Source organism: Aurantiacibacter sp. MUD61 (assembly GCF_027912455.1).
In the GTDB taxonomy this organism is placed as follows: Bacteria; Pseudomonadota; Alphaproteobacteria; order Sphingomonadales; family Sphingomonadaceae; genus Alteraurantiacibacter.
Genome location: NZ_CP115446.1, coordinates 1,359,301 through 1,415,020 on the forward strand (window position 1 = coordinate 1,359,301; position 55,720 = coordinate 1,415,020).

The following is a 55,720-nucleotide window of genomic DNA, read 5'->3' on the forward strand; positions in this document are numbered from 1 at the left end:
ATCCGAAATCACGCGGCGCGCGAAAGGAAACAGGATGCGCGGAGCCTCTGCATAGAGGAAAGCGTGCTGCTGCTCTTCGGGCAGATTGCGCATACCGACGAGGCCGCAATAGGACAGGTCGACGATATAGGCGGTGCCTTCCGACGTCTTGCTGGTGGCGGTGACCTTCAGCTCGACTTCGTTCAGCTCGTCCGAAATCTTGCGCGAAGCAATGTTGAACTGCACGTCCATTTCGGGCTGCTGGCGCCATTTGAAGCTGTCCGGCGCCTTCGGGTTTTCAACCGAGAGGTCTTTCACATATTGCGAGATGATACCCGCCACCGGCTGGTTGTCTGCGCCATTGCCGGCATTTGCGGCATTGCCATCATCGAGGTTCTTCAGGACGTCGCCTTCATCGGCCATGATCTGTGTTCTTTCGCTGTCTGTAATTGCGCTGCGGATGCGGGACCCGGCGCTATGGAAATTCCGGCTGCGCGCCTATCACCCTTGGCCATGCGTTTCAACGCAATGTATTGCTCTCGGACCCGTGATTACCGCTCTGTTTACGACGAGACGGTATGGAGGCGCTTCAGCAAGGCTTAAGTCGGCCTTGCCCATTTGCTATTGGCACTTATCTGGTTCACATATGTTGTAATCCTGCGGGCAGCGTTTCGGCGCTCGTAAAGTGCAGGGAAGAAGTGGGAAATTTATCGCGTGATTTGGGAAATCGTCATCCTCGCCATGATTGCAGCCTTTCTGGGCATGCGTCTGTATTCCGTGCTGGGCCGCAAGGCCGAGCATGAGGAGGAGCTGATTGCCAACCGGCTTGAACGTGCGCAGCAGGAAGCCGACGCGGAAGCAGATGCGCAGCAGAAAGCTGCCGCCCCGGCTGGTGAACCTGCGCGCACCGAACGTGCGCTAGCCGGTTTCTCGCCCGCTATCGAATCTGGCCTGCGCGATATCCAGGCCGCTGATCGTAGCTTTGAATTGCTGCCTTTCCTTGAAGGTGCGAAGGGCGCTTACGAAGTCGTGCTCGATGCTTTCTGGCGCGGCGACAAGGAAGAGCTGCGCGATCTATGCGATGACGATGTGTACGAGAGCTTCGTTGCCGCGATCGATGATCGCGAAGCCAATGGCCTGAAGCTCGACAATCGCCTGATCCGCATCGAAGACGAAACGGTGCATTCCGCCGTGCTCGACGGCAAGATCGCCCGCATCGCCGTGCGCTTCGTGGCCGATATCGCCAGCGTGACGCGCGACAAGGATGGAAATGTGGTGGCCGGTTCGCTCGATGATGCGATCGAAAGCCGCGATATCTGGACCTTCAGCCGCGATACGCGCTCCAGCGATCCGAACTGGCTGCTCGACGAGACCGACGCTGGTTGATAGCAGTGGCGGCGTGACAACGATGCGCCACCTCCTCCCATTATGTGCCCTAGGCCTGCTCGCTGCCTGCGCGCGGGTTATTCCTGCAACTGACGGACCTGGCCCTGTTCCGCCTGTAGGCGCGACGGCTGCGGCGATGGGCGCGGTGCAGGTACCCGCGCTCTCCTTCGCCAGTATCCCGGCAAGCGAGCTTCGTACTGATTTCGACGCGTTTCGCCTGTCCTGCCGCGTCGCGACGAGCCGCGAAGACCAGTCCGGTCTCACGCGCCCCGAAGACTGGCAGATCCCATGCAATGCCGCAGCAGAATGGCCGCGCGAGCGCGCAGCGGAATTTTTCGCGACGCAGTTCGTGCCCGTTCGCGTGGGCGATGGCAGCGCTTTTGCGACCGGCTATTTCGAGCCCGAAATTCTCGGCAGCCGCACTCGCCGTTCGGCCAGCGATGTGCCGGTCTATGCCCCGCCGCGCGATCTGGAGCGCTGCTGGCGCGACGATATTCCCGAGAGCGAACGCACGGGCCGCGCGCCCTTGAGCCGACGCACGGCGGACGGACGCTGCGTGCCGCATTATACGCGGGCGCAGATTGAAGATGGCGCGCTCGATGGCAGCGCTGAAGTGCTCGCCTATGCCAGCGATCCGGTCGAATTCTTCTTCCTCCAAATCCAGGGCTCCGGCCGCTTGCGCGATCCGCAGACAGGCGAGATCATCCGCATCGGCTATGCCAACCAGAATGGTCATGCCTACACCGGCATTGGCGGCGTGATGCGAGAGCGCGGCCTGCTGGGAGACGGGCCGGGCCAATATGCCGGATCGATGCAGGGCATCATGCAATATATTCGCGAGAATCCCGAAGAGGGCGCGGATCTGATGCGTCTCAATGAAAGCTGGGTGTTCTTCCGCGAGCTCGAAGGCGAGGGCCCCATCGGCTCGATCGGCGTGGCTGTTCGCGCGCGCAACGCCGTCGCGGTCGATCCTAAGTATGTGCCCTATGGCGCGCCGGTGCTGCTCGATCTCGATCGTGACATCGCAGACGGCATCTGGATCGCGCAGGACACGGGCGGAGCCATTCGCGGGTCCAATCGCTTCGACACCTTCTGGGGCGGTGGACCGGAAGCACGCGAGATTGCCGGTGGAATGAGCGGGCGCGGCCAGGCTGTGATCCTGCTGCCGCACGCCTCCGCTGCACGTCTTCGCCGATGAGCGCCCCGCGCGGCCTTTCGCCCGAAGAGGCTGCGCTATGGAACAAGGTCGCAAGCACGGTGAAGCCGATGCATCCCGACCAGCACACTGCCAAACTCGCGTCGCCACCTCCGGCCAAACCGAAGAAGCCTGTGCAGTCCGCTGCACCGCGCCCCGTTCCCGGCAGCGTGCGAGAGAGGCCGCCAACCGTAGTCTCGCCCCAACCGCTTGCAACGCAAGCACCGCACGGCCTCGATTCGCATTGGGAGCGCCGGCTCTCGCGCACTGCTACCGAGCCGGACTTCTCGCTCGACCTGCACGGCCACACGCTCGATCAGGCCTATGTCCGCCTGAATGACGGACTCATGCAGGCCAAGGCCATGGGCGCGCGGCTGGTACTGGTGGTGACCGGCAGGCCGCGCCCGGTCGATGCGGCGGACCGCTCAAGCAAGCGCGGCGCGATAAGGGCGAAAATCCTCGACTGGCTGGCAGCGGGTCAGCATGCCTCCGATATCGCCGCCATACGAAAGGCGCACCGCCGCCACGGAGGCGAGGGTGCGCTTTATATCGTATTGAAGCGGCGGCGCTGAGGCTCAGCCCCAGCCGAAGAGCATGGCGTTCATCAGGCGGCCTTCAATCGCGAAGGCCCAGATGCCCGGGATCATCAACGCGCCAAGGTAGAGGCTGACAATCTCGTTGCGGTGACCCTTGATATCGCCGCGGCGAGCCTTGGAAATCGTCAGCCAGGCGGCGCGCAGCGTCAACGGCACAAAGATGTGAATCCACGAAAGGCGCATGCCGTCATGGATGAACAGCGTGCTGAGTGCAGTGACGACCATCAGCGTGATCCACAGCATGCCCAGCTGCTTGTGCATCGGTGTGCCCTTGGGGGCGAGCAGAAGGTAAAGGCCTAGCGGCACGCAGGGCAGCACCGTGCTGACATGGAACATAATGACGAAGTGCTTGAGATGCGGCAGGTCGCCCGACAGGCCGAGCGAGGCCTTGCCGATCGCCAGCACGCAAATCGCCGTCATGAAAGTACCTGACAGGATGACCAGCCCCTTGATCCAGGGGCCGAGGTCCAGCGCACCTGCTGGACGGTGAAACGGGTTGAGAAACTGAAGCGGATTGGCAGTGGCAGTGGTCATGTGAGGTCTCCCCTTGGATGTGTTGAGACCCTGTCTGCCCGATGCCCGTTCGCGGGCAATGCGGTTTGCGGGAGCGGCGCGATGCATACGTGAAAAGCGCGGATTTACGCCAATCTGCCACTTTACGAAGCGCGAATGGGCGCTACTCTGCATTCAAATGAACAGCTCCTCACCACGCGAAGAGAAGCCTTTCGTCAGCCGCCTGCTGGTGGATCTGGCAACCATGGTAGCGATCGGTGTGGTGCTCGCGCTGATCGGCCCATTCGGCAGTTTCAACGATCCGCTGCACTTGAGGCTGGTTGTATGGATTGGCTTCGCGGTGCTGGGTTACATTTTGTATGCCCCTATCGACACGCTGGCCCAACGCCTCGCGCCAAAGCTCCAGCTGCCCGCGTGGGCGCTGCGCATTGCCGGTGTGCTGATTGCATCCTTGCCGATGGCGATAGTGGTCTGGATGATCCAGCGTGGACCGGACCGCTGGGGCTGGCCGGGTCTCGAAACTGCGATGACGCATTATATCTATGTGGCGATGATCGGCGCGCTTATCACGATAGTGAACACGCTGATCCAGAGACAGGCGCAGGCCTCTGCTGATCCAGCTTCGGTGCCCCCCGTCACTCCGTCGGAAACGGAAACGCCCGCGCCAGCACGCTTTCTCGATCGCCTGCCGCCAGAGCTCGGCACGCAGCTGATCGCGCTGGAGATGGAGGACCATTACGTCCGCGCCCACACTGCGCTGGGGAGCGAACTGGTGTTGCTGCGGATGCGCGATGCGGTGGCAGAGCTGGACGGAATCGAGGGCGAACAGGTCCATCGAAGCTGGTGGGTCGCGCGCGGTGCGGTGGCCAATGTAAAGCGCGATGGGCGCAATGTGCGGCTGGTGCTCGATACCGGCATCGAAGCCCCGGTCAGCCGCGCCAATGTCACGCCGCTGAAGGATGCAGGCTGGTTCTAGCCCCGCGCGGGCCGAAGTTTGACGAGCCACACGCTTGCTGCACCGAGCAGGGCGAAAAATACCGTCAGCCCAGCAATGTTCAGCGTCATCTCGGCCACGCTCAGCGTGTTCGCATCGATGAAGAAATAGACATAGTCGTCCGTCAGGCTTCCGCGTGCCAGCGCATAGAAGCAGTAGAGCATCGGCCAGATCACCACGAAGGGTACATCGCGCCAACGTGCGGCATTTTTCGGCATCAGCGCGGCGAACCACATCACCGTCAGGATCGGTGCGGCGGTATGCACGCCCTGGTCGGCGACGATTTCCCACCCTTCATGCGTGAGATATCGCGCGAGAGCCGCGTGATAGACGATGCCGACACCGGCGATGGCGGCGGTCATGCAAAGCAGCCAGCGCGGCGAAATGGCCCTACCTGCTGCGATCAGCGCAAAAGTGCCTGCCACCAGCACATTGGTCAGGATGGTGAAGAACCGGCTCATCGCGGCCAGCACGTCGGCAAGGCTCGACCCGTCGCGGATGTTGAGCCCGACCTGCATGGTCACGCTACCCAGCGCTACAATGAAGATGAGAGCCGCTAGTGCGCGAGCCGCAGTAGATTGGGCGTGGGTCGAAGCCATGCGAACCCCTTAGTACCCCTGCCGGAAAGGAAAAGGCCCCTGACAGCGAGCTGCCAGGGGCCTTCCAGCGACCCGAAAAGACTTGGGGGGCAAGCTCTCCGGGCTTTAGCCGTTTAACCGGCGTGTCACCCACTAAACTTTGCGTAGCGGATGTCAAACCGATCTGCGTCCATCACCTTAATCCATGCACGGATGAACGTATCTACGAAACGTTTTTCCCCACCATTCTCGGCAAATACTTCCGAAATAGCGCGCAGCTGGGAGTTCGATCCGAAGACCAGATCGGTGCGGGTGGCGCGGTATTTCTCCTCGCCCGACTCGCGATCACGACCGACGAATTCCTCGTCACCGCTTTCATCGACGACGGTCCACTTGGTGTCCATGCTCAGCAGATTGGTGAAGAAGTCGTTGGACAAAACACCCGGGCGATCGGTCAACACGCCGATCCGGTCGCCATGTTCGGCATGATGGCTGACAGCGCCAAGAGCGCGCATCCCGCCGACCAGTGCGGTCATTTCCGGAATCGAGAGGCCAAGCAGGTGAGCTTTGTCCACCAGCATGTCCTCGGTCTTCACGCTCGCCTTGGTCTTCAGATAGTTGCGGAAACCATCGGCGAATGGCTCGAGCGGCTCGAAGCTTTCAGCATCGGTATGCTCTTCACCCGCATCGCCGCGGCCCGTGGTGACCTCGACGCTCACTTCGAAGCCGCCATCCTTGGCTGCCTTTTCGATCGCTGCGGCACCCGCCAGCACGATGGCATCGGCCATCGAAAGCGAGCCGCGCAGCTCGTCGAGCTTGCTGAGGACCTTGGACAGCTCCTCCGGATCGTTCGCCGCCCAGTCCTTTTGCGGGGCGAGGCGGACGCGGGCACCATTGGCACCGCCGCGCCGATCCGAATTGCGGAAGGTGGAGGCCGAAGCCCAAGCCGCCTTCACCAGTTCGGAAACGGTCAGTCCGCTATCGAGCACTGCCGATTTGAAGTTCGACACATCGCTGTCGGACGGTGTCGAGCCAGCGGGGGTCGGATCCTGCCAGATCAGGTCTTCTTCCGGAACTTCCGGGCCGAGATAGCAGGACTTGGGTCCCAGATCGCGGTGGCACAGCTTGAACCATGCGCGGGCGAAGGCATCGTCCAGTGCGGCCTGGTTATTCAGGAAGCGCTCCGAAATCTTGCGATATTCGGGGTCGCGCTTCAGCGCCATGTCGGCCGTGGTCATGATGGTCGGGACCTTCTTGTTCGGGTCACGCGCATCAGGCGCCATATCGGCTTCTTCGGGATCGATCGGCGTCCACTGGTATGCACCGGCAGGCGATTTCACGAGCTCATATTCGTATTTGAACAGTAGGCGGAAGTAATCGCCACCCCACTGCGTCGGGTTGGGCGTCCACGGGCCTTCAATACCGGAGGTGGTGATATTGCCCTTGGCAATTTCTTCCTCGTCATGCAGCCAGCCAAAGCCCTGCAGCGCGAGCACTTCGCTTTCCGGAGCGCCGCCGAACGTATCGGCAGGCTTTGCGCCGTGGCACTTGCCGAAAGCGTGGCCGCCAGCGGTCAGGGCAACGGTTTCCTCGTCATTCATGGCCATGCGGGCGAAGGTTTCGCGCATGTCGCGGGCCATGCCGTCAGGGTCGTGCGGATCGCCGCCTGGGCCTTCCGGGTTCACATAGATGAGGCCCATCTGGATCGCAGCGAGCGGGTTGTCGAGCGCCTTGCCTTCATCGGGATTGATGCGCGTCGGCACGCCTTCGTCGACCCACTGGTCTTCGGTGCCCCAATATACGGTTTCGGGTTCGTAGACGTCTGCGCGTCCACCGCCGAATCCGAAGACCGGTCCGCCCATGCTTTCGATGGCGACGTTACCGGTCAGGATGAAGAGGTCGGCCCAGCTGATATTCTTGCCGTACTTCTGCTTGATCGGCCAAAGCAGGCGGCGCGCCTTGTCCAGGTTGCCGTTATCGGGCCAGCTGTTGAGCGGAGCAAAACGCTGCTGGCCGGAGGACGAGCCACCGCGACCATCGCCGGTGCGATAGGTGCCGGCTGCGTGCCACGCCATGCGGATGAAGAAGGGGCCGTAATGGCCATAGTCGGCAGGCCACCAATCCTTGCTGTCCGTCATCAACGCGGTGATGTCTGCTTTCAGCGCGTTGTAATCGACGGTGTTGAACGCCTCGGCATAATCGAAATCTTCGCCCATCGGATCGGCGCTGCGGCCTTCCTGCGTCAGGATGTCGAGTTGCAGTGAGTCGGGCCACCAGTCACGATTGGTACGGCCGAGCAAATCGCGCGTGCCGCCATCGCCGTGGAAGGGGCATCCGCCTGAAATTGAACCGGTCTTAGCGTCCATTATAATTTTCCTCTCTGCAATTAGGGGGACTCGCGAGTCCCTTGATGAATGCAGGAATGGACCCATAGGGTTCATTAGTCCAATCGATTAGTTGCCACTCATTGATCGGATTTGACGTTCTCTCGACGAGGCGGTGCTGCGCCGCGCCCAGATGCACAAAAGCCCGCCGCGGCAGAACCGAGCGGGCCTTTGTCAACGTCATGGTTGTTCGTTCGGCCTATGCAGGCTCGAGAACTCGCTCTTCCTGCGGTGTCGCTTCGTTGCGGATCAGGAAATCGAAGGCGGAAAGTGCCGCCTTGGAACCAGCGCCCATCGCCACCACGATTTGCTTGTAAGGCACGGTGGTACAGTCACCGGCGGCAAAGATGCCCGCCAGATTTGTCGCACCGTGGCTGTCGATCACCACTTCGCCATACTGGCTGAGTTCAAGGTCGCTATCCTTCAGCCATTCGGTGTTGGGGACGAGGCCGATCTGCACGAACACGCCTTCGAGTTCGAGGCTGTGGCTGTCCGTAGTAGTGCGGTCGGTATAGCTCAGGCCCGACACGCGACTGCCATCGCCGGTGATCTCGGTCGTCTGCGCATTGGTAATAATGTCGACATTGGAAAGGCTTTCCAGCTTCGTCACCAGCACCTTGTCCGCGCGCAGTTCCTCGGCGACTTCGATCACGGTGACGTGGCCGACGATGCCTGCGAGGTCGATCGCGGCTTCCACGCCCGAATTGCCGCCTCCGATCACGGCGACGCGCTTGCCCTTAAACAGCGGGCCATCGCAGTGCGGGCAATAGGCAACGCCCTTGTTGCGATATTCCTCTTCACCCGGCACGCCGAGCTGCTTCCACCGCGCACCGGTCGAAAGGATCAACGAGCGCGCCTTCAGCGTGCCGCCATTCGCTAGTTCAATCGAGTGCAGGCCGCCCTTGGTTTCCGCAGGGATCAGCTTGCTGGCTGTGGCGAGGTTCATCAGGTCGATGTCGCCCTGTGCGGCCACCTGCCGCTCTAGGTCCGCCGTCAGCTTGGGGCCTTCGGTATATTCGGTGCCGGGCAGATTCTCGATGCCGAGCGTGTCGTTCAACTGGCCGCCGAAGCGTTCGGCAGCGATACCGGTGCGAATGCCCTTGCGCGCAGTGTAGATGGCCGAGGACACGCCGCCGGGGCCGCCGCCCACTACGAGCACTTCGAACGGCTCCTTGGCGGAAAGCTTTTCTGCCGCTTTCGCATCGGCGCCATCGTCCAGCTTGGCGAGGATTTCCTCAAGACTCATCTTGCCGTTGTAGAACAGCTCGCCGTTCAGATAGGTCGAGGGGACCGCCATCACATCGCGTTCGTCGACTTCGGACTGGAATGTTCCACCTTCGATAAGTGTCGCGGAAATGCGCGGGTTTTCGAGCGCCATCAGCGTCAGCGCCTGCACCACGTCGGGGCAATTGTGGCAGCTCAGCGAGAAATACATCTCGAAATCAAAATCGCCATCGAGTGCGCGGATCGTGTCGAGCACGTCCTGCTCAACTTTCGGCGGATGACCGCCTGCCCATAGCAGCGCGAGCACCAGCGAGGTGAACTCGTGGCCCATAGGCAGGCCTGCAAAGCGGACCGAACGCGTTTCATCCGAGGCACGGGTCACCGCAAAGCTTGGTATACGCGCATCATCGCCATCGAAGCGAGCGGTCACCTTGTCGGACAGCGCCGCAATCTCTTCGAGCAGAGCGCGCGTGTCCGCAGACTTCTTCCCATCGTCCAGCGATGCGACGAGCGTGATCGGCTCGCGCAGATTGCCGAGATAGGTCTTGAGCTGGGTCGTCATGTTCGCATCGAGCATGGGCGCGGTGCCTTTCGAAAAATCGGGATGTCAGAAAATAGGAAGGCCCGGAGCGGGAGGGGGGAGAGATGCTCCGGGCCTTCGGTATTCCGGGCGTCACGGCCCGGGGGGTCTGCAGGGCAAAAGGGAGGGGAGAATGCCCTGCAGCAACCGGTTGTCGGCTTAAATCTTGCCGACAAGATCGAGCGACGGGCTCAGCGTCTCGCTGTCTTCTTCCCATGCGGCCGGGCACACCTGACCGGGGTTTTCGCGGACGTACTGAGCGGCCTTGATCTTGCGCGTCAGTTCATTGGCATTGCGGCCCACGCCTTCGCAGGTCTGCTCCATGATCTGGATCACGCCATCGGGATCGACGACGAAAGTCGCACGGTCGGCAAGGCCCATTTCTTCGCGCAGCACATCGAAATTGCGCGCGAGGATGTGGTTCTGGTCACCCAGGAACGGGAAAGTCAGCTTGCCGATACGCTCGCTGGTGTCATGCCATGCCTTGTGGCTGAAGTGGGTGTCGGTCGACACGCCGTAGACTTCGACGCCCATGCCCTGAAGCATTTCGTACTTTTCGCCCATGTCTTCCAGTTCGGTCGGGCACACGAAGGTGAAGTCCGCCGGGTAGAAGAAGAATACGGCCCACTTGCCCTTCACGTCTTCGTCGGTGACTTCGAAAAAGTCCTTGCCGGCCTGAAAAGCGGTGGCTTTGAACGGTTTGATCTGGCTTCCGATAATACCCAAGTGAATTCTCCTATGTGTCTGGGTCGACCCGCCGGCGGTTGCTGGCGGCGTTTAATGTCTCAACGCATGGCACATAGGTTTTGTTGCGTCGCACAACAGTGATTTTGTGCGATTGCGAACATCGAAATTTTCGATCAGTGGATTGTAATAACCGAAAAGTGGCGCAAAGCGCGGCCGCCTTTCAATTGGCGCGTGTTAGCTTATCAGCAGGGCAAGATTGACGTTGCCGGTGCCCGAACGGATCAAGCCGATTTCGCGCGCGGCTGCGGTCGAAAGGTCGATCACGCGGTTCCCGTGATACGGCCCGCGATCGTTGATCCTTACGACTACGCTATCGCCATTTCGCGGATTGGTCACGCGGACACGGCTGCCCAGGGGCAACGTGCGATGCGCGGCGGTCAACCGGCTGGGATCGAAGACTTCGCCATTCGCAGTCCGGTTGCCGGCAAGCTCTTCCCCGTAATAGCTGGCTTCACCGCTCGCCATCGCGCTTTCCGATGGGGAAGGCGCAGGTTCGGGCATGGCGAGAGGCTCAAGCGCGGCGACAGGCTGCGCATCAACACTGGCTACGCCTTCTCCAAGGCGAACGACTTCTGCAGAAGAGCGATCCTGCCACAAAGCTGCACCAAGCCCGATGGTGAGCGCTGCCAGCGCGGTCACTCCGCCGAGCAGCATGCGACGCTGCGATTTGAGCTGCATAAAGGCGCGCAGGCGCTCTCTTCGCGATGGCATGGCGTGATTGATCGGGACGGTCCGGGTGTCAGTTCTCATACCTAATCAAGAGGTGAGCCACCCCTGATGTTCCGAGAAAGACGGTTCTGGACGGAGTTCTGGGGCCGACCGGGTGGTCGCTACCCACACTCCGCGAGGGTTCTTGTGCGCTATCGCTCGGCTACTTGAGCGCGATCTTTTCCGCGCTATCGCTCCGCTACTTGAGCGCGGTGCAGCAGCTTCTGGTCCGCCAGCACTAGCGCCATCATCGCTTCGACCACCGGCACGCCGCGAATGCCGACGCAGGGGTCGTGGCGGCCCTTGGTCTGGATTTGGGTCGCTTCGCCTTCCTTCGTGATCGTATCGACCGGGGTCAGGATGGAACTGGTGGGCTTGAAGGCCACGCGGGTGAGAACCGGTTGGCCGGTCGAAATGCCGCCTGCCGTGCCGCCTGAATGGTTCGCGCCGAACGCTATCTCGCCGTCTTCGCCGGGCTGCATCGTGTCTGCGTTCTCTTCGCCTGAGAGCCTCGCGGCAGCAAAACCGTCGCCGATTTCCACGCCCTTGGTGGCATTGATCGTCATCATCGCGGCGGCGATTTCGCTGTCGAGCTTGGCATAGATCGGCGCGCCCCAGCCGGCGGGTACACCGCGCGCTTCGCAGGCGACTGTCGCGCCGAGCGAGGAACCGGCCTTGCGGGTTGCATCTATCACGCCTTCCCACGCCTTTGCTGCTTGCGGGTCGGGGCAGAAAAACGGGTTGGCGCGGATCTGCCCCGCTTCGAAATTGGCATAGTCCATGGCGTGCGGGCCGATCGCCTCGGTCCAGCCGGTGATGGTGACTTCCGGAATCACAAGCCGCGCAATCGCCCCTGCCGCTACCCGCGCTGCAGTCTCTCTCGCGCTCGACCGGCCACCGCCGCGATAATCGCGAAAGCCGTATTTCGCGTCATAGGTGTAGTCGGCGTGGCCGGGGCGGTATGCCTTGGCGACCTCGCTGTAATCCTTGCTGCGCTGGTCCGTATTCTCGATCATCAAGCTGATCGGAGTGCCGGTGGTGCGGCCTTCGAAAGTGCCCGAGAGAATGCGCACTTCATCTTCCTCGCGCCGCTGGGTTGTGAAGCGGTTCTGCCCCGGCTTGCGCGCATCGAGGAACGGCTGGATGTCCTTTTCGGAGAGCTCGAGGCCCGGCGGGCACCCGTCCACGACCACGCCCAGCGCAGGCCCGTGGCTTTCCCCCCAGGTGGTGAAGCGAAATACGCGTCCGAATGTGTTCCAGCTCATGGGCCACGTCCTAGAGCGAAAATTGCAGGCCTGTCGAGCGCAGGGAAACTTTCCTACAGGATAGGGCCTGTTGCAGCGTTACAGGATGGCCATCGTCACGATCCCTTTTAGCGCGAGAACCGCAGAATTCCGCGCCCCGCAAAGGCCCCGCGGTTTTTGCGCCAAAACACTGTCACACCTGTCACACCCTTGTTGGGAATCGGTGTTCGCAAATAGCGGACAAGCGCAGCGAAAGGCTGGACTGTTCTCCATCTGTCCGCCAAACCTCACCACATGATTGCAAAGCTATCGGGACGCTTGGACGAAACCGGCGAGGATTGGGCCATCGTGGATGTGCAGGGCGTGGGCTATCTCGTCCACTGCTCGACCAAGACGCTGGCCGCGCTCGGCAATGTGGGAGAAGCCTGCACCGTTCACACCGACTTGCAGGTGAGCGAGAACGACATGCGCCTGCTCGGCTTTGCCGAAAGCTCGGAGCGCGACTGGTTCCGCCTGCTGACCCAGGTGCAAGGGGTGGGGTCCAAAGTGGCGCTCGCGATCCTTTCGGCCCTTTCGACCGGCGAACTGCGCGATGCCTGCGCCGCTCAGGACGCCGCAACCGTGGCGCGCGCGCAGGGCGTCGGGCCGAAGCTGGCCGGGCGCATTGTGAACGAGCTGAAGGACAAGGCGGGCGCGCTTCCGGGTGGCGGCGGCGTGGCTGGAGCAACAGCAGTCTCGCGCGCTGGCGGGGCGAGCGCCGATGCGGTGAGCGCGCTGCAGAACCTCGGCTTCAAGCCCGCCGTGGCCGCACAGGCCGTGGCGCGCGCGCAGGAGGAACTGGGCGAAGGGGCGGGCGAGGGCGACCTCATCCGCGTGGCACTGAAGAAGGCGGCAGGGTGATGGACCCGTACCTTGTGATCCTCGCATATCTGTTCGTTTGGGTGGGTGCGCACTTCATCACCGGTGTCCTCATGTGGTCCATGAGGTACACAATGGGTATGAAGGGTCCGGCCTTCCGAATGATGACGTTCTATGTCGGCGGCGTGGAACGGATGATTACGCTAACACTCGTTTTGTGGGCACCCGCCCAATTGCCGCTGTTCATTGGAGGTTGGATCGCGCTGAAGATGGCGGCAAATTGGCAACGGCAAAAAGGCGCCGACGCAGCGCAGGGCAACCTGCTTGCTCTAGTAGGTAATGCGCTGTCGTTCTCTATACCGATTGCCGTTGGCGTCTGGTTGAACCCAACAGCAATCACAGCTTTGAATGGAGCTTAGCCGACATGCGTTTTCTAGCAATCTTAGCAGCTGCAATACTCGCCACCCCCGTAGCCGCGCAGGACATGCCCGAAGGCTTCGCGACCGGCCCGGTGTTCGAGGACTTCGGCCCGCATGTGGCGGTGGAGGGCATCCCGACTTTCCCGCGACCGACCGCGTTCCGCCACAGCTTCGATGTCGCCCGCCGCGCCGATGAAGGCACGCGCAATCGCGGCTTCGAAAGCGCCGCGCGCTTCGTCAACATGCACGCTGCCAATGGCATCGACCCGTCGCGGATCCATACCGCGGTGGTGGTGCACGGTAGCGCCGTGCTCGACCTGCTGACTGACGAGGCATTGGCCGCGCGTCCACGCGAAGAGGGCGAGGCGGCGGCGTCCAACGGCAGTGCCGTCATGGTGCGCGCGATGCTCGATCATGGCGTACGCTTCATCGTCTGCGGGCAGAGCGCCACCGCGCAGGGCGTCACCGCCGATGACCTGATTCCCGGCGTGGAAATGGCTCTCTCCGCCATGACCGCCCACGCGCTGCTGCAACAGCAGGGCTATACGGTGAACCCGTTTTGATGGCCCGTCGAGCGTCCGCCTTGTTCGCTGTAATTGCTCTATTCGCGGCCACGCCAGCAGTTGCGTGTATGGCCGATGGCCCCGAAGGCTACGTTACTGGCTTGGTGTGGGTGAACGAACCGTCGGAAGTTCCTGAGGGTGCAATCAGCTTGCGTGCGCGTTTGGAAAGACCAATCTCCGGTACATGGATGGGCTTTGTTGCGACAGTCCTGGATGGCCCGTCCGAAATGCGCGGTCAGCAAATCGATGTCATACCTCAAAACCTGACTTCATGTGTCGGGCTGGGGGTCCGCGAGGGCTATCTCGTGGTTTATGCTGAGCCAGTGGAAGCAGCGACCGATGCTGGTCCGCGATCTTTCTACGAGGCGATCGATTATCGGCCATCAGAGGAAAATGAGCGGCAAAGACGTCGTGGGGGCGAGCAGTGGCTGTATCCGGGCGAGCCGGCCACAAGGGAAGAGTTCTCGTTTTGACCGACCAATCCATCCACACCCCTGATCGCCAGCCGGACGATCCTGACGCGGCGCTGCGGCCCAAGTCGCTTACCGAGTTCATCGGGCAAGAGGCTGCGCGGGACAATCTACGCGTCTTCATCGAGGCTGCCCGCAAGCGCGGGGAAGCGATGGATCATACGCTGTTCTTCGGGCCGCCCGGTCTCGGCAAGACAACACTCGCTCAGATCATCGCCAAGGAATTGGGCGTCGGCTTTCGCGCAACATCTGGCCCGGTGATCGCCAAGGCGGGTGACCTCGCAGCGATCCTCACCAATCTCGAACCGCATGATGTGCTCTTCATCGACGAGATTCACCGGCTCAATCCGGTGGTCGAGGAAGTGCTCTATCCGGCGATGGAGGACCGCGCGCTCGACATCATAATAGGGGAAGGTCCGTCGGCTCGCAGTGTGCGGATCGACTTGCCGGCATTCACGCTGGTCGGGGCGACGACGCGGCAGGGCCTGCTCACCACGCCCTTGCGCGATCGCTTCGGCATTCCGGTGCGCCTGCAGTTCTACACCGAGAATGAGCTGTCCGAAGTCGTGCGGCGCGGGGCGCGATTGCTCGATGTCGCCATGGCCGATGAAGGTGCTCGCGAGATTGCCCGCCGTGCCCGCGGAACGCCGCGTGTGGCGGGGCGCCTGCTGCGCCGGGTGCGGGACTTTGCGCAGGTGAAGGGAAGCGGCGAGGTTACTGCCGATATCGCCGATGAAGCGCTGACCCGGCTGGAGATCGACTCCCTCGGCCTCGATGCGATGGATCGCCGCTACCTCACCATGATTGCAGAGACCTATAAAGGTGGTCCGGTGGGGGTGGAAACGCTTGCGGCTGGCCTCGCCGAGCCGCGCGACACGGTGGAGGAAGTGGTTGAGCCGTACCTCATCCAATTGGGCCTGATCGCACGGACTGCGCGCGGGCGCTGCCTCAACGATGGCGGATGGAATCACCTGGGAATCACCCCGCCATCGGCACCGCAAAGTGGTCTTTTCGACAGCGGAAAGTGAGCTTTGGCGTTAACGGCTTCTTCGGGATTCACCCGGTTTCGGTTCCATTGTGGGACAGACCTGTGCTGCGCCGCAAAAAACTGCCACTTTCTTGGTTAACACAGGCTTGAATCGCGGCTTAAGGGATTGCCCAATCCGCTTTTGCAAGTCTCTCTGGCACGAAGCGGAAAAGGCCGTCGGCTCCACTAAGGGGGCTGCAGGCTGCTTCCGATGAATGAAGAGAGACCAAGCGCATGTCAGTACGCATGGCCATTGCAAAGCTCAGCGCCGCAGCAGCCGGCGGAGCGATCATCGGTGGGGGCGCCGTTCACGTGGCAGAGCCACAGACCTCGCATGTCCGGTACAAATCGGATGAGAATGAGGGTGGGGAGCCGCAGCTCGTCGATGTGAAGACGGAAGGCGAAACGGTCGCCCGTCGTGAAATCCCGCGCGAACCCCGCGCCCAGCGCCGTCTGCGCCGCACGATCGAGCGCGCGCCGGAATGCTGTGAGGAAGAATATGCGCTCGCGGGCGTACCGCTTCCGCTTCCGCAGCTTCCCTCCGCGCCCGTGCGCGGTGGTGGCGGTGGCCAGCCGGTGATTATCGGCGGTTCGGGCGGCTTTGGCGGCGGCTTCGGCGGTGGTTTCTTTGGCGGCTTCTTCGGTGGCGGCGGCGGCGGTGGTGACGCCAGCGCAGTTGTCGATATGAGCACCACAACCACCACAACGACAGGTGGCGAACCGCAACCGCCTTCGACTTCCGGCTCGCCTCCGGGCTCACCTCCTGGCTCGCCTCCGGGCTCACCTCCAGGCTCTCCGCCGACAAGCACGACCACTTCCGGTGGCGAAAGCTCGGGCGGCATCAACATCATCATTGACATCGACAACAGCTCGACCGGATCGTCGACTTCGACATCAAGCTCGGGCGGTTCTACGTCTACATCGGGCGCTGTCTCCAGTTCGAGTTCCGGCGATGTCAGCAGCTCTTCGGGCAATGTGACGAGCACAAGCTCGACCGGTGAATTCTCGAGCACGACCTCCTCCTCGACCGGCGGCGTAACGAGCACGACGACCAGTTCGTCCGGCAGCATCACCAGTACGAGCGGGACGGTGACCAGCACATCTGGCCAGGTGTCCAGCACAGGCTCGTCGTCCGGCAATGTGTCCTCCTCGACCAGCGGTTCGAGCTCGTCCTCGACATCCTCAAGCACCTCGGGTGGCAGCGGATCGAGCACTTCGACCAGCAGCGGCACGAGTGGCACATCCGGTACTTCGGGAACGTCTGGCACAAGCGGAACCTCTGGAACGAGCGGCACGACCGGTCATCCGGGCACAACCACAGGCGGCATGACGACGTCCGGCACCACGACCACGGGCGGGATCACCAGCTCGGGTGGCTCGACCACGTCCTCGTCCTCGGGCAGCAGCACGAGCACGACGAGCGGGAATGTGACGTCCAGCACCACCACCGGCGGGAACACCACCTCGACCACCTCGGGCGGCGTGACCAGCACGAGCGGCAATGTCAGCACAAGCGGCGGTATCACCTCGACGACGACCTCCACCGGTGGATCGAGCGGTACTTCTGGCGCGAGCGGCAGCACCAGCACCGGCGGTGTGACGAGCACCACGACCACCAGTTCGGGCAGCATCAGCAGCACGAGCGGAACGGTGACGAGCACCACCGGTCAGGTGAGCAGCACCAGCTCCTCTTCGGGTAACGTCTCGAGCTCTACCAGTGGATCAAGCTCGACATCGACCAGCACCTCAACCTCGACGAGCACGTCCTCCTCGACGAGTACATCGAGCGGTACTTCGGGAACCAGCGGTACATCCGGCACGAGTGGCACTTCGGGCACAACCGGCACGCCGGTCCCGGCACCGGGCATGATGCTGCTCTTCGGCGCGGGTGCAGGCGCGGTATTCCTGCGCCGCCGCCGCAAGGATGGCAGTGAGGCTGAGGAAGGCGAACTCGAGACCGCTTAGGTCTCTTTCAGCGGCTGAAAGCAGAAGGGCGGTCGCAACCGGCCGCCCTTTTCTTTTGGCTTCGATCAGACGTAGCCGTTGATCAGCCGCCAGGGGTCCTCGCGGAACCACAGTGTCACGATGTGCTTGATACCGCGCGTCACGGGCATGCCCGCATGCAGCGTTTTCATATTCGGACGTCCGTCGGGCAGCATGTTGTTCCAGAGCAGCAAGCGGCCCGGCTCTGGTCGAATGCGCAGGTCCAGATGCGGAAAATCGGTCTCTCCGCCCTCGCGCGGCTGGTTGAGCGTCAGCATCGCTGTCCAGGTGCGCTGGCCGCCGTGGGTCGCTTCATGTTGCCAATAGCGCTCGCCCGTGTGGAAGAAATCGAAGTGATGCGTGTACTGCTGGCCCTTCTGATAGCGTTGCCCCTGCATGCGCTCGGCATGCAGGATATCGAGCCCTGCTATCTCGCAGATATAACGTTCCAGCTCGCTCGTGTGCGGATTACCGGGTTCGAAATGGTGTGTATTGCTGGTGCGGATCGTCACCTCATTCTCGCCTGCTAGGGTGGAAGGAACCGCATTCGCGTTGATCTCGCGGATGATATGCTTGCAGTCAGGACCGGTCAGAAACCGGTCGATCTGATACACTTCCGCGAGCCGTGTCGGCAGGCGCATCGCCTCCTTGACTTGCCCGAGTGAGCTGCGCACCTGATGGCCGATTGCAGCCAGCTTCTCGCGGTCGCAATCGGTGTCTTTGCTCGTCTTGGAGCTGGCCAGAGAGGCTTCATTCCCCATGGGCCGGGGTATGGCAGAATCCGGTCAATATTCCTTTAAATGGCGCGTAGGCCGATCAGCTTTCGGGTGAAGTAATCACCTCGCCGCCAGCAGCATCCCACGCCTGAATGCCGCCTTCCAGATGGCGCACGCGCGTGCCGAGGTAGCTGGCGAGCTGCTCTGCCGCGATACCCGAACGGCGACTGCTGCCGCAGTATAGGATCGTTTCACGCTCGGCTTCGATCGGGATGCTTGCCGGCACGAACGTCTGCAGCGGCGCATTGAGCGCGCCGGGCAGGCGACCTGCGGCAAACTCTTCCGGCGTGCGCACATCGATCAGCACGACTTCGCCCGCTGCGATCAGCGCCATCAGCTCGGAAGCGGGCAGCGTTTCGACCGAAGCCTGCTCCGAGGCTATCTCTTCCTGCGCCGCCGGTGTGGTGGCGCAGGAGGAAAGAGCCAGCGCAAATGCAGGGACTGCGATCAACGCCGCTCCGAGCCGCATGATTACGCCGCCAGCTTGCGCAGCACGTAGTGCAGGATGCCGCCGTTCTTGTAATACTCAAGCTCGTTGGCGGTATCGATGCGGCACAGCGCGGTGAAAGTGGAGGTGGAGCCGTCAGCCTTGGTGACTTCGACTTCGACATCCTGGCCCGGCGTCAGATCGGCAAGGCCCTTGATGCTGAAGGTGCAATCGCCATCGAGGCCGAGCGATTCGCGGTCATCGCCTTCCTTGAACTGCAGCGGGAGCACGCCCATGCCGATCAGGTTCGAGCGGTGGATACGCTCATAGCTTTCCACGATCACCGCGCGCACGCCGAGCAGGATTGTGCCCTTCGCAGCCCAGTCACGGCTCGAGCCCGTGCCATATTCCTTGCCGCCGATGACGACCAGCGGCGTGCCGTCTTCCTTATGCTTCATCGCCGCGTCGTAGATCGGCATCTGCTCGCCATTGTAGACCGTTTCGCCGCCTTCGACGCCCGGGACCATTTCGTTCTTGATGCGAATGTTGGCAAAGGTGCCTCGCATCATCACTTCGTGGTTGCCGCGGCGCGAGCCGTAGGAGTTGAAGTCCTTCTTCGGTACCTGATGGTTCACCAGGTAGGAGCCAGCAGGGCTGTCTTCCTTGATCGAACCGGCAGGAGAAATGTGGTCGGTGGTGACCGAGTCGCCGAGGATCGCGAGCGGCTTTGCGCCTTCGATATCGGTGATCGGAGCCGGCTCCATTTCCATCCCGTCGAAATACGGCGGGTTGGCGACATAGGTGCTGGAAGGGTTCCAATTGTAGGTGTCGCTGGCCTCGACCTTGATCGCCTGCCAGTGCTCATCGCCCTTGTAGACGTCAGCATAGCGCTTCTCGAACATTTCGCGGTCGATGTTCGCGACGCGGTGATCATAGATTTCCTGATTGGTCGGCCACAGGTCTGCGAGCATCACGTCATTGCCGTCCTGGTCCTGACCAATCGGCGTTTCGGTGATGTCTTCGGTGACCGTACCCTTCAGCGCATAAGCGACCACCAGCGGCGGCGAAGCGAGGAAGTTGGCGCGCACATCGGGCGACACGCGGCCTTCGAAATTGCGGTTGCCCGAAAGGACAGAGGCCGCAACGATATCGTTATTGTTGATCGCATTGCTGATCGGCGGGGCGAGCGGGCCGGAGTTGCCGATGCAGGTCGTGCAGCCATAGCCGACGAGGTCGAAACCGATGGCATCGAGATCGTCCTGCAGGCCGCTCTTTTCGAGATAGTCGGTAACCACCTGCGAGCCGGGTGCGAGCGAGGTCTTCACCCAAGGCTTGGGCGCAAGACCTTTCTCACGCGCCTTCTTGGCGACGAGGCCGGCGGCGATCAGTACATCGGGGTTGGAGGTGTTGGTGCAGCTGGTGATGGCCGCGATGACAACGTCACCATCGCCGACATCGTGGTCCTTGCCATCGACATCCACGCGCACGGCTGCGTCCTTCTTGTACACGCTCTTGAGCTCGCCATTGAACAGCTCGTCCACTTCGGGAAGGGCGACCTTGTCTTGTGGGCGCTTGGGGCCGGCGAGGCTGGGGACGACCGAAGACATATCGAGCTGGAGAGTGCTGGAGAAAACAGGCTCTGCGTCCGGCGTGAACCACATGCCCTGTTCCTTGGCGTAAGCTTCGACCAGAGCGATGCTTTCCTTGCTGCGGCCGGTGAGGCGCAAATATTCGAGCGTCTTGTCGTCAATGCCGAAGAAGCCACAGGTCGCGCCATATTCGGGTGCCATGTTGGCGATGGTCGCGCGGTCAGCGAGGCTGAGGTTTGCGACGCCTTCACCGTAGAATTCGACGAAGCGGCCAACCACACCGTGCTCGCGCAGCATTTGCACGCAGGTGAGTACGAGGTCGGTCGCCGTTACGCCTTCAGCGAGCTTGCCGTCCAGCTTGAAGCCGACGACTTCGGGGATCAGCATGGAAATCGGCTGGCCGAGCATCGCAGCTTCAGCTTCGATGCCGCCAACGCCCCAGCCCAGCACGCCGAGGCCATTAATCATGGTGGTGTGGCTGTCGGTGCCGACGCAGGTATCGGGATAGGCAACCATTTCGCCGTTCTGGTCTTCGCTAGACCACACGCCTTTACCGATATGCTCCAGGTTCACCTGGTGGCAGATGCCGGTGCCGGGAGGCACGGCGGAGAAATTCTTGAGGCTCTTCGCGCCCCACTTCAGGAAGTCATAGCGCTCGGCATTACGCTTGTATTCGAGGTCCATGTTCATTTCGAACGCCTGCGGGTGGCCGAATTCGTCGACCATTACCGAGTGGTCGATGACGAGGTTTACAGGCACCTGCGGATTGATCTTCGCGGTATCGCCGCCCAGCTTGCCGATCGCATCGCGCATGGCGGCCAGATCGACCACGCACGGCACCCCGGTGAAATCCTGCAGCAGCACACGTGCCGGGCGATACTGGATTTCATTGCCGGTCACCGGGTTGTTCTGCCAGTCGACAATCGCCTTCACATGCTCTTCGCCGACGGTGAAGCCTTCGTCCTCGAAACGCAGCATGTTTTCGAGCAAGACTTTCATCGAATGCGGCAGGCGGGAGACGTCCCCAAACTTCTCGCTCGCGGCTTTCAGCGAATAATAGGCGTATGTTTTGCCGCCCACATCCATTGTCTTGCGTGTTCCGAGAGTGTTGGAGCCGACCTGGGTCATGAATGAGTGATCCTGTTAAAGTGTTGCGAAAATGGCCTCCGCAATGCGAAAAGCGGCCATGTTTGGGGGCGAGTTGCGCGTTTGTCGCCGACACGTCAAGTAGCCTTATGTATTAACGCCGTTCGGCGAAGATTGTTTCGAGATCGAGCAAGGAAAGTGAAGTGAATGGCCCTCAGTAAGCCGACCCGGCGCAAGGCTCCGCTTGGCGTCACCATAATGCTGCTTTTGCTGGTTCTTTCCGCCGTGTTCGGTGCGGCGGCCGGGCTGGTGTGGCAAAGCTCCGACTGGTCAGATGAAGAGCCTGAGGAAGAGGTGCTGGTCCGCGACTAGTCGCTGGGTACACGCGCAGGCTTCTTCTTGCGCGGAATGGCGAGCCAGCATCCGACCACGATCAGCGACACGCCGAGCATGGTCGGCAATGTCACTTCTTCCTGAAAGTACAGCCACCCAAGCAGCGCTGCCCAAAGGAAGCTGGTGTATTCCACGGGGACCAGCACCTGCGCCTCAGCCCGGGCGTAGCTCCATGAAATGAGCATGGACGCGACCGCGGTAAGCGCGGCTGCAAAGCCGATCATGCCGAGAGTTTCGGTGCCAGGCAGGACGAAGAAGAACGGCGCGGCCAGCGCCTGAACCAATCCGCCGACGCCCGAGTGGAAGGTCGCGCATTCGAGTGGTTTGGCGACTTGCGACTGGCGGCGAATGACGACGAAATTATAGGCATAGAGCAGGGCGGAAAAACTCAGCGAGGCAAGACCAAGCGCCACGCCTTCGTCAAAATCGCTGCGCCCAAGCCTGCCGCTGACAATCACGATTGTACCTGCAAACCCGATTAGCGAAGCGACGATTGCCTGGCGGCTGATCGTTTCGCCGAGGAAAATGCGCGCGAAATAAAGGGCAATCAGCGGGGCGATGAAACTGATCGCGATTGCTTCGGCAATCGGAAGTTTGGTGAGCGCATAGAAGAAGGTGAGCGCCATCACGGCTGACACGATCCCGCGCTCTATATGCAGCTTCAGCACCGCCCGCTTCGGCCATGCAAAGCCGGTCGCAAGCCAGATCGGCGCTAGCATGGCGGCCGCCAGCAGCGAGCGCAGCAATGATGCGGTGTAAACCCCGGTCGCGAGCGACGCACCTTTCATCAGCGCATCCATAAGGGACAGAAAACCGATCCCGACAAAGGCAGCCAGAAAAGGCAGGAAAAGGCGCTGTTTGTGCTCCATGGCGTGCCACGCGCTCTAGGCGGCAGGGCGCCTTTCGTCATCACTCTTTATCGCGGTTCAGCACCGGGAAAGCAGCCATGCTTGATAGCGGAGACGCAAATCGGCACTATCCGCCGATGATTATGGTTAACAGGGACTCGATTCTGATGCGTTTCCTAGGGTGGAGCGGCGCGCTTGCGAGCCTGGCGGTTATTGCCGCTCCGGGCACGGCGCAGGTGCTGTTTGCGCAGGATATTCTCGAGCAGGAAGATGCTGCCGAAGTCACGGCAACGCCGGGCCTCCAAAGCAATGAGATCGTCCAGAGCGATCCCTTCCCTGCCGTCCGGCAATGGTCGCTCGATCAAGCGAGCGCGCTTCTGGACTATGTCGAGAGTGTCGATGCAGAGGGCCTGGTCCCTGGGGATTATCGCCCGGACCTGCTGCGCGCTGAAATCGCCAATGGAGAGAGCGACGCGCTCAACACCCGGGCCAGCGGCGTGTTCGCCTGGTTGGTCGAGGATCTGCGCGATGGACGCACTCCGATGGAATCGCGCCGGCAATGGTTTGTCGTCGACCCGGATCCCGACCTGCTGCCTGTTGGCCCTTTGCTCGCCGAGGCAATAGAAACGGGCGACATTGCGGGCGTGCTGTCTTCGCTCAATCCGGCGCATGCCGATTACGCTGCGCTTCGTGATGCGCTCGCCGAAACGCCCGAGAGCGACACACGCCGCCGCCAGATCATTCGCGCCAATATGGACCGCTGGCGTTGGCTTCCGCGCGATCTGGGCGGGCAATATCTCATCACCAATGTGCCGGAATACCAACTGCGCCTGATGGTGAATGATCGCATCATCAGCACCTATCGGACCATTGTCGGCGCGCCGGGACGCACGGCCACGCCGCAGCTGATGGAGACGGTCGAAGGCGTGGTGTTCAACCCGACTTGGACAGTGCCGCAGAGCATTGTGCGCGGGGAGGGGCTTGGCAACCGCGTGCTTAACAATCCGCAATGGGCACGCCGCAATGGCTATACGGCCACGCGCGGTGCCAACGGTTGGATCACCGTGGTTCAGCAGCCGGGGCCAAGCAATTCGCTCGGTATGATGAAGCTCGACATGCCCAATCCGCATGCGATCTTCCTGCACGATACGCCCCAGCGCCATCTGTTCGACAGCGACAATCGCGCGCGCAGCCACGGCTGCATCCGTGTGGAACGCGCGCTGGAACTGGCGATGACGGTGGCCATCCTCGGTCGCGGCGCAACGCGTGACGAGGCGGTCGCGATCTCGGCGAGCGGCGATTACACCCGCGTGCCGGTGGAGCGGACCATGCCGGTCTACATCACCTATTTCACCATGGGACTGGACGCGGAAGGCAATCTGCGTAGCTTCGAGGATATCTACAATCGCGATGCACCCGTGCTCGCATCGCTCGATGCGCCGCGTCAGGGCAATCGCGACCGCGCGACGAGCGAGGAAGTGATCGAGATTGTCGAGGACGCCCGCACCACCGCGAGCTAAGCTCGATTAGCTTTCAGGCAGCGTAGGATTGGCCTCGCGGTAAATCCGGTCCAATTCGCTTTCGCTGGTCTCCGGTTCCGGAGTGTTTCGCGCGCGGCGCTCCGCAATGGCCGCTTCGAAGTCGACAGGTTCCTGCGGCGGCATCGCGACGTCTTCCCCATCCGCGCCAATTCCCAGCGTATCGGCGAAAATCAGCCTTCCACCGGACAGGCGATAGAGCACTTGGGGAAAAGTCTCCGTGCCGAAAGCAGGGCAACCGTTGGAGCGGCCGAGCCGCCCCCATTGGGCCACGTGCCCGGGTGTCGCATAGCCCGCTGAATGCAGCACAATCGCGCGGTCCAGCGCGTTGGAATTGCTCTCATCCAGCCCGCCGAGCCGCACGGATGTGCCATAGCGCCCTTCATACCATTCCCAGGTGATATAGGCGCCGCGGCTGGTCGCCCAGCTATCGTGCAAATTGGAATAATCGTTGAGCCAGCCATCATGCTCAGGATCAGAGCCGCTGCCATGCGATACGAGCGTGCTGTTTACCCGGCCATTCAGCAGATCAACGAAGTGGAAGCGCGGCTGCGCAGAATGCAGGCCGAAATCGGCTACGCCCACCACATCGCGGTGCCATAGTGTAGCGCCAACCCGCTCGACTTCCCGCTGGGCGATCTCGATCAAGCGGCGCGTGCGCGGGTCTGGCGCTGCCTGCGCAAACACGCGCGCGGGCGCGGAAAGCGCGGCACCTGCGGCTATGCCTGATGTGAGAAGCTGGCGGCGATTCATGGTGTGCATATTGCACATGGCGGATGAACCTTGTCCATACGCCTCCCGCTTCAGCGTTGTTTGATCGCCTCGATCGCTTGCAGGCTCGCGAGGATATAGGCGCCATTGTCATGCCGATGCGTGCCGACGAAATGGACGAAGGCGGTGTCATCGCCCCAATCTTCCGCCCAGTAATTCATGAAGCGATCGTAGGGCAAAACCACAGGTTCGCGCTCATTGGCGAGGTGGAAGTTGGAAGTGACCTGCTCGGTGCCCCAGATCGTGACATCGTCCTCGCCGATCAACCGCTTCATCTCGGTGAGGAAAGCAGAGGCGAGCGGGCGGCCTGCACCCATGGCTGAGAATCCGGCGAATCCGGAACAACCGCGCACATACTTCCAACCGCGCGCCTCATCGACGGTGTCGAGACGGGATTCGATGCGCGCCTGCACATGGCCCTCTGCCGGACCATCGGGGTAAAAGCGCTTGCGGAACTCTTTCAGCGGCAGGGGGCCGACCGAAGCATCCTCTCCGCCGAGAAAGACGAAACTGCGATTACGCGCGATCGCTTCGGCAATTTCGGGCACTTCGCCGATCGTTACCGTGTCGCTGTCGAGCTGGATCCAGTATTCGCTTTCGCGGCGGTCGAGAATTGTCAGCAGACGCTCCCACGTGCCGCCTGCGGGGAATTCGTTCAGCACGACATCGGAAATGCGCATGATTTCCGGATCGCCGCAGTGATGGGCAAGGATTGCCTTGTCCTGCGCCGTCAGCGTGCCGTCGTCGAGAATCGCGACCCGCCCGCGCTGGAGATTGTGCCAAAGGCTCTTCACCGCGACGAGATAGGGCAGCAACACTGCCGTGCCGATCATGGAAAAAAGCACGACGCCATCCTGCTTGGGCACGATGGGCGGCGTCTCGAGAATGTCCGAAATGGCCTCTGCGTGCGCCGCAGCTTCCTTTTTTGCGCGCCATCGGCGCGGCAGGAGCGAATTCATATTCATGGGCGAGCGCTTTCGAGCACCATGCGATCATCGGCGATTTCAACCGAATTGATGGTGGAGAGGAAGGATTGGCCGAGCAGCGAAATGCCGAGGCCTTCGGGAATGATCATCGCCTGTACATCGCGCGCTTCAAAATTGCCGAGGCGGACGCTGCTGAGCTGCGTATGCACGCCATAGACCACGCCGCTGGCACCCTGTGCGACGGGTGCGACTTCGCTTTCATCCCAATAGAGGCCCATCGCCGCCGCATCATCGCCGGTAAGCGCGATAACGCTGGCCCCTGTGTCGACCATCATGCGCGAGGGGGTGCCGTCGACAACGACTTCGGCATAGAAATGACCATCGCGTTCGCGATCGAGCCGGACATGGTCGTTCCAGGTCGAGGGAGTGTCCACTTCCAGCGCAGCCAGCTGCGCATCGGCCTGATTTTCGGCTGTCTGTGCAAGCGTTTGCGCCGACCCATCGCTGCCGGCATCATCGAATGCCGGCATGATAAATGCCACCAGGCCACCGGCGATCAGCACGCAGGCAAAGGGAACACGGATATCCATGCCGCCACTTTAGAGGCGGGGGCCTTAAACCCCGGTAAAGATGGATGTGGCGTCGATCAGGTCGCCCGCGCCCGCCTCCGGGAAGGCCATGGCGAGCATCGAGCGGGCATGGCGCGCGGCGACTTCGCCTTGGTCCGCGCCATATCCGCCGCCCAGCGCGCTGGCGACCGGTAAGCCGCGCGTGCGGGCCTGTTCGAGAACGTAGCGATCGCGCTGAATCAGACCTTTGTCACTAAGGGCGAGGCGTCCCAGTTTGTCATCCCCATGCGGGTCGACCCCAGCCTGATAGAGCACGAAATCGGGCGCGAATTGCTGCATGACCGAGGGCAGGTGACGGTCCAGCTCGGCCAGATAATCATCGTCCTCGATCCCATCCGGCAGGCCGATATCGAGCGTTGAGCGCGCCTTGCGAACAGGGAAATTCTTTTCGGCATGCAACGACAGAGTGAATACGTCGTCGCGCCCAGCCAGCAGGCTTGCCGTGCCATCACCCTGATGCACGTCGAGGTCGACGATCAGCACGCGGCTGGCTTCACCGGTCGCCAGCAGGCGATTGGCGGTGACGGCCAAATCGTTGAACACGCAATAGCCAGCGCCTGTATCGTGCAGCGCATGGTGACTCCCCGCAGCCGAATTGGCGGCATAGCCATGCTCTTTCGCCAGCATCGCAGCGAGCCATGTGCCGCCATTGGTATGGCGCACGCGGCTTGCGATATGCGGGGTGACGGGAAAGCCGATCCGCCGCTCCTTCTCGCGCGGAACGCTGGCGGTGAAAACCTGCTCGACATAATCGGGACAATGCACCGCCTCGAGCCATTCGCGCGGGGAAGGCTCGGGCGAATGCTCGGTCAGCGCAAAGCCGCTCTGCCGCAAAGCTTCCATGACGAGGTAGTATTTGTCGAATTTGAACGTGCCGCGCTCCGGACGCGGAGCCATGTAATCGGCGTGGTGGACGACGTGGAGCATTGAAAGGTCAATGCGCTACTGCGCGATTTCGATCCCTTCGACAGGCTCAATCAGAGCAGGGCGGTGCGCGAGTTCGACCAGCTCGTCGTAGATCGCGTCCTCGCTGCGGCTGGCAGCGTTGCGCCAGCTTGTGGCGGTGTCGCGATTGACCAGCAGCCCTTCGGGCGTGACCACGAGGAGGTTGGGGGTGCCTTCGATATTATCGACTCCGAAACGAGCGGCGATATCGAGATTGTGGCCATCGCCTGTCTGCGGCAGGCCGATGTTCACGAAGACCAGCTCGTAATGATCCTCGATCAGCGCAGCGAAGCGCTCCGTTTCCAGCCATCCGGCGAGCGCGCGGCTGTCATGGCACCAGTTTCCGCCCATCACCAGCAGCATCCGCGTGTCGCGCTCCGCCGCTCGGGCAAGAGCGGCGTCGACATCGCCCATCGGGTCTGCCGAGACGGCGTAGGAATTTGCTTCGAGATAATCGTGATGCGCTTCGGCATCGGCGCTGGCTGTGCTGCCATTATCGGTGACATTGATCGCCACGCATCCCGGCAGCGCCAGCAATGCGGCGAGCGGCAGGATCGCCATGCGGGTAACCCCCGCGCGAAAAATACCGCCCGCCTGCATCGTCATTTCTTGTGCTTCACATCCTTGTCACCGCCGCCGCCGCCGGATTTTTCCAACTTCTCGCGGATGATGCGTTTTTCCTCTTCAGGTGACAGCTCGGTGACTTTCTTTTCTTCACTCATTGGTATTCCCCCCAATCATTCTGCCGCTTCAGCATGCGGATCGAAGGCCGTGGCGGTGCCCGCCTCGATCTCCGCCGCCTTCTTCTCGACCAGAGCGACAATATGGTCGAGCATGTCTTCCGACTCCACGTGATGGTCGGTGACGCCGGACAAATACACCATATGCTTGCCAGCACCGCCACCGGTGATGCCAATATCGGTTTCGCGCGCTTCGCCGGGGCCGTTGACCACGCAGCCGAGAACCGAAAGGCTCATCGGCGTCTTGATGTGTTCGAGCCGCGCTTCGAGCGCTTCTACAGTGCGGATCACGTCGAAACCCTGGCGCGAGCAGCTGGGGCAGGAGACCACGCGAACACCGCGGGTGCGCAGGCCCAGCGCTTTCAGCATTTCGAAGCCTACTTTGACTTCCTGCTCGGGCTCTGCGGAAAGCGAAACGCGGATCGTGTCGCCGATACCTGCCCACAGGAGCGAGCCGATACCGATGGATGACTTTACCGTGCCGCCAATCAACCCACCTGCCTCGGTAATGCCAAGGTGCAGCGGGCAATCGACCGTTTCGGCAAGACCGTGGTAGGCTGCGACCGCCAGGAATACGTCGCTGGCTTTCACCGCCACCTTGTATTCGTGAAAGTCGTGATCCTGCAGCAGCTTGATATGATCGAGCGCGCTTTCAATCAGCGCCTCAGGGCAGGGCTCGCCGTATTTCTCCAGCAAATCTTTCTCGAGGCTTCCCGCATTCACGCCAATGCGGATCGCACAGCCGTTGGCCTTTGCCGCGCGGACGACTTCGGCCACCCGGTCTGACGAGCCGATATTGCCCGGATTGATGCGCAGGCAGGCCGCGCCCTTGTCGGCCGCTTCCAGCGCGCGTTTGTAGTGGAAGTGGATGTCCGCAACGATGGGGACGTTGGCAGCCTTGGTGATCTTGTCGAAATTCTCAGTCGCCTCTTTGGTGGGGCAGGAGACGCGGATGATATCCGCGCCCACGTCCTCACACCGGCGGATCTGGTCGATCGTCGCGCCCACATCTTCGGTCGGCGTATTGGTCATGGTCTGCACGGTAATCGGGGCATCGCCGCCCACGGGCACGTTGCCCACCATGATTTGTCGGCACTGGCGACGTTCGATGTCGCGCCAAGGTCTTACTGATGACATGGCACGTCATATAGGCGAGGCGTGATGACTGGGCAATGACAGCCCGCCGGAATTGCTGCATGGAAGCGCGATGGACGAGAAAGAATTGGAAGCAGAATCACGCGAATTGCTGCCGGAAGACCCCGCGCCCGATTGCCCGCAGGATACGCCGCAGCTGTTCGCCCGCGTTCTGGATGGGGTGGGTGCAGGCCGCCCGCTGAGCTGGGAAGAGGCGCAGGCATGGCAGCCGGGTGAGGAGAAAGAAGTCCTCTGGATGCACCTGTGCCGCAATCAGGCAGGCGTCGACGAATTCCTGCTCAGCCTTAATATCCCCGAACCGACCCGTGAATTGCTGGTGAGCGACCGGACCCGCCCGCGCGCGTTCCGCGAGGGTGATACGCTGGTGGCGACGCTGCGCGGGATCAACTTCAATCCGGGCGCCCAGCCTGAAGACATGTTGTCCATGCAGCTGTGGTGCGATGGGAAACGCCTTATTACCCTGCGCCGCATGCCACTGCAGACCCCGCGCCGCGTGCTCCAGATGATCGACCGACGCGAGGCAGGGCCTACCGATGCCGGTGCGCTGATTACCGAACTGGCCGAAGCGATGATCACACGGATGAACCGCTCAATCGTCGACATGAACCAGCATATCGATCGGCTGGAAGAGATGGAGGATGACGGCAATGCGGAGAAGATGCTCGATGAGATCGCCATCATTCGCCGCAATTGCCTCGGCCTGAAACGCCATATGGGGCCGATGCACGAGGCGCTTGAGGCCATATCGCGCTATGCGCCGCCGTGGTTCGAAGATCATGACCGGCGCGAAATTGCCGAGAGTATCGACCGGCTGCGGCGGTACTTGGAAGATCTAGATATCAGCAAGGAAAGCGCTGTCGTGCTGATGGACGACATCCGCGCCAGCTCCATCGCGCGCAACGAGCAGGCGACGTATCTGCTGACCATCGTGGCAGGCATTTTCCTGCCGCTCGGATTCATTACCGGCCTGCTCGGAATAAATGTGGGCGGGATGCCAGGTGTGAACGATGGCGATGCGTTCTGGGTGGTCGTTGGCTTGTGCTGCGCAATTCTGGCCGTGCAGCTTGTGCTGTTCTGGAAGTGGAAATGGCTGTAGCGCCACCGCACAAATTAACGCGCTGACTTCTTAAGGGGAACTGGCTTGGAACACGGTGCTCACGGAATGGACCTGCAGAATGCGCTGCTGATACTGGGCTTTGCGCTGGTTGCGGTGCTTGCATTCCGGCGTGCCGGGCTTGGCGCGACGCTTGGCTATCTGGTGGCTGGTGCGCTGCTCGGTCCGCAGGTCTTCGCTCTTGTTGCCGGGGCGGAGCAAATGGCCGTGGTGGCGGAGCTGGGCATCGTCATGCTGCTCTTCGTCGTCGGTCTGGAGCTCAGCCCGGCGCGTTTGTGGCGGATGAAATCTGCGATTTTCGGCCTAGGCTTTGCGCAGGTCGCGGCCTGCGGTCTGGCGGTAACCGCCACGATCCTCGCGCTGACCGGCTATACGATGGAGGCGGCGCTGGCGATTGGCCTGCCGCTGGGTCTCAGTTCCACCGCGCAGGTCCTGCCGATGCTGCAATCCGCCGGTCGTCTGCGCACGCCATTCGGTGAGCGGGCGTTCTCGATCCTGCTGTTTCAAGACCTCTCGATCATTCCGCTAATCACGCTGGTCGCCGCCATGAGCCGCAATCCGGCGGCGCAGGAAGGCCCTGCCGGATGGCAGCTGGCGCTCTATGCCGTCATCGCGATCGTCGGGCTTATTCTTGCTGGACGGCTGCTCATCCGCCCGTTGTTCCGCCTGATCGGCGGGCTGGGCGAACGTGAGCTGTTCGTCGTCGCGGCGCTCTTCACCGTCATCGCCAGTGCCTTCGTCATGCAGTCGCTGGGGCTGTCCGCCGCGCTGGGCGCATTTATCGCCGGCGTGATGCTCGCCGATACGCCTTACCGGCACGAGCTGGAGGCGGATATCGAACCTTTTCGCTCCATCCTGCTTGGCCTTTTCTTCGTCTCTGTGGGCATGATGCTCGATCTGGGCGCGGTGGCGGAGCGGCCATTCTTTGTGGTCGGTTTCGCCGTGCTGCTGATTGCAGTGAAGACAGCGATCATTTTTGGCCTCGGCAAGATTGTCGGCATGACATGGCGCGGCGCACTGGCGCTCGGCCTGCTGCTGAGCCAGGGCGGTGAATTCGCTTTCGTGCTCTACACACAGGCCCAGTCCGCCATGCTGATCGCAAGCGAAAGTGCGAGCATCTTCGGCGCGATCGTGACGCTTAGCATGGCGGCGACACCGTTCCTGATGATCGCCACTCGCCGCATCCGCGAAGAGCCCAAAGGCGAAGAGGAAGAACGCGAAAAGCCCAGCAACGAAGGCGCCAGCGCCGTGGTGGTAGGCTATGGCCGCTTTGGCCAGAGCGTTTCGCAAACGCTCAAGGCGGCTGGCCTCTCAATCACGGCAATCGATCGCAAGGCATCGCAAATCGACATTGCGGAGGAATTCGGAAGCAAGGTCTATTACGGAGATGGCACGCGCATGGATCTGCTGCGCCAGGCGGGCGGGGCAGAAGCGCAGCTCATCATGTTCTGCACCGATGAAACGCCAGAGGCCGGCCTGATCGAATCGGTGCACGAAGCCTTCCCCAATGCGCAGATCTACATTCGCGGTTATGACCGGCGTTCGGTAATCGAGCTGGCCGAAACGGCTGCCGAGTGCGTCGTGCGCGAGGTATTCGAGTCGGCGATCCGTATGGCAATGATGGCACTGGAAAGTGTCGGCGTAAGCGAGGCAGAGATCAGCCGCGCTGAAGCGAAATACCGTAAATTCGATAAGCAGCGCATGGACGTGCAGATCGAAGGCGGCGATATCTATGCCGCCAAGGAGATGACGCGCGAACAGCAGCGGTCGATGAACGAGGAAGCTGACAAGGACCCGGAAGACCTGTCCTGACCGGTCAATGCTGGGTCTTGGCCGCCATAAGGAATTGCTGGGCGGCGACAACCGGCAGCGGCCGTGAATAGAGATAACCCTGACCGCAATCCACGCCGAGCTTCTTCATCGTGCGCGCTTCTGCCTCGGTCTCGATCCCTTCGGCAACCAGCGTGCAGCCGATTTCCTTCGCCAGGCGCACCAGCGCGGCTGTCATGGCTTTGCGGGCGGGATCGGCTTCGATGCCGCGCGTGAGCACCATATCCATCTTGAGAATATCAGGCTGCAGATCGACGATGTGGCGCAGGCCCGCATAGCCGGTGCCAACGTCATCGATTGCGATCTTGGCGTGGGCTTTCAATGCGGAAATTTCGCGTGAAAGCTCTTCAAAATCATCGACCTGGCAGTGTTCGGTAATCTCGACGACGAGATTCGGAATACCCGAATCTTCAAGCAATTCGCGTACCGCGCCCGATGCCACCGTCTGCGGCGAAACATTGACCGTGGCGTAAAGACCTTCGGGAATATGCGACAGCGATTCGAGCGCACAGCGCACCGCGGTCATTTCTAGTTCCTTGCCCAGGCCCACCAGTTCGGCGTCTTCAAACCAGGCATCCGGCCCGCGCTTGGTGAGATCGGGGAAACGCGAGAGGCATTCCACGCCCACCGGCTGCCCGGTCTCGAGCGACATGATGGGCTGCTGAAAAGTCGAAACGCCGTGCCCGTCCAGCATCGATTCGACGCGTTCACGTGCCTGCATGGAAAGAATATCTGTTTCCAGCGAGCTTTCGATCCGTTCGGCAGCGAGGCCGGCAAAGCTTTTCAGGATGTTCAGATCGCGCTCTGTCAGCGTGCGATCGGGCGTGCGGCCCAGCGCGCAGAAACTGCCCCAGACGGTGCCGTCGGACAGGCGCAGTGGCGTATTTATATGGCAGCCCACTGGCAGAAAATCGGTAATTGCGAGCTTCTCGGTCAGCGGGAAATCCGACGGATCCTGAATCAATTCGGGCAGGCGACCGTTGAGGATATGCCAGCAATAGGCCTCCTCTCGCGGTTCACGGAAGCCAGGCCCCATGGGCAGATCGAGGTCCGAGCTGACATGCGTAAGTTCGCGCTGTTCGCCCTCGACATAGCGGGACACAAAGGCGATCTCGACGCCTAGATGACCGCGCACACTCTGCAGGATGCGCTCGATCGCCTCATTGTGCACGAGTTCACCGGGAAGCGGCGCACTCGGCGCTTCAAAGTCGGGCAGGTTGATTGCGACATGTTCCATTGCCGCCTTGTATGGCTGAAAAGACCTAAGGCCTGCTTAACCGCGTTTGATGAGAGTTTTCCGGCTCTAAAGCCGCAGCTCGTAGAGAAATTCATCGTCACGGTGATTGCCGACCATGAAATAAATGTCGGCGATCTTGGCAAAGCCGTACCGCTGGTAAAAGCGCTGTGCACCGTCATTGTCCGAATAGACCGAGAGCTGCATGGCATCGCAGCCGCGGCTGCGCGCCTCGGCCAATGCCCAATCGGTGAGCGCTCCCCCGATCCCTTCGCCCGTCCTGTCCGGTGCGCAATAGAGCTGTTGCAGCGCGATGGATTTTTCGGCGTCGGTGTATTCGGTGTAGCCGCTGGGGTCCTTCAGCTTGATAAAGCCGAGAAGCGTGCCCGCAACATCCGCTGCGAGCCGGTGCGTCAGCTGCGGGTCGGCGATCTCGCCCGCGACCGCTTCAACCGAATATACCTCCTCCAGAAAAGCATTCAGATCAGCGGGGTCATAGAGATAAGCAAATTTCGCGCAGAAACTGTCGCGACCAAGGCGCGCGAGGGGTTCTGCATCTTCGGGCGTTGCGGGGCGGAGAATCATTTCGCTCATAATTCTTACGAGAACTTGTCACGCTTGCGTTTGCCAAAGCGCATGCCGCCTTCCAAATGGCCACGCAGCGCAGCGTAGAAGGCTTCGAGGAATTCGCGCTCATCGCCCTGGCCAAGGCGCCATCCGATCTTGCCGGTAATCGCTTCTGCCACATCGCGCAGCGCCTCCGGCTGATCCTGCCGCAGTACAGTTTCGAGAACCTGCAATTCGTGCTCGCCATAGACGGATAGCTCCGCCTCTCCGAACCTGTAATCGTGGCTGCGATCGGGCGCGAGCGACATCGCCTCCTTCAGCTTCGCGGCCTTGGCTTCGACAACCCACGTGCCCGCGACCACGTCGCCTGCGCGCAGAGCATCCTTGTTGCAGAAGGGAAAGAGGACGAAGATCGCTAGCCAGATGAAAGCGGCGAAGCCCGCAACGCCTGCATCTTCCCCACCGCCCAGCAGGAAAAACAGCGGCAGGAAGACCTCCACATCGCGCACCAGATTGCGGGCGATCACCATTTCCGCAGTCAGCTGGCCACCATCGCGCGCTGCGACGCGCAGGCCGAGCAATCTTTTGCCTGGTGTCGCCCCTCGTGGCCCCAGCTCAAACCAGAGGAAATAGCCGTAGCGCGCGAGGAAGAGGAACAGGATCACCAGGATGATGAGGAACTCGAAGACCGGTCCTGCCTCTCCGGATTCGCCGATATCTATCAGGCTGAAACCGAGCAGGCCCATGATGATGAAGAAAGCGATGATGCCGAGCACGATGAAGATCATGTCGAGCATCAGTGCGCCAGCACGCGCGCCCCTGCTGCCGACTGTCAGCGGCAGGGCGAGGCCTTCGGGCGTTACCAGCATACGGTCGCGCTTGTCCGGCTCGCCGCGCATGAAATTCATCGCCGCGCTCATGCCTCACGCTCCTTCGGGCTGCGAACGGCAAGGAAGTAAAGCGTCCAGAGCACCAACATTGTGCCGCCAATGGCGAAGCGGGCGTATGTGCCATCGACCAGTTGGCGCGCATATCCTTCCAACAATCCGGCAACGATCAGCATGATGGTGCAGCCAGCCATGACTTGCGCGGCGCGCACGCCAGCGCTCTGCATGGCGGAGAGGATCGATCGATCGCCAGGAAAAGCCATGGTGCGACCGACATGCATGCCTGCCGCGCCTGCAAGCATAATCGCGCCGAGCTCCGTCGTGCCGTGAACGCTCAGCCAGGCGGCAAATTCCGTGCCGAGGCCTGCGTCGTTGAACACCCACAGCATCGCGCCCAGCAGCGCCATATTGTATACGAGCAGCAGCAGTGTCGGGATTCCGAACGCGAACCCCAATGCAAAGGCCATGATCGCCACGCCGGTATTGTTGGAGAAGAGCGACGCGGCAAAAACGCCCAGCCCGTCTGCGCCGCCTTGGTGACCCAGCGTTTCTTCCAGCACTTCCCGTGGCGCGCCCGGCACACGGCCGCCTGCCATGCCACCGGGCACCAGCGCGTAAAACCACTCCTGATCGCGCGCGACGAGCAGCCAGCCGACGATCGTTCCCGCAACCATCACAGCAAAGGCGATGCAGATGTCGAGCCAGATCGCGCGGATCGCTCCGCTCCATCCGCCGAGGAAAAATCGCTTCAGCCAGCCAAAGAAGCCCACGCGCGGGCCGTAAATCTGGAACCACGCGCGGCGCACCAGCGCCTCAAGATAGTCGAGCGTAGAGGCATCCAGCGATGTCTCTCGCGCCACGGCAAGGCTGGACGCGGTCTTGCGATAGAGCACCGGCAGGTCGAGCAAATCTTCATCACTGATCCGCTTGGGCCGTCCCTTCTCCAGCGCAGTGACGATCTGATCGAGCCGCTGCCAGTCGACTTCACGCTCCAGCCGGAATTTGTCCGAGCGAAGGCTCGCCGCTTCGATATCGGCGGGCGGTTCGATTTCATTCTTGCGGAACAGGGAAAGCGCCATCAGCCGATTGCCTCCGCCCGCTTGGTCGCGAGATAAGTGTCGATCAGCTGGTAGCCGATCTTGTCATGCGGCGCCTCGATCACGTTCACGCCCATGCGGCGCAATTTCTGCAACACGATGGCGCGCTGGGTGGCAAGGGCATCGGCGCTAACGGCGGAAGCGATATCGCCCATGCTGTCCGGCTCCTCAATCGCCAGCTCTTCCAATTCGGTATCCACCATGGTGACGAAAATCACGAGGTGATGGCGCACCAGCCGCTCAACGCTTTCGACCATCATTTCCGCCGACGTCGGATCGGTAAAATCGGAAAACAGCACGATCAGGCTGCGGCGTTTCAGCCGCGATGTCAGCGTGGCGAGGGCAAGGGTGAAGTTGGGTTCGCGCGGGATATAATCGAGCTCTGCCGCTGCGCTCTGCAAGCGGTGGAAAGCGCGCGTATCGCTGACGAATGGAGTCATCAGCTGCGGGTGATCGGCGAAGCCGAACAGGCTCACCCGGTCGCCGCCTTTCAGCGCGACATAGGCTGCGGTGAGAGCCGCTGAGACGGCTCTGTCGATACGCGGCAAGCCATCGACCGGCTCGCACATGCTCTGCCCGCAATCGAAAGCGAAGACGAGCTGGTTGTCCCGCTCGCTTTCATTCTCGCGGGCGTAGAGAGCTGTGTGCCGCGCACTGGCTTTCCAGTCGATGCGCCGGCGATCCATACCGGGTTCGTATTCGGACAAGGCCTCGAATTGTGTGCCCTCACCGCGAATGCGCCGCGCGACGAGGCCGAATTGCGCGTCCCGCATGAAGGCCTGCAAGACAGGAGAGCGTACCGGCGAGAGGTCCGGCCACACGCGCATGCGCGCATCGAGCTCAACATGCGTCTGGCGCACAGCGAGGCCCAATGGCCCGGGCCAGCGGAGCCAGAGGTCGTGGAATTCGCCCGTCCCGCGTCGTACCGGTACGGCCTCGCCCACGCCGGAAAATTGCCCCGGCTTTCCCGTGGGCTGGAGGCGGAAATGGCTCGCTCCGTCCGCGCCGAGCCTTGGGTCATAGCCGATGGCAGCTTCAGGCAGAGCGGCATCACCGTCACGCTCAATCTCCGCATTGACGCGAATCATCGCCGGCTGGCCGACTTCGGCATCGCTCGGCACGACATATTCGAAATGTGACATTGCGCCTGCCAGCCAGCCATCGATCAGCGCGACCAGAATCAGCGCCGCCGCAGCCGCTGGCGCGACGATCCATGCGGAGGGCGCCGTCGCGGCAATGACGACTGCAATCGGCGCGAGCAGGCCAAGCATGACCAACGTGCGGCCAGTCAGCACGATGGGAATAGCCGGGATATTGATCCGCGAAGCGAGAGCCTGGAGGCGTTGAATCACCTCAGCACCTCCTGCCCCTGGTGAAGAGGAAGGGCATGGCGTTTCGAAGGATCACCGCGGCGCCTCGGTCTGTTCGATCATCTGTTCGACCAGGGTTTCGACGTCCTTGCCCTCGATCTCGGCGGCAGGGGAGAGGAGCAGGCGGTGGCGCAGCGTGGACGTGGCGAGCGCCTTCACATCATCGGGGATCACGTAATTGCGGCCCTGCAGCGCGGCCCGGGCGCGCGCGGCATTGGCGAGCAGCACGGCTGCGCGCGGCGATGCTCCGCTGGCGAGATCGGGATTGTCCCGCGTCGCGCGCACCAGTGAGACTGCATAGTCGATCACATCCTGCGCCAGAGTGACGCTTTTCACCGCTTCCTGCGCACCGGCGATATCCTGCGGTGAAGCAACTTGCGCAATGCCGAAATCGGCAGGCTTTTGCGGCCCGCTGCGCTCACCGAAGCGGTGGACGATGCGCGCCTCTTCCTCAGCGCTGGGATAGGGCACCAGCAGCTTGAACGCGAAGCGATCGAGCTGTGCTTCGGGAAGCGGATAGACACCCTGGTTTTCGATCGGGTTTTGCGTGGCAACGACCATGAACTGCTCGGACAGCGTGTGCGTCTCGCCATCCAGCGTCACCTTGCGCTCCTGCATCGCCTCAAGCAGGGCGGCCTGCGTCTTGGGCGGCGTACGGTTGATTTCATCGGCGAGCAGCAGCTCACAGAAAATGGGCCCGCGCGTCAGCGTGAACTGGCTGGTCTGGAAGTTGAACAGGTTTGAGCCGAGGATATCGCCCGGCAGCAGGTCCGGCGTGAATTGGATGCGCCCGAAATCGAGGCCGGTCGCCGCCGCAAAGCAATTGGCGAGGAACGTCTTGGCCGTGCCCGGTGGGCCTTCCATCAGCACATGCCCTTTGGCCACAAGCGCGATGAGCAGATGCTCGATCGTGTCGTCCATGCCGACGATCGCTTTGCTCACTTCATTGCGGATCGTGCCCGCGAGTTGTGCGGTGCCCTCCAGCGTCATGCTCATTGCGTCAGATTCCTTTCGAATTGTCTCAGCGCGCGTGCGGCGCGAATAATGTCTCCGGGGCGCTCTGCTTCGCGCAGATCTCCGGCAAGGTCGACGAAACGGGGGCCGGTGTGTCCGCGCGCTTGCAGTTTGCGATCAATGGCTATTTCGCGCGCGTCATTGTCGGCGATCCGCAGGCCAAGATGATTGGCGACGCGTTTGCCGATCAGCGCCTCGTAAGGCTCTTTCAGCAAATGGAAGCGCTTCAGCTGCGCAACCAGCGCTGCACCATTGCGCGCGAGCTGGCGTTTACCGCGCGCGATAGCGGGGCCTTCCACTGCCGGAGGGCCAAAACGGCGAAACGCGCGCCATGCGATCACAATGGAAGCTAGGATGAGGCATAGCGTTGCGGCGAGGAATGGCGGGCTGAATGCCAGCGTCAGCAGGTTTTCAGAAGTGCCAAGCCCCGCCAGCGTAAGATCGAATATGATCGGAAGGTCGTCGCCCAGCGTCGCGGCGGAGATAATCTCCATGGCTGCACGCGCCCTGTCCCGATCGGCCATGCCGTAATTGTTCATCAAATCGGGCTCGAAGACCACGATCACCGGCCACGGCTCGTAATCATAGCCGTTGCTTTCCTGCTCCAGCGCGCCGACCAGCACATCGCCTTCGCTGTCGACCACCAGCGGCTTGAAGGCCTGATCGGGTTGCTCGGTCAGCGCCTGCACCCGCGTTTCATCGGGCAGATCGCCATTCCGGCCAAAGCCGTTCCAGCCGTTCGTCTGTCCGAGCGACAGCTCCGCGCCTTCGGTCAGGGCCAGCTCATTCAGCCAGCCTGGCGCGCGGGCGTCGACGAGCATGACCCAGCCGTCTTCGGTCTCGACTTCGTTCTGCACGGGGATTGGATAGGCGGCCCATTTGGGCATGATGATGAGCGTCGGGCCGGAGTCGAGGTTCTGCCGTTCCTCGACCAGCTCCGACAGTTCCGCGATATCGCCATAAAGCTGCGGCGTCAGCACCACGAGCCCGTAATCATTGGCCCTGCCGCGATTGCGCGAAAGCTCGACCGAATAGCCACTACCTTCCGCCACCTGTACCAGACCCGCAAAGCCGGTGAGACCGTTCGATGCTGCATGGGTCCCGCCATCGCGGTCCTGCTGGCCAGTCCAGCCCTGGCCAAGCGCATAGAGCATCAGCAGAAAGGCACTCGCGCCAATCGCAAGCACCGCCAGCACCACGCCGGGGCGAAAAGGATTGGCACGCCGTGAGCTTTCCTGTGTCATGCCGCCAGCGCCTTTTGCTGGAGGGCGAAATCGGCATAGGCAGCGCGGGCCGCCTGCCAATCGTCCTGATGCAGCGGGCTGAGCGCAAACAGGCTCCGCTCCACGCGTGCAGCGATGATGCCAAAGGCATCGCGCGCGCCCTGCGGCAGGCGGATTTCTGCCGACAGTTCGCGCGCCGTGCTCGATGGCTCGACCAGATCCGGCCGCGCCTCGGCAATCTGCCCTACCGATCGTTTGAGCAGCAAATGCGTCGCCTCATCGTAGCGGCCTTCATTCGCCAGACGGTCGGCCTCCTCCAGCAGGGCGAGTGCTTCGCCCTGATCGGGCGCCCAGCTGTCTTCACCCTCTGCGGTCGTCTTTTTCTTCCGGCGCAGGAAATCGGGTTCGATCATGCGGACGATCAGGATCACCAGCATCGCAATGCCGCCGATGATCAGTACCCATTTGAGTACCGGCCAGATCGCGACAAAAAACATGCCGAGTGGGGCAAGCACTTCTGAAAGCCATTGCAGGAAATCGGTGAGCCAGTCAGGCGGCGGCTCCTGTGCGGGGAATTCCACTTCGGCGAACTGGATGCTCTCGTCAGCGCGCAGATCGGCATAGGCCTGATCGAAATCGCCCCCACGCGCCATCTCCCCCTGCTGCCCCGGCGCAATCTGTGGCAGCGCATCTTTCCCCGGTGAAATCGTCACATTGATGAAACTGGCATGAGAGGGTTTGCGAAGCAATCACTTGCTGCACCTTTTGCGAAAGAATTACCCGCTCAATTCAGGTGCAATTCCATGCACATGCTGAAATCATCGCTGACGTACTCGCCAAACGCATCGCATTCTTTGAATCCGCGGCTCTCATAGAGCTTTTGCGCGGGCTCGAAAACCGGATGTCGCCCGGTTTCAAGTCCGATCCAGTCGCATCCGCATTCGCGCGCGACAAACAGCAGGTGATCGAGGATCGCCTTGCCTGCGCCGGAGCCGCGAAACGCGTCTGCAGCACGCATGGATTTGATCTCGCAACGTTTGCCATCGATCCGCTTCAATGCGCCGATTGCGGCGAGCTGGCCTGCCGAGCGGGCTGCAAAGAAGCGGACATCGTCACCCGAGAGAGTTGCAGCGGGAAGCGCGTTGACTTTGCACGAAGGGGAGCAGCGGTGCATCTCTTCCAGATGCCGTTCCAGCAGGGCAAGAACATCGGGGCTGTCCGGCTTTTCCCTCGCGATGGAAAATGCCTTGGCACCCATGATGGTCAGCCCCGCGTACGCGCCATGGGATAGCTGCCCAGCAGCCGCAATTCCTTGCAGTGAAAAGCGAGCTCTTCCATCGCGCGGTCGATTGCCGGATCACCCGGCGCGCCGATGATGTCGGCGTAGAACATGCTGGCGGCAAAGCTGGTGCCCTTCTGGTAGCTTTCCAGCTTCGTCATATTGACGCCATTGGTCGCGAACCCGCCCATTGCCTTGTACAGCGCGGCGGGGATGTTCTTCACTTCGAAGATGAAAGTGGTCATCGCATCTTGTCCCTCCAGCATGGCCGGATCGAGAGCTTCGCGGGCGAGGACGACAAAGCGGGTGGTATTGTCGGCGCTGTCCTCCACATTCTCTTCGACGATCTTGAGCCCATAGAGATCGGCGGCGAGCGCAGGTGCAATGGCGGCGACCTTGGGGTCGCCCTTGTCCGCGATATAGGCCGCGGCGCCCGCCGTGTCGGCATGGCTCAGGGGAACCATGCCACGTTTGCGCAAATAATGGCGGCTCTGGCTCAGTGCATGGGGGTGGCTGTAGGCGGCTTCGAACGGGCCTTCATCATCCAGCGCCATGAGCGCATGATGGATCGCCATGAAATGCTCGCCCACGATGGAGAGACCGCTTTCGGGCAGCAGGAAATGAATATCCGCCACCCGGCCCGCCTGCGAATTGTCGATAGGGATCATCGCGCAGGATGCCTCGCCCGATTTTACTGCGTCAATCGCTGCTGCGAAGCTGAAACAGGGCAGCGGCAGCGCAGCCGGGTCCCACTCGCTGACAGCGCGATGCGAATTGGCTCCGGGCGAACCCTGAAAGGCAATCGCACGCTCCGGCTCTGCGGCAGCAGCGGTGCGCATCTTTTCGACCATGGCGAGTGCTGGGGCGGGGAAACTCTGCATAGAACGGCAGCGACTAACGCGGCCGCGCCTGTGCGACAAGCGATTAGGCCTTCGAGACCCCTTGCGCGCTTGCGCCGACCCCACTAGAGCGCGACGCATATTTTAACGCACGATAGAAATGACCTGTCATGAATGATCGTATGAATACCGCTTTCGGCTGGATCTTGGGCGCTGGCATCGTCGCGCTGGGCGGATCCATCGTTTCCGGCATGTATTTCCACGGCGATGAGCCCGATGTCGGCGAAGACTTCGCGTGGGGTTACGTTATCGACGCACCGGAAGAAGTTGCTGGCGGCGGCGAGGAAGTTGCATCGCTGGCAGAACGCCTCTCGGTGGGCTCTGCCGAAGCTGGCGCTGGCGTCTACGCCAAATGCTCTGCCTGCCACACGATCGAGCAGGGCGGTGCGACAGGTATCGGCCCGAACCTTTACGGCGTTCTCGGCGCGAATATCGGCGATCATGCACCTGGCTTCGCCTATTCCGATGCTCTGATGGGCGTTGGCGGGGCGTGGACTTACGAGCAGATGGACGCATGGCTCGCCAACCCGGCTGCTTTCGCCGCGGGCACCAAAATGACATTTGCTGGCCTTAATGATGCGCAGGAACGTGCGGATGTGATCCTTTACCTGCGTGAGAATGGCGGCGGCCCGGCTCTGCCTGAATTCACTCCTGAAGCCGAAGCACCCGAAGGTGAAGAAGGCGCCGAGGGCGAAGAAGCACCGGCAGAAGAGGGCGCTGAAGAAGCAGCACCTGAAGAGGCTGCAGCCGAGTAAGCCACTCGCTTAAAGGAAAACGAAAAAGCCCCGGCCTTGCGCCGGGGCTTTTTGTTTTTGCGCCGCAGACGCGGTCACCCGGTCTTCTTGAAGCCCTGCGCCACCACATACCATTCGCTCGAACCCTTGCGGCTCGCAGGCGGCTTGGCATGTTTGACCGTCCTGAAATGTTTCTTCAGTAGGTCGAGCAATTCCTTGTCGGTCCCGCCGGCAAAACCTTTCGCCACGAACGCGCCGCCTTCGACGAGATTCTCGACCGCAAACCAAGCGGCGGCCTCGACCAGTGCCATGGTGCGCAAATGGTCGGTCTGCTTGTGGCCCACGGTGTTGGCCGCCATGTCTGACAACACCAGATCGGTCGGACCGCCCAGCGCTTCTTCCAGCGCGGCGGGCGCTTTATCGTCCATGAAATCCATCTGCAGGATGGTGACGCCATCGATCGGTTCGGTCTCGAGGTAGTCGATGCCGACCACCGCCGCCTTGGGCGCACGTTTGCGCACGACCTGGCTCCAGCCGCCCGGTGCAATGCCGAGGTCGATTACGCGGGTCGCGCCTTTGACAAGGCCGAAGCGGTCATCGAGCTCGATCAGCTTGAAAGCCGCTCGGCTGCGCCAGCCTTCGTCCTTGGCCTTTTTGACATAGGGGTCGTTCAGCTGCCGCTCGAGCCAGCGCTGGCTCGATGCCTTGCGCTTCTTCGCGGTCTTCAGCCGCCGCTGCGAATCCTGTCCTGCGCGCGCCATCAGCCATTTGCTCCTGCAGATTTGTCGCGCCGCATCGCGGCCTGCGTCTGTTGTCCTTCCGCGTCCGCCGTCATCAGGCTGCGCAGAATGCCTTCGCGGATGCCGCGGTCTGCCACGCCAAGGCGCGGGGCAGGCCAAATGTCGAGAATCGCTTCGAGAATGGCGCAACCCGCCACAACGAGTTCCGCCCGCTCATGGCCGATACAATCCAGTTCGGACCGCTCATCGGGGGACATGGCGGCGAGATCCTGCGAGATGTCGCGCATACTGTCTGTCGGGACGATCAACCCGTCGACCTGGCTGCGGTCATAATGCGGCAGGCCTAGATGGACACTCGCCAGCGTTGTCACCGTGCCGCTCGTGCCAAGCAGGCGCTGGTCCGGCGCGCTGTGCTGAGCGATCCGCTCCGAAAACTCGGCAAAGCTATCGGTCACCAACTGTTTCATCTTGGCATAGCGGGCCAGCCGGTCCTCGCGAGAGCCGGTTTCATGGCCCACTGTCTCGGTTAGCGATACGACCCCCCACGGCACGCTTTGCCAGTCGAGAATGCGGGGGACCGGTGCGCCCGGTTCGATCAATACCAGCTCGGTCGATCCGCCGCCGATGTCGAAAATGATCGCGGGGCCGACGCCGTCTTCCAGCAGGATGTGGCATCCCAGCACCGCCAGCCGCGCTTCTTCCTGCGCGCTGATAATGTCGAGCACGATGCCCGTCTCGCGCCGCACGCGCTCGATGAATGCTTCGCCGTTGCTTGCCCGGCGACAGGCTTCGGTGGCGACCGAGCGGGCGAGGTGGACATTGCGTTTGCGCAATTTGTCGGCGCAGATTTTCAGCGCCCCCAATGCGCGGTCCATTGCGTGATCTGATAGCCGCCCGGTCTGCGCCAATCCTTCACCCAGCCGAACCACACGGCTGAACGCGTCGATCACGACGAAATTCTCATCCGAAGGGCGCGCAATCAGCAGGCGGCAATTGTTGGTGCCGAGGTCGATCGCGGCATAGGCCTGCTTGTAGGATTTGTGGGGAGGACGCCGCCATTGCGGTGACCCGTTGCCTCTGTTCGGCTGGCTTTTCGCCTTTTTATCGCCGGGAGCGCGCTGCGGGCCTTTTTGTGCTTTTGGGCGATGACCTTTGTGGTTTTTCGCCTTTTTCGGGGCCTTCTCGCGTCCATCCGGCGGAGTATAATCCGCCATGAGATACGTACTTTCCAAATTCCAATACCCGCCACATCTGAGCGGAACCTGATCACAGGCTAGACGAAGCGGGACCTCTTGCCAAGTTTGGGCACAGGGCGGCTCGCCAGCGGGGCCGGGAAGCGTTAGGGGGAGCTATGGCTGACCCGCTTCCGACCATCGCCCTGTTCGCGAAATATCCGCAGGCGGGCAAAGCGAAGACGCGGCTGATCCCGGCTCTGGGAGAGGGCGGGGCGGCGGCTCTTCATCGGCGGCTGGTCGAGCGGACGCTGGCTACGATCAGGGAAGGCGGCTTGCCGTTCGCGGTCTGGACTACCGGCGCACCGCATCGCGATTTTGCGGATTGGCTGGGCGATGATGTGACGCTCGTCGAGCAGGGCGACGGCGATCTGGGTGCTCGGCTCTCGCGGGTTACTGCACCTGCAATCCTGCTAGGCGCGGATATTCCGGGGCTCACTGCGCAGCATCTTCGCGATGCGGCGAAAGCGTTGGAAACCAATGACGCGGTGATCGGCCCGGCGAGCGATGGCGGCTATTACCTGCTCGGCTTTCAGCGGCAACTCCCTTTCTTGTGGCAGAATATGGCGTGGGGCACGGAGGTGGTGCTCGCTGAGACCGAGGCGCGATTGTTGGCGCATGGCACTGCCTACGCCACGCTCGCCGAACTCGACGATTGTGACCGACCCGAAGACCTTGCCGCATGGCCGGAACTCACCGCGTGAGCCGGACGACCGTCGTCATCCCCATTCTCAATGAAGAGCGCGCCTTGCCGCTGCTCGCAGAGCATCTGGCCAAGCTCGATCCGCAGCCGATGGAAGTGCTCGCGGTGGACGGTGGCAGCATGGATCGCTCCGTCGAACTTGCGCGGGCGCAAGGCTGGCGGGTGATCGAAACCGAGGCCGGGCGCGGTCGGCAGATCAATGCCGGCGTTGAGGCAGCGGCGGGCGAGTATGTGGTCGTGCTGCATGCCGATACCGTGCCCCCTAAGAATTTCATCGCCGCCATCGAAGACACATTGGCAGACGAACGGACCAGCCTCGCCGGCTTCACCCCGATCCTGCGCGGCCCGGACAAGACCCGGTGGGGCACCACGCTGCACAATTGGGCGAAGACCTGGTACGCGCCGCTGCTGTTTCGCCCGCACCTTTTTCTGCGCGGATGCCGACTGCTGTTCGGCGATCACGCGATGTTCTTCCGCCGCGCGCAATTTCTCGCATGCGGCGGCTGCGACCCGGATGCGAAAGTGATGGAAGAGGCCGACCTGTGCATTCGCATGACGCGTTTTGGCCGTGTGAAAATGATTGCAGAGCGGGTCGAGACTTCAGACCGCCGCATCGCCGAATGGGGCCCGCTCAAGGCGAACTGGATTTATTTGAAAGTTGGGTTTCTCTGGGGGCTCGGCGCGAAGAAGCGGCTGGAGCGGTATTATCCGGATGTCCGCTAGGCCGACGGCAAATACCCCCTCTCAATCCCGTAAGCGATAAGCCGGTCGAGCCACGCAGCATCGGTTGCACCGCACTCCAATCCGGTCAGCGCACGAAATTGCCTGTCGTCAAATTGCGGATCGCGGGTGAAATAGGGGCCGAAAGTGCCGATCATCCGCCCTGCAAGCATTTGCTCGGCAGGGCGCAATTGCGTGGGGTCGTAATCTTCGGGCGCAACGACTTCGGGGTCGGGAAAGTGCTCTACCCGCGCCACACCATGTGCTAGCTCTGCAGCGGCAAGCGGGCTTTCGGCTACAAGGTGGAAATAGCCACCGTCGGCCTGCTCCATTCGCTCCGCAATACGCGCAATACCTTCGGCCACATGGTCGATCGGGACGAGGTCCAGCGTCGATCCCGGCGCGCAGGGAAACTGCGTCACCTTGCCGCGCGCCATCAGGCGAAAGACATTGCAGAGTGAAGGGAAGTCGCGGATCACTCCGGTCTCACTATGGCCTAGCACGATGGACGGGCGCGCCACCGCGAAGGGCAGGCCACTCTCCGCGACGACCGCTTCGGCTGCGGCCTTGCTCGCTTCGTACCGATTGGTGAATGCGCGGCCCTCGGGCACCGGACCTTCCGTGATCACGCCGCCCTGCTGCCCGCAGACATAGGCGGTGCTGACATGCAGGAACGCCGCGCCTGCCGCCTTGGCATAAGCGAGCGCGTTCTTCGTGCCTTCGATATTGATCGCTCGCAGATCCTCCTTCGGCGCATCGAATTCGAGGCTGGCAGCGCAATGTATGACCACATCTTGGCGAGCCGCTTCGAGACCCATCAGCGGAAGCGTCACATCGCCGCTGACGGTTTCGATCCCCTGCACGAGCGCGCCATCATTGCCCCGTATTTCGGGATTGCGGCGCACCATGCCGGTGACTGTGTGGCCTTTGTCGACAAGGCGCGCGCAGACCTCTCCGCCGATCAGGCCGGCGGCACCGGTGACGAGAATTTTCAGCAACAGGCAGCGCCAGCGGCTGCGGTGTCGGATGCACTTTGGCCAAACGGCGCATCGGTGCCGCAGCCGGGGAAGACGCCATAATGCCGCGAGAAGTCGCCGATGAATTCGAAATGCTCGGCAAAGCGCGTTTCGGAGAGCATCAGCCAGCTGTTCCCGCAGATCGGAAAAGTTCGGCCCGCCTCGATGGCGTGGTGTGCATCCAGCTCGAAGACGCGCGGATGGCCTTCCAGCGTGCCCTTGTAGCGCACGGCCTGACCGTAGTCTTCGCATTGCGGCTCCAGCCCATCGAGCTTGAACAGGCGATAGGTGGCGGAAACGAAATTGATCCCGTCGAGCTTGGCTTTTACCTCGCGGTCATTGATGCCGAGCGGGCGATCAGTGACGAGGCGCGGATCGGCAAAACCGGCTGTCTTGGCGAGCCTGTCAAAATCACCCCAGTAAAGCGCGCCCGACAGGCACTCGCCATGCAGCACGGGGTCGCTGAGCAGGTGCTGGGGTACGCGGCGGTCTGCGTAGACGTCCGAAAAATACAACTCACCGCCTGGCTTCAGCAGGCGATGCGCGGCGCGGAATACCGCTTCCTTGTCGGCAACGAGGTTGATGACGCAGTTGGACACGATGACATCGAAGCTGCCTTCTTCGAGGCCCAGCTCGCCCAGCTTCTCGATATCGCCCTCGATGAAGTCGACATTGTCATAACCGAATTCGAGTGCGTGCCAGTTCTGGTATTCGCGCGCGACTGCAAGTTGTTCTGGGGTCGCATCGACACCGGTCACATGGCCATTCTCGCCCACCAATTGCGCGAGCAGATAGGCGTCCTGTCCGCTGCCCGATCCAAGGTCGAGAACGCGGCAACCCTCCAGCGCCTGCGGGACGACGAGGCCGCATCCGTAATAGCGCGCCTTCACCTCCTCATGCACGTTTTTCAATGCCCGCTGCACTGCGTCTGACGGCATTTCGAAAGTGCAGCATGCATCGGTGCGCAGATCGGATGATCCGCCCAGAACCTTGCCGTAATAATCCTGCGAATTTTCCAGATTCATGAAACTCTTTGCCTCGTGTCAGCGAATGAAGGGCCATAGCAGGAAGCGTTTCGTTTCCCAGCCTGTTTGCGTTACCCGTGGGGGCATATGAATTACACACATGACGTTATCGTGATTGGCGGTGGTGCTGCCGGGCTTACCGCTGCAGGCGGCTGTGCGCTATTCGGCCTAAGGACCGCGCTGATCGAAGGTCACAAGATGGGCGGCGAATGCCTCAACAATGGCTGTGTGCCATCCAAGGCGCTTATCGCTTCGGCCCGCCGCGCTGCCGAAGCACGAGAGGAGAAGCGCGCGGGGGTGCAGCTAGCTGCGCCGGTGGTCGACTGGAGCGGTGTCCACAAGCATGTGCACGATGCCATCGCGCATATCGAGCCGCATGACAGCGTTGAGCGGTTCGAGGAAATGGGCTGCGAAGTGATCCAGGACTGGGCCAAAATCACCGGCCCGAAAGAGGTCACTGTCGGCGGGCGCAAACTTACCGCGCCGCGTATTGTCATCGCCACAGGCAGCGGGCCGCTGGTGCCGCCAATCCCCGGGCTGGACGATGTGCCCTATCTAACCAATGAAAATCTGTTCGACCTGACCGAGCAGCCCGACCATCTCGTGATCATTGGCGGTGGGGTCATCGGCATGGAAATGGCGCAGAGCTTTCGCCGATTGGGAAGTGAAGTCACCGTCATCGAGCCCGGTAATGTGCTCGGCCGCGATGATCGCGACAGCGCAGCTATCGTGAAATCGGTGATGGAGGACGAGGGCGTTCGCTTCGTGCAAGGCAAGGCGGCGAAGGTTTCGGGCGGAGAGGGCGCCATCACCGTCAGCACCGATGGCGGCGAAGAGGTGAGCGGCAGCCATTTGCTGATCGCGGTGGGACGCAAGGCGCGGACCGAGGGCTATGGACTGGAAGAGCTGGGCATCGCGCTCGGCAAGAACGGTATCAAGGTGGACCAGCGCCGCCGCACAAACCTCAAGCATATCTACGCCATCGGCGATTGCCGCGAGGGGCCACGGCTGACGCATGTGTCGGGCTATGAAGGATCCAACGTCGTGCTCGAAATCGCGCTTGGCCTGCCTGCCAAGGCCGATTTCAAAGCGCTGCCATGGTGCACCTATACAGAGCCCGAAGTCGCACAAATCGGCATGACCGAACAGGAAGCGAGCGAAAAGCTCGGTGACAAGCTGACGGTTGTCACCGAAGGTTTCGATCACAATGAGCGCGCGATTGCCGAGGGCCTGACCAAAGGGCATCTCAAAGTCATGCTGAAAGGCCATAAAGTCGTCGGCGCGAGCATTTGCGGAGTAAATGCGGGCGAGCTGCTGCTTCCCTTCACCCAGATGATCACCGGGAAATCGGGCACATTCGATGTGGGCGGGGCGATCATTTCCTATCCTACAAGGTCCGAAATCACGAAGGCCGCCGCTTTTGCCGCGTGGGAGCCGACCGTGTTCGGTCCATGGCCCAAACGCTGGGTTGCTTTCCTCGCCAAAATCCGCCGGATGTTCTGATGGCAACCCGCACAAAAACCCGCAACGCCCCAGCTGGCGCATCGCCCTTCACCGTCGAGGCAGAGGCGCTTTCGCGCGAGAAATTCAGCGATCCGCATGTGACTGCAAAGGGCGAGGCGCGCGCGACTGTAAGGCTGAACCAGCTCGAAACGCTCTGGTTTGCCACGGGCACGCTGTGCAATCTCGCCTGCGCCAATTGCTACATCGAAAGCAGCCCGACCAATGATGCGCTGATCTATCTTACGGCAAAAGAGGTTGCGCGCTTCCTCGACGAGATCGCGCCGCGTGGCGTGCGCGAAATCGGCTTCACCGGCGGCGAGCCGTTCATGAATCCCGAGATCATCGCCATAGTGGAGGACGCGCTCTACCGTGGGCATGACGTGCTCGTCCTATCGAACGCGATGAAGCCGATGCGGCGGCATGAGGCCGAACTGCTGCGCCTGCGCGAGGCCTATGGCGACCGTCTGACCATTCGCGTTTCGATCGATCACCATACGCAAAAGGTGCATGAAGCGGAGCGTGGGCCCCGCAGTTGGCAACCGATGATCGAAGGGCTCAAATGGCTCTCTGCCAACGACTTCTCCGTCGCGGCTGCGGGGCGCAGTCTGGCAGGTGAAACGCAGGAGCAGGCGCGCAATGCCTATCGCCTATTGTTCGAGCGCGAAGGCATTGCCATAAACACCGCCGATCCGTCGCGGCTGGTTCTGTTTCCGGAAATGGATGCAAGCGCCGATGTGCCGGAGATTACAACCGATTGCTGGGGGATCCTGGGCAAGAGCCCCGATGACATCATGTGCGCCAGCCAGCGTATGGTCGTCCACCGCAAGGGTGAGCCGGAGGCGCGGGTCGTCGCCTGCACGCTGCTGCCGTATGATAACGAATTCGATCTTGGCGCTACCGTCGAAGAGGCGGACCGCGACGTGCCGCTCAACCACCCGCATTGCGCGCGCTTCTGCGTGCTCGGCGGGGCAAGCTGTTCATCCTAGGGCACTTTCACAGTGGCTAAGCGTAGTGTCACCATGATCAAATCAGCAATCGCCACCGCCATCTCTGCCGCCGCCGCTATCGCGGTCATGCCCGCCACCGCCTCTGCCCAGCGCAGTATCGACGGCGTGTATCTGGATCAGGGCGGCTATGTCGAAATCACCGTTGGCCCGTGCGGCAATTCGCGCTGCGGGGAAATTACCCGGATCGTCCGCCGCAAGCCGGGGGAACCCAATCGCGACGTGCATAATGACAATCCGTCCCTGCGCGATCGTCCTATCGTCGGCATCGAAGTGCTGCAGAATTTGCGTTGGGATGACGGCGCCTGGCGCGGGCAGGTTTACAACCCCGAAGACGGCGGCACTTACCGCGCTGTTGTGCGCCCCGGCAGCAATGGCACACTTCGCGTCGAAGGCTGCGTCACGCTGTTCTGCCGCGAAGTAACCTGGACGGCGGCAGATTGATCGCTGAGACTTGACCGAATCCTACGCGCGTTATAGAGGCGCGCGCTCCAAGCGTTGCCCCGTCCTCTAACGGTAAGAGAGCGGACTCTGACTCCGTCAATCAAGGTTCGAATCCTTGCGGGGCATCCAACTTTTCCAAAATCGCTAGTAACAGGTACGTCCGATCAGTGCAGATGCCTGCCGAGCGATCGCGCCAAGCCTACTGCCGGTTGATGACCACTTCCCCGCCCAGCAGGCCCTCCGGCTCGATCCTCGACGTCTCGCCATCGGGCCAGCGCACCTCGATCAGTGAGACACTACGCGCATCGCCGAGACCGAAGTGCGCGGCGATGGGATCGGTCGACATATATCCGCCACTCGCCTTCACGCGGCGCATCTGGCATGGCCCGGCAGCCACTTCGGTAACTCCGTCAACGCAGATCGTCACCCGCGCGCCAATGCCATGGCTGTTGCCGATGGAATCGCGAAGGTTGACCCAAAGCGCCGGGCCCGCCGGATTGTCGTTGCGGTGCACGACCATCCGCAAGGCGTTCATATCACGAATAACGTCGATATCGCCGTCTCGGTCGAAATCGAAACTTGTATAGCTGTAGGATGGAAGAATGTCGGTAAAGCCGAAGGCGTTGGTACCGTCTTCGAAACCGCTTCCCGTGTTGTGATAGAATACATTGGTCGTGCTCGATGCGGCACTGTGCCAGAAGCCGGTCACCACAAGGATGTCCTGCCAACCGTCCTGATCCAGATCGGTCAGTCGGGAGTTCCATGTCCAGCCGGGCGTACGAACTCCGGCCTCGGTCCCGCGATCTACAAATGTGCCGTCCGGTGCACCCGTCTGAAGGATGTTTCCCGTTTGCAATGCAGGAGCATAGAACTCGGCGAAATCGTCGCTGCGGAGATGCCCCATGGTCGGTTCGAGCAACGAATTACACAAACGCGCGATCTGCGGAATGTGTGCCATTTGGGCGGCGCAGGCGGTGAAGCGCTCGCGATCACCATCAGGATTGCGCCGGACATTTTCGTAACGGCCGAATTGGCTGGCGGCTCCGCAAAGGGCCTGGTCGCGGCGAAGGGTCGGGCCCAGGCAACTGTCGCCGCTCTTTCCGCTTCTGCCGTCACGGATACTGTCGATAGAAAGTTCTTCCACGATACAGTCTTCGGTTTCGGCATCGTCCCAGCCAAGATCGTCGCGGTATTGCAAGCAGATCGCACGGATATTGCGGACGCGGGACATAGATGATGGCATCATCCCTGCACGCATGGAGATCTGGCCGCCGTAATAATCCGGAATCAGGTCATTGTTCCAGTCACCCTCGTCATAGCTCATGGCTGACCGCAAGAAGTAATCGAACGGCTGGTTGTCGGGCGTGGTCGGAACCGGACCGTTGGCGTTGAAAAATACCACTTCATCCGTCTCGGCGGCATCGTCCCCCTTGAGAACGTCCGGATAGCCGTTCCCGTCAACATCAGCCACGAGCACTGAAAGAGTCTGGCCGGGGATGCCCTCGAATTCGATCGTGGTGAAATTGCGATTACCATCGTTGCGCATCCACAAGTTTCGGATGTGGTAGGGATGCAGTCCCCAGCCTTCGGCGATGCCGCGCGGCCCCCATTTTCCCAGCACGATATCAAGGTCGCCATCGGCATCCATGTCGGCGAAACCGAAGGAAGAGACGACGTCATTGCCGCCTTCCTTGAAAGTCGCCATCGCTCCTGACGTGAACGTGCCGCTATCGTTGAAGAAGATATGATCGCCCGCCATTATGGTGGAGACGAGCAGGTCGAGCGCGCCATCGCCATCCACATCGGCGAGAGCAAGGTTATGCACCTCTGCTTCGTCGACCGGGCCAAGTTCGACAGCTTGCCGCACAAACTGTCCATCGACATTGGCATATACAGAGAGTCCATTGGCGCCATCCGGTCGGCGGGTTATGACATCCACCCAACCGTCGCCATGGATGTCACCACCAGCTACCGCGCCGCGCATCATGTGATAGCCGAATTCGCGCAACGGCGAACTCTCACCGATTTCTTCAAGACCAATTTCCGGCCCCATCACGCGGGTAAAAGCTGGGCCTGCCTGCGCGGACACCGGTGTGCGGTCGGGCATCGACAGGCTCTGCAGGCTCACGCCTGATCCGCCATCGGTAGTAATGGCTGCGGCAATTGTTTGCGGCTGCGCGCTATATTGGGCGAGCCGCTCGCGCAATTCCTCGATAGGAATGCCTTCGGGCGCGTCAGGCGGTGTCGGCCAATCGATGCTATCAACCGAATTGAGCGCCGCAATCTGGCGCTCCTTGTAAAAATCATTGATGCGTGGAGCCATGACGAACTCGGTCGCCGCTGCGGTTACCGCCAGACCGCAGACCGCAATCCACATGGTAAAGGCCGTTCGCCATGAAATCGCCTGCCCCAGGATCAGCAGCGGGTAGACGCTGAACGATCCCAATGCGATCAGCGTGGCCATGGCGAAATGATTGTGCATGCCGACATTGATGAGAATCACCGTCAGGATCACGTCGAACGCAATCGGCGCGGGCACGAAGCTCGCGACACCGACAATCGCCAGCGTCACCAGCGCGATCATCACCAGATCGCGCCCGGGCATGAGCTTCGTCAGTTCGGTCGGCGAAACGAAGGATGCCACCAGTGCGCCAAGAATGGCCGCGGCCAGCATCAGCGGCACGGTGATAATGAAGATGATGGCAAAATTGCGCAGGTAAGTCTTCGCGAACCAGATCAGCGCAGCGACGATATTGTAATCGCCCGGCTCGAATGTCCCATGCGTCAGCAGCTTTGCGAATTTGCCGGTGATACCCTTGGGCTCGCTGATCTTGGCAAGCTTGGGAACCGCGGTGCCGGGATCCGCACCGGTGGCTGCCGCCTCGTCTTTCAGGATGAAGCGGCATAGCAGCGGCACGATCAGCAGTACCATGGTGAGCGCGAATATGAGCTTCAACACCGCCATGTGCGGCGGAAGAAGCGCGAAGCTCATGGTGATGACAATGACATTGAGCGTGGGCGAGGCGAGCAATGCGGACAGCGTCGTTTCCAGCCGCATGCGACCCATATGCAGGCCGAGCGCGATGGGCATGGCACAATTGACGCACACGCCCAGCGGCGCGCCGATGGCTGTGCCGAGTGCGGAATTGGCGAAGCCGTTCTTGAAAGACCGCTGCCGGATGGTGGCCAGCACCGTCAGCGCCGCCGCGCCGAACAGCACCCCGAAGGTCATGCCCTTCTGGTTGGTCTTGATCCAGTTAGCGGTGTTGGCAAGGATCTCCCACCACAGGCTACTGTTTGGCAGGATTTCGTAAACGATGTCGAAGGATAGGCCGGACAGCGGCGCATCGCCGCCCATCAGCGCCTTTTCATTGAGTGCTGGGTAACGCGATGTCAGCCAGAAATAGAGCGCCAACAGAATCAGGGCACCGATCGCAATCGGTGCCCTGAAATCTTTCGTCGCCTTCTCGGCGGGATAAATACCGGTCAACTGCACCTGATTGGCATTTCCGGACTATCGAGGAAGGATTAACTAGCGGTGGTGCTAAAATCCGGCGTTGTCGTACCAGCGGTGCTGGCGATATCTTCCGCATCCAGCGCAAGTTCAGTGACTTGCGGCGTGGTCCAGATATTGCCGGTCTTTTTCTTTGCTTCGCTCATTTCATGTCCCCCCAAGGGTATAATTGCCCGCTCCAAGACGTAAGGCGGAGATAAAGCCACGCCATTACGCAAAATGGATTGCCGCTCTTCTTTACCCAAGTCGCCGCAGAGTCAAGAATTGTAACATATATTTCTTGCGCCTCTTCACTCCTGTCTCGCCTGCGATATAGGTCAGCAGAGGCTGTGCTTTGCAAGTTAGTGCAATAGCTTGAGTCAGGGAGGGGTGACAATTGGGGGGAGTGGCAGGTCTTGTAATGCGGGGTGGAACGTTCGCCCGGCGCGAGGACTTGCAGCGCATGGAAAACTCCCTGCGGCTTCACGGCGCCATGCGGCAGGGCCATTGGGCCGAAAAGCGACTTGGCCTTGCGTGGAGCACGTCGGGCGAGTTTTCGCCGCAGGACGCAGCCGATCGCCAGCCGCTCACCAGCGATGAACGCTGGGCAATTTCTTTCACCGGCTATCTCGACCATCGCGGCGAATTGTGTGAACGTTTGGGCGTTTCGGGCAAGGATAGCGCGGGGCTGACAGATGCGCAGTTGGTTCTGCTGGCCTGGCAGAAATGGCGCGATCACCCACCTCGGTATTTATACGGCTCCTTCGCATTCATTATCGCGGATCGCCATGACCAGACCCTGTTTGCGGTGCGCTCGCCGATGTCTGCTCCGCCCATCGTCTACTATGGTGATGCGGAGCGTTACGTGCTGGCGAGCGCTCCCAAGGCGATTTTTGCGCTGGGCGACATCCCACGCGATCTGGACGAACAGCGGCTCGCGGATTCACTGGTGCACAATCACGCCGATAGCGAGCAGAGCTTTTACCGCGGAATCAAGTCATTGCCGCTCGGCCATATGGCGCGGGTGTCTCCCGAAGATCTGACCATAAAAAACTGCTTCGATTTCACATCGATTCCACCGATCCGCTTCGGCCGCGATGCCGACTATCTGGAGGCCGTGCAGGAACATCTCGATGCTGCCGTGGGGAGTGTTATGCGGTGCCGGAAATTGCCGGGCGCGACACTCAGCTCCGGCCTCGATTCCACCACGGTCGCCGTCACTGCGCTCGAACAGATGCAGCAGCGCGAAGACTGGGCGGCGCAGCGCCTGACGACATTTACCTCGATACCCGATCCCGAATGGGATGGGATAACTGATGCG

At 61.5% G+C, this 55,720-nt stretch carries 58 protein-coding genes and 1 tRNA gene (2 of these 59 running past the window's edge); 22 read left to right on the plus strand and 37 right to left on the minus strand.

The genetic code is table 11. The features are described from left to right. On the minus strand, positions 1–402 hold the 5' portion of the coding sequence (gene secB, locus O2N64_RS06555) for a protein-export chaperone SecB (RefSeq protein WP_271079475.1). Its footprint begins 138 nt before the window's first position; only the first 402 of its 540 coding nucleotides appear in the window; it begins with the start codon at positions 400–402; the stop codon falls past the left edge of the window. A gap of 291 nt (positions 403–693) precedes the next feature. On the opposite strand from secB, the gene O2N64_RS06560 reads away from it, so the two are divergent. From O2N64_RS06560 to O2N64_RS06570, 3 genes are read left to right on the plus strand one after another with little or no spacing between them, the layout of a single operon-like run. Beyond that, complete coding sequence (locus O2N64_RS06560; protein ID WP_271079476.1) at positions 694–1,365, plus strand: Tim44/TimA family putative adaptor protein; 672 nt, start codon at positions 694–696, stop codon at positions 1,363–1,365. A 22-nt stretch (positions 1,366–1,387) separates the two neighbouring features. Next, positions 1,388–2,563, plus strand: a complete 1,176-nt coding sequence (gene mltA, locus O2N64_RS06565; RefSeq protein WP_271079477.1) for a murein transglycosylase A — start codon at positions 1,388–1,390, stop codon at positions 2,561–2,563. Continuing rightward, entirely contained in the window at positions 2,560–3,132 is a 573-nt protein-coding gene (locus tag O2N64_RS06570; RefSeq protein ID WP_271079478.1) for a Smr/MutS family protein, read from the plus strand. The genes mltA and O2N64_RS06570 overlap by 4 nt, the downstream gene beginning before the upstream one ends. A 3-nt stretch (positions 3,133–3,135) precedes the next feature. On the opposite strand, the gene O2N64_RS06575 is transcribed toward O2N64_RS06570, so the two are convergent. Then, positions 3,136–3,690 carry a DUF2306 domain-containing protein gene (locus O2N64_RS06575; protein WP_271079479.1) on the minus strand — a complete coding sequence of 185 codons (555 nt, stop codon included), beginning with the start codon at positions 3,688–3,690 and terminating at the stop codon, positions 3,136–3,138. Between the two features lie 157 nt (positions 3,691–3,847). On the opposite strand from O2N64_RS06575, the gene O2N64_RS06580 reads away from it, so the two are divergent. Then, on the plus strand, positions 3,848–4,645 hold the full coding sequence (locus tag O2N64_RS06580) for a LytTR family DNA-binding domain-containing protein (protein WP_271079480.1): 798 nt from the start codon (positions 3,848–3,850) through the stop codon (positions 4,643–4,645). On the opposite strand, the gene O2N64_RS06585 is transcribed toward O2N64_RS06580, so the two are convergent. The 6 genes from O2N64_RS06585 to aroC form a co-directional block, all read right to left on the minus strand. Beyond that, entirely contained in the window at positions 4,642–5,262 is a 621-nt protein-coding gene (locus tag O2N64_RS06585; protein ID WP_271079481.1) for a Pr6Pr family membrane protein, read from the minus strand. The two genes, O2N64_RS06580 and O2N64_RS06585, sit on opposite strands and share 4 nt — an antisense overlap. Positions 5,263–5,387: 125 nt before the next feature. After that, the gene (gene katG / locus O2N64_RS06590; protein ID WP_271079482.1) at positions 5,388–7,607 is read right to left on the minus strand and encodes a catalase/peroxidase HPI; all 2,220 of its coding nucleotides are present in this window, start codon (positions 7,605–7,607) and stop codon (positions 5,388–5,390) included. Between the two features lie 217 nt (positions 7,608–7,824). Then, on the minus strand, positions 7,825–9,426 hold the full coding sequence (gene ahpF / locus O2N64_RS06595) for an alkyl hydroperoxide reductase subunit F (RefSeq protein WP_271079483.1): 1,602 nt from the start codon (positions 9,424–9,426) through the stop codon (positions 7,825–7,827). A gap of 162 nt (positions 9,427–9,588) precedes the next feature. Next, a complete protein-coding gene (gene ahpC, locus O2N64_RS06600) occupies positions 9,589–10,155 on the minus strand; it encodes an alkyl hydroperoxide reductase subunit C (RefSeq protein ID WP_271079484.1) in 567 nt (188 codons plus the stop codon). Positions 10,156–10,350: 195 nt separating this feature from the next. Beyond that, positions 10,351–10,926 (minus strand): septal ring lytic transglycosylase RlpA family protein, encoded by a 576-nt coding sequence (locus tag O2N64_RS06605; RefSeq protein WP_271079485.1) that lies wholly within the window; start codon positions 10,924–10,926, stop codon positions 10,351–10,353. Positions 10,927–11,072: 146 nt separating this feature from the next. After that, on the minus strand, positions 11,073–12,149 hold the full coding sequence (gene aroC / locus O2N64_RS06610; protein ID WP_271079486.1) for a chorismate synthase: 1,077 nt from the start codon (positions 12,147–12,149) through the stop codon (positions 11,073–11,075). A 273-nt stretch (positions 12,150–12,422) separates the two neighbouring features. Between aroC and ruvA the strand changes: the two genes are divergently transcribed. The 5 genes from ruvA to ruvB all read left to right on the plus strand — a co-directional run bounded on the left by ruvA (position 12,423) and on the right by ruvB (position 15,466). After that, positions 12,423–13,028: a Holliday junction branch migration protein RuvA gene (ruvA, locus tag O2N64_RS06615; protein ID WP_271079487.1), complete on the plus strand. Its 606-nt coding sequence runs from the start codon at positions 12,423–12,425 to the stop codon at positions 13,026–13,028. A gap of 92 nt (positions 13,029–13,120) precedes the next feature. Continuing rightward, positions 13,121–13,405, plus strand: a complete 285-nt coding sequence (locus O2N64_RS06620) for a hypothetical protein (RefSeq protein ID WP_271079488.1) — start codon at positions 13,121–13,123, stop codon at positions 13,403–13,405. 5 nt (positions 13,406–13,410) lie between these two features. Beyond that, complete coding sequence (locus tag O2N64_RS06625) at positions 13,411–13,968, plus strand: DsrE family protein (protein ID WP_271079489.1); 558 nt, start codon at positions 13,411–13,413, stop codon at positions 13,966–13,968. Positions 13,969–14,036: 68 nt separating this feature from the next. Next, positions 14,037–14,441: a hypothetical protein gene (locus O2N64_RS06630; protein WP_271079490.1), complete on the plus strand. Its 405-nt coding sequence runs from the start codon at positions 14,037–14,039 to the stop codon at positions 14,439–14,441. Next, positions 14,438–15,466 carry a Holliday junction branch migration DNA helicase RuvB gene (ruvB, locus tag O2N64_RS06635; protein WP_271079491.1) on the plus strand — a complete coding sequence of 343 codons (1,029 nt, stop codon included), beginning with the start codon at positions 14,438–14,440 and terminating at the stop codon, positions 15,464–15,466. The genes O2N64_RS06630 and ruvB overlap by 4 nt, the downstream gene beginning before the upstream one ends. A gap of 307 nt (positions 15,467–15,773) precedes the next feature. Here the strand turns inward: ruvB and O2N64_RS06640 are convergent, their stop codons facing one another. The 3 genes from O2N64_RS06640 to O2N64_RS06650 are packed head-to-tail and all read right to left on the minus strand — an operon-like array spanning position 15,774 to position 17,333. Continuing rightward, the gene (locus O2N64_RS06640) at positions 15,774–16,760 is read right to left on the minus strand and encodes a hypothetical protein (protein ID WP_271079492.1); all 987 of its coding nucleotides are present in this window, start codon (positions 16,758–16,760) and stop codon (positions 15,774–15,776) included. A 6-nt stretch (positions 16,761–16,766) separates the two neighbouring features. Then, positions 16,767–17,129, minus strand: a complete 363-nt coding sequence (locus tag O2N64_RS06645; RefSeq protein ID WP_271079493.1) for a hypothetical protein — start codon at positions 17,127–17,129, stop codon at positions 16,767–16,769. Between the two features lie 3 nt (positions 17,130–17,132). Then, positions 17,133–17,333: a hypothetical protein gene (locus O2N64_RS06650; RefSeq protein WP_271079494.1), complete on the minus strand. Its 201-nt coding sequence runs from the start codon at positions 17,331–17,333 to the stop codon at positions 17,133–17,135. Here O2N64_RS06650 and O2N64_RS06655 point away from each other — a divergent pair. Next, positions 17,332–17,430: a PEP-CTERM sorting domain-containing protein gene (locus tag O2N64_RS06655; protein ID WP_234034969.1), complete on the plus strand. Its 99-nt coding sequence runs from the start codon at positions 17,332–17,334 to the stop codon at positions 17,428–17,430. The genes O2N64_RS06650 and O2N64_RS06655 overlap by 2 nt on opposite strands. Before the next feature lie 65 nt (positions 17,431–17,495). Here O2N64_RS06655 and O2N64_RS06660 read toward each other — a convergent pair whose 3' ends face one another. Genes O2N64_RS06660 through acnA form a run of 3 tightly spaced genes read right to left on the minus strand, consistent with a single transcriptional unit; the run spans position 17,496 to position 21,368 of the window. Then, entirely contained in the window at positions 17,496–18,209 is a 714-nt protein-coding gene (locus O2N64_RS06660) for a prolyl hydroxylase family protein (RefSeq protein WP_271079495.1), read from the minus strand. A gap of 55 nt (positions 18,210–18,264) precedes the next feature. After that, entirely contained in the window at positions 18,265–18,693 is a 429-nt protein-coding gene (locus tag O2N64_RS06665; RefSeq protein ID WP_271079496.1) for a rhodanese-like domain-containing protein, read from the minus strand. Between the two features lie 2 nt (positions 18,694–18,695). After that, positions 18,696–21,368 carry an aconitate hydratase AcnA gene (acnA, locus tag O2N64_RS06670; protein ID WP_271079497.1) on the minus strand — a complete coding sequence of 891 codons (2,673 nt, stop codon included), beginning with the start codon at positions 21,366–21,368 and terminating at the stop codon, positions 18,696–18,698. Positions 21,369–21,533: 165 nt separating this feature from the next. Here acnA and O2N64_RS06675 point away from each other — a divergent pair, with 165 nt between their 5' ends. Then, positions 21,534–21,698 (plus strand): hypothetical protein, encoded by a 165-nt coding sequence (locus tag O2N64_RS06675; RefSeq protein ID WP_271079498.1) that lies wholly within the window; start codon positions 21,534–21,536, stop codon positions 21,696–21,698. On the opposite strand, the gene O2N64_RS06680 is transcribed toward O2N64_RS06675, so the two are convergent. Next, a complete protein-coding gene (locus tag O2N64_RS06680) occupies positions 21,695–22,588 on the minus strand; it encodes a DMT family transporter (protein ID WP_271079499.1) in 894 nt (297 codons plus the stop codon). The two genes, O2N64_RS06675 and O2N64_RS06680, sit on opposite strands and share 4 nt — an antisense overlap. Before the next feature lie 146 nt (positions 22,589–22,734). Here O2N64_RS06680 and O2N64_RS06685 point away from each other — a divergent pair, with 146 nt between their 5' ends. Continuing rightward, positions 22,735–24,087 carry a L,D-transpeptidase family protein gene (locus O2N64_RS06685; protein WP_271079500.1) on the plus strand — a complete coding sequence of 451 codons (1,353 nt, stop codon included), beginning with the start codon at positions 22,735–22,737 and terminating at the stop codon, positions 24,085–24,087. Positions 24,088–24,093: 6 nt separating this feature from the next. On the opposite strand, the gene O2N64_RS06690 is transcribed toward O2N64_RS06685, so the two are convergent. The 6 genes from O2N64_RS06690 to ispG form a co-directional block, all read right to left on the minus strand. Further along, on the minus strand, positions 24,094–24,858 hold the full coding sequence (locus tag O2N64_RS06690; RefSeq protein WP_271079501.1) for a murein L,D-transpeptidase catalytic domain-containing protein: 765 nt from the start codon (positions 24,856–24,858) through the stop codon (positions 24,094–24,096). A gap of 50 nt (positions 24,859–24,908) precedes the next feature. Next, positions 24,909–25,841 (minus strand): hypothetical protein, encoded by a 933-nt coding sequence (locus O2N64_RS06695; protein WP_271079502.1) that lies wholly within the window; start codon positions 25,839–25,841, stop codon positions 24,909–24,911. Next, positions 25,838–26,392, minus strand: a complete 555-nt coding sequence (locus O2N64_RS06700) for a retropepsin-like aspartic protease family protein (protein WP_271079503.1) — start codon at positions 26,390–26,392, stop codon at positions 25,838–25,840. Before O2N64_RS06700 ends, O2N64_RS06695 begins: the two co-directional genes overlap by 4 nt. 24 nt (positions 26,393–26,416) lie before the next feature. Beyond that, complete coding sequence (locus O2N64_RS06705) at positions 26,417–27,358, minus strand: histone deacetylase family protein (RefSeq protein ID WP_271079504.1); 942 nt, start codon at positions 27,356–27,358, stop codon at positions 26,417–26,419. A 15-nt stretch (positions 27,359–27,373) separates the two neighbouring features. Beyond that, positions 27,374–27,982, minus strand: coding sequence for a thioredoxin family protein (locus O2N64_RS06710; RefSeq protein ID WP_271079505.1), 609 nt, complete (start codon positions 27,980–27,982; stop codon positions 27,374–27,376). A gap of 131 nt (positions 27,983–28,113) precedes the next feature. Continuing rightward, entirely contained in the window at positions 28,114–29,253 is a 1,140-nt protein-coding gene (gene ispG, locus O2N64_RS06715) for a flavodoxin-dependent (E)-4-hydroxy-3-methylbut-2-enyl-diphosphate synthase (protein ID WP_271079506.1), read from the minus strand. Positions 29,254–29,323: 70 nt separating this feature from the next. On the opposite strand from ispG, the gene O2N64_RS06720 reads away from it, so the two are divergent. Both O2N64_RS06720 and O2N64_RS06725 read left to right on the plus strand, forming a co-directional pair. After that, on the plus strand, positions 29,324–30,367 hold the full coding sequence (locus O2N64_RS06720; protein ID WP_271079507.1) for a CorA family divalent cation transporter: 1,044 nt from the start codon (positions 29,324–29,326) through the stop codon (positions 30,365–30,367). Between the two features lie 66 nt (positions 30,368–30,433). Beyond that, positions 30,434–32,197: a cation:proton antiporter domain-containing protein gene (locus O2N64_RS06725; protein WP_271079508.1), complete on the plus strand. Its 1,764-nt coding sequence runs from the start codon at positions 30,434–30,436 to the stop codon at positions 32,195–32,197. A gap of 4 nt (positions 32,198–32,201) precedes the next feature. On the opposite strand, the gene O2N64_RS06730 is transcribed toward O2N64_RS06725, so the two are convergent. The 10 genes from O2N64_RS06730 to O2N64_RS06775 form a co-directional block, all read right to left on the minus strand. Then, complete coding sequence (locus tag O2N64_RS06730) at positions 32,202–33,452, minus strand: sensor domain-containing phosphodiesterase (RefSeq protein ID WP_271079509.1); 1,251 nt, start codon at positions 33,450–33,452, stop codon at positions 32,202–32,204. A 66-nt stretch (positions 33,453–33,518) separates the two neighbouring features. Beyond that, positions 33,519–34,043, minus strand: a complete 525-nt coding sequence (locus O2N64_RS06735; RefSeq protein ID WP_333781579.1) for a GNAT family N-acetyltransferase — start codon at positions 34,041–34,043, stop codon at positions 33,519–33,521. Positions 34,044–34,048: 5 nt separating this feature from the next. Beyond that, positions 34,049–34,936: an RDD family protein gene (locus O2N64_RS06740; RefSeq protein ID WP_271079510.1), complete on the minus strand. Its 888-nt coding sequence runs from the start codon at positions 34,934–34,936 to the stop codon at positions 34,049–34,051. Further along, positions 34,933–35,982: a stage II sporulation protein M gene (locus O2N64_RS06745; protein ID WP_271079511.1), complete on the minus strand. Its 1,050-nt coding sequence runs from the start codon at positions 35,980–35,982 to the stop codon at positions 34,933–34,935. The genes O2N64_RS06740 and O2N64_RS06745 overlap by 4 nt, the downstream gene beginning before the upstream one ends. Then, positions 35,982–37,271 (minus strand): DUF58 domain-containing protein, encoded by a 1,290-nt coding sequence (locus tag O2N64_RS06750; protein ID WP_271079611.1) that lies wholly within the window; start codon positions 37,269–37,271, stop codon positions 35,982–35,984. Before O2N64_RS06750 ends, O2N64_RS06745 begins: the two co-directional genes overlap by 1 nt. Positions 37,272–37,403: 132 nt before the next feature. After that, positions 37,404–38,366: an AAA family ATPase gene (locus O2N64_RS06755; RefSeq protein ID WP_271079512.1), complete on the minus strand. Its 963-nt coding sequence runs from the start codon at positions 38,364–38,366 to the stop codon at positions 37,404–37,406. Then, on the minus strand, positions 38,363–39,628 hold the full coding sequence (locus O2N64_RS06760; protein WP_271079513.1) for a DUF4350 domain-containing protein: 1,266 nt from the start codon (positions 39,626–39,628) through the stop codon (positions 38,363–38,365). The genes O2N64_RS06755 and O2N64_RS06760 overlap by 4 nt, the downstream gene beginning before the upstream one ends. After that, positions 39,625–40,320: a hypothetical protein gene (locus tag O2N64_RS06765; protein WP_271079514.1), complete on the minus strand. Its 696-nt coding sequence runs from the start codon at positions 40,318–40,320 to the stop codon at positions 39,625–39,627. Before O2N64_RS06765 ends, O2N64_RS06760 begins: the two co-directional genes overlap by 4 nt. A 71-nt stretch (positions 40,321–40,391) precedes the next feature. Beyond that, a complete protein-coding gene (locus O2N64_RS06770) occupies positions 40,392–40,865 on the minus strand; it encodes a GNAT family N-acetyltransferase (protein ID WP_271079515.1) in 474 nt (157 codons plus the stop codon). A 5-nt stretch (positions 40,866–40,870) separates the two neighbouring features. Beyond that, positions 40,871–41,767 carry a prephenate dehydratase gene (locus O2N64_RS06775; RefSeq protein WP_271079516.1) on the minus strand — a complete coding sequence of 299 codons (897 nt, stop codon included), beginning with the start codon at positions 41,765–41,767 and terminating at the stop codon, positions 40,871–40,873. Between the two features lie 128 nt (positions 41,768–41,895). On the opposite strand from O2N64_RS06775, the gene O2N64_RS06780 reads away from it, so the two are divergent. Next, positions 41,896–42,540: a c-type cytochrome gene (locus O2N64_RS06780; RefSeq protein WP_271079517.1), complete on the plus strand. Its 645-nt coding sequence runs from the start codon at positions 41,896–41,898 to the stop codon at positions 42,538–42,540. A 74-nt stretch (positions 42,541–42,614) separates the two neighbouring features. Here O2N64_RS06780 and O2N64_RS06785 read toward each other — a convergent pair whose 3' ends face one another. Together O2N64_RS06785 and O2N64_RS06790 are read right to left on the minus strand one after the other, a co-directional pair. Beyond that, entirely contained in the window at positions 42,615–43,280 is a 666-nt protein-coding gene (locus O2N64_RS06785; RefSeq protein ID WP_271079518.1) for an RlmE family RNA methyltransferase, read from the minus strand. Then, the gene (locus O2N64_RS06790; protein WP_271079519.1) at positions 43,280–44,473 is read right to left on the minus strand and encodes a Ppx/GppA phosphatase family protein; all 1,194 of its coding nucleotides are present in this window, start codon (positions 44,471–44,473) and stop codon (positions 43,280–43,282) included. The genes O2N64_RS06785 and O2N64_RS06790 overlap by 1 nt, the downstream gene beginning before the upstream one ends. A 137-nt stretch (positions 44,474–44,610) precedes the next feature. Between O2N64_RS06790 and O2N64_RS06795 the strand changes: the two genes are divergently transcribed. Both O2N64_RS06795 and O2N64_RS06800 read left to right on the plus strand, forming a co-directional pair. After that, on the plus strand, positions 44,611–45,195 hold the full coding sequence (locus tag O2N64_RS06795) for a TIGR04282 family arsenosugar biosynthesis glycosyltransferase (RefSeq protein WP_271079520.1): 585 nt from the start codon (positions 44,611–44,613) through the stop codon (positions 45,193–45,195). Next, positions 45,192–45,917, plus strand: a complete 726-nt coding sequence (locus O2N64_RS06800) for a glycosyltransferase (RefSeq protein WP_271079521.1) — start codon at positions 45,192–45,194, stop codon at positions 45,915–45,917. Before O2N64_RS06795 ends, O2N64_RS06800 begins: the two co-directional genes overlap by 4 nt. On the opposite strand, the gene O2N64_RS06805 is transcribed toward O2N64_RS06800, so the two are convergent. Both O2N64_RS06805 and O2N64_RS06810 read right to left on the minus strand, forming a co-directional pair. After that, positions 45,914–46,912: an SDR family oxidoreductase gene (locus tag O2N64_RS06805; protein ID WP_271079522.1), complete on the minus strand. Its 999-nt coding sequence runs from the start codon at positions 46,910–46,912 to the stop codon at positions 45,914–45,916. The two genes, O2N64_RS06800 and O2N64_RS06805, sit on opposite strands and share 4 nt — an antisense overlap. Beyond that, a complete protein-coding gene (locus tag O2N64_RS06810; protein ID WP_271079523.1) occupies positions 46,906–47,955 on the minus strand; it encodes a methyltransferase domain-containing protein in 1,050 nt (349 codons plus the stop codon). The genes O2N64_RS06805 and O2N64_RS06810 overlap by 7 nt, the downstream gene beginning before the upstream one ends. A gap of 87 nt (positions 47,956–48,042) precedes the next feature. Between O2N64_RS06810 and O2N64_RS06815 the strand changes: the two genes are divergently transcribed. The 4 genes from O2N64_RS06815 (at position 48,043) to O2N64_RS06830 (ending at position 51,035) form a co-directional block, all read left to right on the plus strand. Then, complete coding sequence (locus O2N64_RS06815) at positions 48,043–49,458, plus strand: dihydrolipoyl dehydrogenase family protein (protein WP_271079524.1); 1,416 nt, start codon at positions 48,043–48,045, stop codon at positions 49,456–49,458. Next, on the plus strand, positions 49,458–50,444 hold the full coding sequence (locus O2N64_RS06820; protein WP_271079525.1) for a radical SAM protein: 987 nt from the start codon (positions 49,458–49,460) through the stop codon (positions 50,442–50,444). The genes O2N64_RS06815 and O2N64_RS06820 overlap by 1 nt, the downstream gene beginning before the upstream one ends. 33 nt (positions 50,445–50,477) lie before the next feature. Continuing rightward, positions 50,478–50,906: a DUF2147 domain-containing protein gene (locus O2N64_RS06825; RefSeq protein WP_271079526.1), complete on the plus strand. Its 429-nt coding sequence runs from the start codon at positions 50,478–50,480 to the stop codon at positions 50,904–50,906. Positions 50,907–50,961: 55 nt separating this feature from the next. Further along, positions 50,962–51,035: transfer RNA gene (locus O2N64_RS06830), tRNA-Gln, on the plus strand. Between the two features lie 70 nt (positions 51,036–51,105). Here O2N64_RS06830 and O2N64_RS06835 read toward each other — a convergent pair. Both O2N64_RS06835 and O2N64_RS06840 read right to left on the minus strand, forming a co-directional pair. Continuing rightward, a complete protein-coding gene (locus O2N64_RS06835; protein ID WP_271079527.1) occupies positions 51,106–54,396 on the minus strand; it encodes an FG-GAP-like repeat-containing protein in 3,291 nt (1,096 codons plus the stop codon). Positions 54,397–54,434: 38 nt separating this feature from the next. After that, positions 54,435–54,566, minus strand: coding sequence for a hypothetical protein (locus tag O2N64_RS06840; RefSeq protein WP_271079528.1), 132 nt, complete (start codon positions 54,564–54,566; stop codon positions 54,435–54,437). Between the two features lie 296 nt (positions 54,567–54,862). Here O2N64_RS06840 and O2N64_RS06845 point away from each other — a divergent pair, with 296 nt between their 5' ends. Continuing rightward, positions 54,863–55,720, plus strand: partial view of an asparagine synthase-related protein gene (locus tag O2N64_RS06845; RefSeq protein ID WP_271079529.1) — the 5' end (the start) only. The gene runs 1,044 nt beyond the window's last position; the window shows 858 of its 1,902 coding nt (coding positions 1–858); its start codon is at positions 54,863–54,865; the stop codon falls past the right edge of the window.

Coding starts and splice junctions, on each gene's coding strand:
- O2N64_RS06700 (WP_271079503.1), bottom strand. CDS start 26,392: ATGGATATCCGTGTTCCCTTTGCCTGCGTGCTGATCGCCGGTGGCCTG.
- O2N64_RS06685 (WP_271079500.1), top strand. CDS start 22,735: ATGCGTTTCCTAGGGTGGAGCGGCGCGCTTGCGAGCCTGGCGGTTATT.
- acnA (WP_271079497.1), bottom strand. CDS start 21,368: ATGACCCAGGTCGGCTCCAACACTCTCGGAACACGCAAGACAATGGAT.
- O2N64_RS06780 (WP_271079517.1), top strand. CDS start 41,896: ATGAATGATCGTATGAATACCGCTTTCGGCTGGATCTTGGGCGCTGGC.
- O2N64_RS06730 (WP_271079509.1), bottom strand. CDS start 33,452: ATGGAACATGTCGCAATCAACCTGCCCGACTTTGAAGCGCCGAGTGCG.
- O2N64_RS06725 (WP_271079508.1), top strand. CDS start 30,434: ATGGACCTGCAGAATGCGCTGCTGATACTGGGCTTTGCGCTGGTTGCG.
- O2N64_RS06585 (WP_271079481.1), bottom strand. CDS start 5,262: ATGGCTTCGACCCACGCCCAATCTACTGCGGCTCGCGCACTAGCGGCT.
- O2N64_RS06825 (WP_271079526.1), top strand. CDS start 50,478: ATGATCAAATCAGCAATCGCCACCGCCATCTCTGCCGCCGCCGCTATC.
- ruvA (WP_271079487.1), top strand. CDS start 12,423: ATGATTGCAAAGCTATCGGGACGCTTGGACGAAACCGGCGAGGATTGG.
- O2N64_RS06575 (WP_271079479.1), bottom strand. CDS start 3,690: ATGACCACTGCCACTGCCAATCCGCTTCAGTTTCTCAACCCGTTTCAC.
- aroC (WP_271079486.1), bottom strand. CDS start 12,149: ATGAGCTGGAACACATTCGGACGCGTATTTCGCTTCACCACCTGGGGG.
- ispG (WP_271079506.1), bottom strand. CDS start 29,253: ATGTCATCAGTAAGACCTTGGCGCGACATCGAACGTCGCCAGTGCCGA.
- O2N64_RS06820 (WP_271079525.1), top strand. CDS start 49,458: ATGGCAACCCGCACAAAAACCCGCAACGCCCCAGCTGGCGCATCGCCC.
- O2N64_RS06790 (WP_271079519.1), bottom strand. CDS start 44,473: ATGGCGGATTATACTCCGCCGGATGGACGCGAGAAGGCCCCGAAAAAG.
- O2N64_RS06770 (WP_271079515.1), bottom strand. CDS start 40,865: ATGGGTGCCAAGGCATTTTCCATCGCGAGGGAAAAGCCGGACAGCCCC.
- O2N64_RS06750 (WP_271079611.1), bottom strand. CDS start 37,271: ATGCTTGGCCTGCTCGCGCCGATTGCAGTCGTCATTGCCGCGACGGCG.
- O2N64_RS06630 (WP_271079490.1), top strand. CDS start 14,037: ATGGCCGATGGCCCCGAAGGCTACGTTACTGGCTTGGTGTGGGTGAAC.
- O2N64_RS06620 (WP_271079488.1), top strand. CDS start 13,121: ATGGGTATGAAGGGTCCGGCCTTCCGAATGATGACGTTCTATGTCGGC.
- O2N64_RS06740 (WP_271079510.1), bottom strand. CDS start 34,936: ATGAGCGCGGCGATGAATTTCATGCGCGGCGAGCCGGACAAGCGCGAC.
- O2N64_RS06745 (WP_271079511.1), bottom strand. CDS start 35,982: ATGGCGCTTTCCCTGTTCCGCAAGAATGAAATCGAACCGCCCGCCGAT.
- O2N64_RS06735 (WP_333781579.1), bottom strand. CDS start 34,043: ATGAGCGAAATGATTCTCCGCCCCGCAACGCCCGAAGATGCAGAACCC.
- mltA (WP_271079477.1), top strand. CDS start 1,388: ATGCGCCACCTCCTCCCATTATGTGCCCTAGGCCTGCTCGCTGCCTGC.
- O2N64_RS06570 (WP_271079478.1), top strand. CDS start 2,560: ATGAGCGCCCCGCGCGGCCTTTCGCCCGAAGAGGCTGCGCTATGGAAC.
- O2N64_RS06785 (WP_271079518.1), bottom strand. CDS start 43,280: ATGGCGCGCGCAGGACAGGATTCGCAGCGGCGGCTGAAGACCGCGAAG.
- katG (WP_271079482.1), bottom strand. CDS start 7,607: ATGGACGCTAAGACCGGTTCAATTTCAGGCGGATGCCCCTTCCACGGC.
- O2N64_RS06690 (WP_271079501.1), bottom strand. CDS start 24,858: ATGAATCGCCGCCAGCTTCTCACATCAGGCATAGCCGCAGGTGCCGCG.
- O2N64_RS06705 (WP_271079504.1), bottom strand. CDS start 27,358: ATGCTCCACGTCGTCCACCACGCCGATTACATGGCTCCGCGTCCGGAG.
- O2N64_RS06580 (WP_271079480.1), top strand. CDS start 3,848: ATGAACAGCTCCTCACCACGCGAAGAGAAGCCTTTCGTCAGCCGCCTG.
- O2N64_RS06840 (WP_271079528.1), bottom strand. CDS start 54,566: ATGAGCGAAGCAAAGAAAAAGACCGGCAATATCTGGACCACGCCGCAA.
- O2N64_RS06810 (WP_271079523.1), bottom strand. CDS start 47,955: ATGAATCTGGAAAATTCGCAGGATTATTACGGCAAGGTTCTGGGCGGA.
- O2N64_RS06680 (WP_271079499.1), bottom strand. CDS start 22,588: ATGGAGCACAAACAGCGCCTTTTCCTGCCTTTTCTGGCTGCCTTTGTC.
- O2N64_RS06660 (WP_271079495.1), bottom strand. CDS start 18,209: ATGGGGAATGAAGCCTCTCTGGCCAGCTCCAAGACGAGCAAAGACACC.
- O2N64_RS06665 (WP_271079496.1), bottom strand. CDS start 18,693: ATGCGGCTCGGAGCGGCGTTGATCGCAGTCCCTGCATTTGCGCTGGCT.
- O2N64_RS06775 (WP_271079516.1), bottom strand. CDS start 41,767: ATGCAGAGTTTCCCCGCCCCAGCACTCGCCATGGTCGAAAAGATGCGC.
- O2N64_RS06720 (WP_271079507.1), top strand. CDS start 29,324: ATGGACGAGAAAGAATTGGAAGCAGAATCACGCGAATTGCTGCCGGAA.
- O2N64_RS06675 (WP_271079498.1), top strand. CDS start 21,534: ATGGCCCTCAGTAAGCCGACCCGGCGCAAGGCTCCGCTTGGCGTCACC.
- O2N64_RS06655 (WP_234034969.1), top strand. CDS start 17,332: ATGATGCTGCTCTTCGGCGCGGGTGCAGGCGCGGTATTCCTGCGCCGC.
- O2N64_RS06695 (WP_271079502.1), bottom strand. CDS start 25,841: ATGAATATGAATTCGCTCCTGCCGCGCCGATGGCGCGCAAAAAAGGAA.
- O2N64_RS06760 (WP_271079513.1), bottom strand. CDS start 39,628: ATGACACAGGAAAGCTCACGGCGTGCCAATCCTTTTCGCCCCGGCGTG.
- O2N64_RS06605 (WP_271079485.1), bottom strand. CDS start 10,926: ATGAGAACTGACACCCGGACCGTCCCGATCAATCACGCCATGCCATCG.
- O2N64_RS06710 (WP_271079505.1), bottom strand. CDS start 27,982: ATGACGATGCAGGCGGGCGGTATTTTTCGCGCGGGGGTTACCCGCATG.
- O2N64_RS06795 (WP_271079520.1), top strand. CDS start 44,611: ATGGCTGACCCGCTTCCGACCATCGCCCTGTTCGCGAAATATCCGCAG.
- O2N64_RS06755 (WP_271079512.1), bottom strand. CDS start 38,366: ATGAGCATGACGCTGGAGGGCACCGCACAACTCGCGGGCACGATCCGC.
- O2N64_RS06625 (WP_271079489.1), top strand. CDS start 13,411: ATGCGTTTTCTAGCAATCTTAGCAGCTGCAATACTCGCCACCCCCGTA.
- O2N64_RS06650 (WP_271079494.1), bottom strand. CDS start 17,333: ATGCCCGGTGCCGGGACCGGCGTGCCGGTTGTGCCCGAAGTGCCACTC.
- ahpF (WP_271079483.1), bottom strand. CDS start 9,426: ATGCTCGATGCGAACATGACGACCCAGCTCAAGACCTATCTCGGCAAT.
- O2N64_RS06815 (WP_271079524.1), top strand. CDS start 48,043: ATGAATTACACACATGACGTTATCGTGATTGGCGGTGGTGCTGCCGGG.